General features: G+C 59.4%; 55 protein-coding genes and 2 pseudogenes (1 of these 57 running past the window's edge). 23 read left to right on the plus strand and 34 right to left on the minus strand.

The features are described from left to right. From AC13C0_RS19955 to AC13C0_RS19965, 3 genes and pseudogenes are all read right to left on the minus strand, one after another. Positions 1-186 (minus strand): annotated as a pseudogene (locus AC13C0_RS19955) (sodium:solute symporter); the annotation flags it as partial. Between the two features lie 150 nt (positions 187-336). Then, entirely contained in the window at positions 337-1,308 is a 972-nt protein-coding gene (locus tag AC13C0_RS19960) for a radical SAM protein (RefSeq protein WP_341580866.1), read from the minus strand. Next, entirely contained in the window at positions 1,295-3,484 is a 2,190-nt protein-coding gene (locus tag AC13C0_RS19965) for an FAD-dependent oxidoreductase (protein WP_117618800.1), read from the minus strand. Before AC13C0_RS19965 ends, AC13C0_RS19960 begins: the two co-directional genes overlap by 14 nt. Before the next feature lie 269 nt (positions 3,485-3,753). Here AC13C0_RS19965 and AC13C0_RS19970 point away from each other — a divergent pair, with 269 nt between their 5' ends. After that, complete coding sequence (locus AC13C0_RS19970) at positions 3,754-4,371, plus strand: RNA polymerase sigma factor (protein ID WP_117618801.1); 618 nt, start codon at positions 3,754-3,756, stop codon at positions 4,369-4,371. Next, positions 4,365-4,622, plus strand: coding sequence for a zf-HC2 domain-containing protein (locus AC13C0_RS19975; RefSeq protein ID WP_117618802.1), 258 nt, complete (start codon positions 4,365-4,367; stop codon positions 4,620-4,622). Before AC13C0_RS19970 ends, AC13C0_RS19975 begins: the two co-directional genes overlap by 7 nt. A 35-nt stretch (positions 4,623-4,657) precedes the next feature. On the opposite strand, the gene AC13C0_RS19980 is transcribed toward AC13C0_RS19975, so the two are convergent. The 3 genes from AC13C0_RS19980 to AC13C0_RS19990 form a co-directional block, all read right to left on the minus strand. Beyond that, on the minus strand, positions 4,658-5,404 hold the full coding sequence (locus AC13C0_RS19980; RefSeq protein WP_205422185.1) for a DUF6969 family protein: 747 nt from the start codon (positions 5,402-5,404) through the stop codon (positions 4,658-4,660). Between the two features lie 73 nt (positions 5,405-5,477). Continuing rightward, positions 5,478-5,927 carry a cytochrome c peroxidase gene (locus tag AC13C0_RS19985; protein ID WP_341580867.1) on the minus strand — a complete coding sequence of 150 codons (450 nt, stop codon included), beginning with the start codon at positions 5,925-5,927 and terminating at the stop codon, positions 5,478-5,480. A gap of 544 nt (positions 5,928-6,471) precedes the next feature. Continuing rightward, a complete protein-coding gene (locus tag AC13C0_RS19990; RefSeq protein WP_341582801.1) occupies positions 6,472-7,407 on the minus strand; it encodes a DUF3179 domain-containing protein in 936 nt (311 codons plus the stop codon). 234 nt (positions 7,408-7,641) lie between these two features. Between AC13C0_RS19990 and AC13C0_RS19995 the strand changes: the two genes are divergently transcribed. After that, a complete protein-coding gene (locus AC13C0_RS19995; protein WP_341580868.1) occupies positions 7,642-8,397 on the plus strand; it encodes a YiiX/YebB-like N1pC/P60 family cysteine hydrolase in 756 nt (251 codons plus the stop codon). Here the strand turns inward: AC13C0_RS19995 and AC13C0_RS20000 are convergent. Both AC13C0_RS20000 and AC13C0_RS20005 read right to left on the minus strand, forming a co-directional pair. Then, positions 8,367-10,514, minus strand: coding sequence for a putative bifunctional diguanylate cyclase/phosphodiesterase (locus AC13C0_RS20000; protein WP_341580869.1), 2,148 nt, complete (start codon positions 10,512-10,514; stop codon positions 8,367-8,369). The genes AC13C0_RS19995 and AC13C0_RS20000 overlap by 31 nt on opposite strands. Positions 10,515-10,694: 180 nt before the next feature. Then, a complete protein-coding gene (locus AC13C0_RS20005; protein ID WP_117618807.1) occupies positions 10,695-11,582 on the minus strand; it encodes a YeeE/YedE thiosulfate transporter family protein in 888 nt (295 codons plus the stop codon). Positions 11,583-11,960: 378 nt separating this feature from the next. Between AC13C0_RS20005 and AC13C0_RS20010 the strand changes: the two genes are divergently transcribed. Genes AC13C0_RS20010 through AC13C0_RS20030 form a run of 5 tightly spaced genes read left to right on the plus strand, consistent with a single transcriptional unit; the run spans position 11,961 to position 17,888 of the window. Continuing rightward, positions 11,961-14,069: a TonB-dependent receptor family protein gene (locus AC13C0_RS20010; RefSeq protein WP_117618808.1), complete on the plus strand. Its 2,109-nt coding sequence runs from the start codon at positions 11,961-11,963 to the stop codon at positions 14,067-14,069. Continuing rightward, on the plus strand, positions 14,069-15,007 hold the full coding sequence (locus AC13C0_RS20015) for an ABC transporter substrate-binding protein (protein ID WP_341580870.1): 939 nt from the start codon (positions 14,069-14,071) through the stop codon (positions 15,005-15,007). The genes AC13C0_RS20010 and AC13C0_RS20015 overlap by 1 nt, the downstream gene beginning before the upstream one ends. Continuing rightward, positions 14,997-16,001 carry a FecCD family ABC transporter permease gene (locus AC13C0_RS20020; RefSeq protein WP_117618809.1) on the plus strand — a complete coding sequence of 335 codons (1,005 nt, stop codon included), beginning with the start codon at positions 14,997-14,999 and terminating at the stop codon, positions 15,999-16,001. The genes AC13C0_RS20015 and AC13C0_RS20020 overlap by 11 nt, the downstream gene beginning before the upstream one ends. Positions 16,002-16,047: 46 nt before the next feature. After that, the gene (locus AC13C0_RS20025; protein WP_227539278.1) at positions 16,048-17,079 is read left to right on the plus strand and encodes a FecCD family ABC transporter permease; all 1,032 of its coding nucleotides are present in this window, start codon (positions 16,048-16,050) and stop codon (positions 17,077-17,079) included. A 14-nt stretch (positions 17,080-17,093) separates the two neighbouring features. After that, a complete protein-coding gene (locus AC13C0_RS20030) occupies positions 17,094-17,888 on the plus strand; it encodes an ABC transporter ATP-binding protein (RefSeq protein WP_117618811.1) in 795 nt (264 codons plus the stop codon). A gap of 59 nt (positions 17,889-17,947) precedes the next feature. Here AC13C0_RS20030 and AC13C0_RS20035 read toward each other — a convergent pair whose 3' ends face one another. From AC13C0_RS20035 to AC13C0_RS20070, 8 genes are all read right to left on the minus strand, one after another. Then, a complete protein-coding gene (locus tag AC13C0_RS20035; protein WP_117618812.1) occupies positions 17,948-18,379 on the minus strand; it encodes an SRPBCC family protein in 432 nt (143 codons plus the stop codon). A 63-nt stretch (positions 18,380-18,442) separates the two neighbouring features. Beyond that, positions 18,443-19,417 (minus strand): NHL repeat-containing protein, encoded by a 975-nt coding sequence (locus AC13C0_RS20040; protein ID WP_117618813.1) that lies wholly within the window; start codon positions 19,415-19,417, stop codon positions 18,443-18,445. Between the two features lie 14 nt (positions 19,418-19,431). Next, on the minus strand, positions 19,432-20,349 hold the full coding sequence (locus AC13C0_RS20045; protein WP_341580871.1) for a transporter: 918 nt from the start codon (positions 20,347-20,349) through the stop codon (positions 19,432-19,434). Continuing rightward, complete coding sequence (locus tag AC13C0_RS20050) at positions 20,339-20,656, minus strand: heavy-metal-associated domain-containing protein (protein ID WP_341580872.1); 318 nt, start codon at positions 20,654-20,656, stop codon at positions 20,339-20,341. Before AC13C0_RS20050 ends, AC13C0_RS20045 begins: the two co-directional genes overlap by 11 nt. Before the next feature lie 82 nt (positions 20,657-20,738). Then, entirely contained in the window at positions 20,739-21,104 is a 366-nt protein-coding gene (locus AC13C0_RS20055; RefSeq protein ID WP_341580873.1) for a hypothetical protein, read from the minus strand. A gap of 108 nt (positions 21,105-21,212) precedes the next feature. Next, positions 21,213-23,639, minus strand: coding sequence for a heavy metal translocating P-type ATPase (locus AC13C0_RS20060; RefSeq protein WP_341580874.1), 2,427 nt, complete (start codon positions 23,637-23,639; stop codon positions 21,213-21,215). Between the two features lie 138 nt (positions 23,640-23,777). After that, positions 23,778-24,428, minus strand: a complete 651-nt coding sequence (locus tag AC13C0_RS20065) for a cytochrome c biogenesis CcdA family protein (RefSeq protein WP_341580875.1) — start codon at positions 24,426-24,428, stop codon at positions 23,778-23,780. A 5-nt stretch (positions 24,429-24,433) separates the two neighbouring features. After that, positions 24,434-25,105 (minus strand): MerR family DNA-binding protein, encoded by a 672-nt coding sequence (locus AC13C0_RS20070; protein WP_341580876.1) that lies wholly within the window; start codon positions 25,103-25,105, stop codon positions 24,434-24,436. A gap of 474 nt (positions 25,106-25,579) precedes the next feature. Here AC13C0_RS20070 and AC13C0_RS20075 point away from each other — a divergent pair, with 474 nt between their 5' ends. Continuing rightward, positions 25,580-26,557: a cysteine synthase A gene (locus AC13C0_RS20075; RefSeq protein ID WP_341580877.1), complete on the plus strand. Its 978-nt coding sequence runs from the start codon at positions 25,580-25,582 to the stop codon at positions 26,555-26,557. Between the two features lie 86 nt (positions 26,558-26,643). On the opposite strand, the gene AC13C0_RS20080 is transcribed toward AC13C0_RS20075, so the two are convergent. The 4 genes from AC13C0_RS20080 to merR (AC13C0_RS20095) form a co-directional block, all read right to left on the minus strand. Beyond that, positions 26,644-27,318 carry an FAD-binding oxidoreductase gene (locus AC13C0_RS20080; RefSeq protein ID WP_341580878.1) on the minus strand — a complete coding sequence of 225 codons (675 nt, stop codon included), beginning with the start codon at positions 27,316-27,318 and terminating at the stop codon, positions 26,644-26,646. Positions 27,319-27,357: 39 nt separating this feature from the next. Further along, positions 27,358-27,798, minus strand: coding sequence for a COG4315 family predicted lipoprotein (locus AC13C0_RS20085; RefSeq protein ID WP_341580879.1), 441 nt, complete (start codon positions 27,796-27,798; stop codon positions 27,358-27,360). Between the two features lie 91 nt (positions 27,799-27,889). Continuing rightward, the gene (locus tag AC13C0_RS20090) at positions 27,890-28,000 is read right to left on the minus strand and encodes an acyloxyacyl hydrolase (protein WP_482954931.1); all 111 of its coding nucleotides are present in this window, start codon (positions 27,998-28,000) and stop codon (positions 27,890-27,892) included. A gap of 141 nt (positions 28,001-28,141) precedes the next feature. Further along, on the minus strand, positions 28,142-28,573 hold the full coding sequence (merR, locus tag AC13C0_RS20095) for an Hg(II)-responsive transcriptional regulator (protein WP_341580880.1): 432 nt from the start codon (positions 28,571-28,573) through the stop codon (positions 28,142-28,144). A 73-nt stretch (positions 28,574-28,646) separates the two neighbouring features. Here merR (AC13C0_RS20095) and AC13C0_RS20100 point away from each other — a divergent pair. The 5 genes and pseudogenes from AC13C0_RS20100 to AC13C0_RS20120 form a co-directional block, all read left to right on the plus strand. Beyond that, positions 28,647-28,781 (plus strand): annotated as a pseudogene (locus AC13C0_RS20100) (mercuric transporter MerT family protein); the annotation flags it as partial. 253 nt (positions 28,782-29,034) lie between these two features. Further along, a complete protein-coding gene (locus tag AC13C0_RS20105) occupies positions 29,035-29,466 on the plus strand; it encodes a hypothetical protein (RefSeq protein ID WP_341580881.1) in 432 nt (143 codons plus the stop codon). 85 nt (positions 29,467-29,551) lie between these two features. Beyond that, a complete protein-coding gene (locus AC13C0_RS20110) occupies positions 29,552-30,898 on the plus strand; it encodes a TolC family protein (protein ID WP_341580882.1) in 1,347 nt (448 codons plus the stop codon). A 5-nt stretch (positions 30,899-30,903) separates the two neighbouring features. Further along, entirely contained in the window at positions 30,904-32,421 is a 1,518-nt protein-coding gene (locus AC13C0_RS20115) for an efflux RND transporter periplasmic adaptor subunit (RefSeq protein WP_341580883.1), read from the plus strand. Beyond that, entirely contained in the window at positions 32,415-35,648 is a 3,234-nt protein-coding gene (locus tag AC13C0_RS20120; RefSeq protein ID WP_341580884.1) for an efflux RND transporter permease subunit, read from the plus strand. The genes AC13C0_RS20115 and AC13C0_RS20120 overlap by 7 nt, the downstream gene beginning before the upstream one ends. A gap of 122 nt (positions 35,649-35,770) precedes the next feature. Here the strand turns inward: AC13C0_RS20120 and merR (AC13C0_RS20125) are convergent, their stop codons facing one another. Next, positions 35,771-36,184: an Hg(II)-responsive transcriptional regulator gene (gene merR, locus AC13C0_RS20125; RefSeq protein WP_117618828.1), complete on the minus strand. Its 414-nt coding sequence runs from the start codon at positions 36,182-36,184 to the stop codon at positions 35,771-35,773. A 73-nt stretch (positions 36,185-36,257) separates the two neighbouring features. Here merR (AC13C0_RS20125) and merT point away from each other — a divergent pair, with 73 nt between their 5' ends. Genes merT through merA form a run of 3 tightly spaced genes read left to right on the plus strand, consistent with a single transcriptional unit; the run spans position 36,258 to position 38,326 of the window. Next, the gene (gene merT / locus AC13C0_RS20130) at positions 36,258-36,608 is read left to right on the plus strand and encodes a mercuric ion transporter MerT (protein ID WP_117618829.1); all 351 of its coding nucleotides are present in this window, start codon (positions 36,258-36,260) and stop codon (positions 36,606-36,608) included. A gap of 15 nt (positions 36,609-36,623) precedes the next feature. Beyond that, the gene (gene merP, locus AC13C0_RS20135; protein WP_117618830.1) at positions 36,624-36,929 is read left to right on the plus strand and encodes a mercury resistance system periplasmic binding protein MerP; all 306 of its coding nucleotides are present in this window, start codon (positions 36,624-36,626) and stop codon (positions 36,927-36,929) included. Then, entirely contained in the window at positions 36,926-38,326 is a 1,401-nt protein-coding gene (gene merA, locus AC13C0_RS20140; RefSeq protein ID WP_117618831.1) for a mercury(II) reductase, read from the plus strand. The genes merP and merA overlap by 4 nt, the downstream gene beginning before the upstream one ends. Before the next feature lie 36 nt (positions 38,327-38,362). Here merA and AC13C0_RS20145 read toward each other — a convergent pair whose 3' ends face one another. The 11 genes from AC13C0_RS20145 to AC13C0_RS20195 form a co-directional block, all read right to left on the minus strand. Then, on the minus strand, positions 38,363-38,557 hold the full coding sequence (locus AC13C0_RS20145; protein ID WP_117620383.1) for a hypothetical protein: 195 nt from the start codon (positions 38,555-38,557) through the stop codon (positions 38,363-38,365). Positions 38,558-38,571: 14 nt separating this feature from the next. After that, positions 38,572-39,786: a YeeE/YedE family protein gene (locus AC13C0_RS20150; RefSeq protein WP_117618832.1), complete on the minus strand. Its 1,215-nt coding sequence runs from the start codon at positions 39,784-39,786 to the stop codon at positions 38,572-38,574. A gap of 21 nt (positions 39,787-39,807) precedes the next feature. Next, entirely contained in the window at positions 39,808-40,767 is a 960-nt protein-coding gene (locus tag AC13C0_RS20155) for a sulfurtransferase (protein ID WP_341580885.1), read from the minus strand. A gap of 390 nt (positions 40,768-41,157) precedes the next feature. Next, positions 41,158-42,009 (minus strand): DUF547 domain-containing protein, encoded by an 852-nt coding sequence (locus tag AC13C0_RS20160; RefSeq protein ID WP_341580886.1) that lies wholly within the window; start codon positions 42,007-42,009, stop codon positions 41,158-41,160. Positions 42,010-42,098: 89 nt separating this feature from the next. Continuing rightward, complete coding sequence (locus AC13C0_RS20165) at positions 42,099-42,791, minus strand: TVP38/TMEM64 family protein (RefSeq protein ID WP_117618834.1); 693 nt, start codon at positions 42,789-42,791, stop codon at positions 42,099-42,101. Between the two features lie 84 nt (positions 42,792-42,875). Next, entirely contained in the window at positions 42,876-43,430 is a 555-nt protein-coding gene (locus AC13C0_RS20170; protein ID WP_117618835.1) for a carboxymuconolactone decarboxylase family protein, read from the minus strand. Positions 43,431-43,613: 183 nt separating this feature from the next. Next, the gene (locus AC13C0_RS20175; RefSeq protein WP_117618836.1) at positions 43,614-43,847 is read right to left on the minus strand and encodes a formate dehydrogenase subunit delta; all 234 of its coding nucleotides are present in this window, start codon (positions 43,845-43,847) and stop codon (positions 43,614-43,616) included. 20 nt (positions 43,848-43,867) lie between these two features. Beyond that, positions 43,868-44,728, minus strand: coding sequence for a formate dehydrogenase accessory sulfurtransferase FdhD (gene fdhD / locus AC13C0_RS20180; protein ID WP_117618837.1), 861 nt, complete (start codon positions 44,726-44,728; stop codon positions 43,868-43,870). Next, positions 44,709-47,624, minus strand: a complete 2,916-nt coding sequence (fdhF, locus tag AC13C0_RS20185) for a formate dehydrogenase subunit alpha (RefSeq protein WP_341580887.1) — start codon at positions 47,622-47,624, stop codon at positions 44,709-44,711. Before fdhF ends, fdhD begins: the two co-directional genes overlap by 20 nt. 24 nt (positions 47,625-47,648) lie before the next feature. Beyond that, positions 47,649-49,187 (minus strand): formate dehydrogenase beta subunit, encoded by a 1,539-nt coding sequence (locus AC13C0_RS20190; protein ID WP_117618839.1) that lies wholly within the window; start codon positions 49,185-49,187, stop codon positions 47,649-47,651. Between the two features lie 17 nt (positions 49,188-49,204). Continuing rightward, the gene (locus AC13C0_RS20195; protein ID WP_482954918.1) at positions 49,205-49,735 is read right to left on the minus strand and encodes a formate dehydrogenase subunit gamma; all 531 of its coding nucleotides are present in this window, start codon (positions 49,733-49,735) and stop codon (positions 49,205-49,207) included. Between the two features lie 88 nt (positions 49,736-49,823). Between AC13C0_RS20195 and AC13C0_RS20200 the strand changes: the two genes are divergently transcribed. Then, positions 49,824-50,951, plus strand: a complete 1,128-nt coding sequence (locus AC13C0_RS20200) for a substrate-binding domain-containing protein (protein ID WP_117618840.1) — start codon at positions 49,824-49,826, stop codon at positions 50,949-50,951. Between the two features lie 29 nt (positions 50,952-50,980). Here AC13C0_RS20200 and AC13C0_RS20205 read toward each other — a convergent pair whose 3' ends face one another. Beyond that, positions 50,981-51,604, minus strand: a complete 624-nt coding sequence (locus tag AC13C0_RS20205) for a YbhB/YbcL family Raf kinase inhibitor-like protein (protein WP_117618841.1) — start codon at positions 51,602-51,604, stop codon at positions 50,981-50,983. Positions 51,605-51,718: 114 nt separating this feature from the next. Between AC13C0_RS20205 and AC13C0_RS20210 the strand changes: the two genes are divergently transcribed. From AC13C0_RS20210 to AC13C0_RS20220, 3 genes are all read left to right on the plus strand, one after another. Continuing rightward, on the plus strand, positions 51,719-52,051 hold the full coding sequence (locus tag AC13C0_RS20210) for an ankyrin repeat domain-containing protein (RefSeq protein WP_117618842.1): 333 nt from the start codon (positions 51,719-51,721) through the stop codon (positions 52,049-52,051). Between the two features lie 6 nt (positions 52,052-52,057). Then, positions 52,058-52,801 carry a spermidine synthase gene (locus AC13C0_RS20215; RefSeq protein ID WP_117618843.1) on the plus strand — a complete coding sequence of 248 codons (744 nt, stop codon included), beginning with the start codon at positions 52,058-52,060 and terminating at the stop codon, positions 52,799-52,801. Positions 52,802-52,902: 101 nt separating this feature from the next. After that, positions 52,903-53,079: a hypothetical protein gene (locus AC13C0_RS20220; RefSeq protein WP_162893729.1), complete on the plus strand. Its 177-nt coding sequence runs from the start codon at positions 52,903-52,905 to the stop codon at positions 53,077-53,079. A gap of 6 nt (positions 53,080-53,085) precedes the next feature. On the opposite strand, the gene yghU is transcribed toward AC13C0_RS20220, so the two are convergent. Continuing rightward, entirely contained in the window at positions 53,086-53,958 is an 873-nt protein-coding gene (gene yghU, locus AC13C0_RS20225) for a glutathione-dependent disulfide-bond oxidoreductase (protein ID WP_117618844.1), read from the minus strand. A gap of 109 nt (positions 53,959-54,067) precedes the next feature. Here yghU and AC13C0_RS20230 point away from each other — a divergent pair, with 109 nt between their 5' ends. Both AC13C0_RS20230 and AC13C0_RS20235 read left to right on the plus strand, forming a co-directional pair. Beyond that, on the plus strand, positions 54,068-56,176 hold the full coding sequence (locus tag AC13C0_RS20230; RefSeq protein WP_341580889.1) for a 4Fe-4S binding protein: 2,109 nt from the start codon (positions 54,068-54,070) through the stop codon (positions 56,174-56,176). 70 nt (positions 56,177-56,246) lie between these two features. Beyond that, positions 56,247-56,537, plus strand: partial view of a TetR/AcrR family transcriptional regulator gene (locus tag AC13C0_RS20235; RefSeq protein ID WP_117618846.1) — the beginning only. Its footprint extends 315 nt past the window's final position; only the first 291 of its 606 coding nucleotides appear in the window; its start codon is at positions 56,247-56,249; its stop codon lies beyond the right edge, outside the window.

Below are 56,537 nucleotides of genomic sequence, written 5' to 3' on the forward strand. Positions count from 1 at the left end.
CGACTTGGCGAAGATCCAGCTGATAAAAATACTCGCCGTCAGTGACCACTGCCCCACCGGATTGCCGTTATCGTCCGCGCCCTTGTAAAACGAATTCGCGTTCTTGCTCTTTGGCGACAGCACGTACATCACCACGCCGTACACCAGCAGGAATCCCCAGAACAGGGAGGCTTCGGTAAAATTCATTGTCTTGTTCCTGGTTCGTTATTTCCGGGGCCCTGCCCGGGGTTTCTGATTTGGGTGGTGACGGCGCTGGCCGGGAAGGGGCTCAAAAAAACGCCCGTGAATACGTCCCTGTAGGGCTCGGTCGCGATATCCGCGACCAGTCCTAAAAAACTAACCAGGAGCCGAACAACTGGCCCCAAACCGGTAACAGGAAAAACACCGGTGATGCCGCAGCATAATGCGCTCGTCCATACTCTCGGCCAACGAGCCCCCGAGGTCATACTGCGGATCATCATCCACCAGCGTGCAGGCATACACCCGAACCCGGTCACCCTTCTTCACCAGCATCCGGGTGTAGGTGCACATAAAGTGCGCCCGCGACTCCTTGGTCGGATACTTCTCCATACAGGTCTCGGTAATCTCCGGGCTGCCGTCTTCCGAACCGGGCGTACCAAGGTCCGGAAACGCGGTAAACGCCAGGTTCTCGGGAATATGCCAGTCACGGAAAATCGCCCGGAAAACCGCTTCCACATCCGACGGGATTTCCTCAGGATCGGTCTGGCGGGCAATCGACACCTTGAAACCCTGCTCAATCAGCCAGCGGATACCCTCCAGCGCCAGATCAAAGCTGCCTTCACCGCGGTCCTTGTCGTGCCGGGCGCGGTCCGGGAAATCCAGGCTAACCCGGAAGTGGATCGGGTAGGGATTGTCCAGCAACGGCAACACCTGGTGCCGGCGTTTGCGCAGCGGCTCGGTGGCATTGGTCAGCACGAAGCAGGGCCGGTGCTGGCTGGCGTAATCCAGGATGTTGACAAAGTCCCGGATCACGAAGGGTTCGCCGCCGGTGAAGGAAAACTGCTCCACGCCCATATCGATGGCTTCGTGGATAAAGGGTTTCACATCGCTGAGCTTCATGCCGGGAATGCGGCCGTCACCGGGATGGGAGCCTTCCAGACAGAACGGGCAGGCCAGGTTGCAGGCGGTGCCGGTATGAATCCACAGCTCCTTCAGCCTGTGCGCATCAATGTAGCCCCGGGGGTCACCGTTGCGGGTGTGGGTCCAGCTGTCGAACGCCCGGGGCTCCAGGACCTCCACAGCCGGAATACGCCTTCTGCGGGCCGTGGGGGTTTCAGTCAGGGACATAGAGACTCCTCGGTGCTTTTGTGTCTTTGCCGCGACGCCAGCCGTGCAGCTTTTCCAGCAACTTCAGGATGCCCGCGGGAGCATGGGCGCGCTTCCATTCACCGGCAGCGTATTTGGCGGATTCGTTCCAGGTCGGGTACGGATGGATAGTACCCAGGATCTTGTTCAGGCCAAGGCCATGTTTCATTGCCAGGGTGAATTCCGCGAGAATTTCACCGCCATGAGAACCAACCACAACCGCTCCAAGAATCTTGTCCTTGCCCGGCGGTGTGAGCACCTTGATAAAGCCATGGTCTTCGCTCTCAGCTATAGCGCGATCCAGGTCATCCAGGCCGTAGCGGGTGACCTCGTAGGCAACCCCCTTCTCTTTGGCCTCGGCCTCACTAAGCCCAACCCGCGCCACTTCCGGTGAAGTAAACGTCACCCAGGGCATCACCCGGTAATCCACCCGGAAGCGTTTGAACTGCCCAAAGAGGCCATTCACGGCGGCGTACCAGGCCTGATGGGCGGCAGCGTGGGTAAACTGATACGGGCCAGCCACATCGCCACAGGCAAACACGTTCGGGTAGCGCAGGCTCATGTCCTCTTCCACCGGTACGGTGCCGTTGGGCAAGGTATCGACACCAATCCTGTCCAAATTCAGGCCGGCGGTGTTTGCCGCACGGCCAACGGCCACCAGTACCTGATCGAAGGGAATGCGTACCCGCTCACCTTCATGCTCGCAGTAGACGACCTTCTCGTCTTCTTCTTTACGGAACTCCACCGCAGAATGTTTCAAACGGACATCCACACCATCAGCCTGGAACTGCTTGAGGACCAACTCGGAGACATCGACATCCTCCTTTGCCAGCAGGCGCTCCCCCATCTCAATCTGAGTCACCTTGCTGCCCAGCCGGGCAAACGCATGGGCCAGCTCGGAACCGATCGGACCACCGCCCAGTACCAGCAGGCGCCCCGGCTGCTCCTGCAATTCCCACAGGTTATCGGAGGTCAGCGGCTGCATGTCTTTCAAGCCCGGAATCGGCGGCATGGCTGGCTTCCCACCGGTGGCGACAACAATGCTGCGCGCGGTCAGCCGTTCGGTGCGGCCGTCGTTATGCCTGACTTCCAGCTCCCAGGGCGATACGAAGCTGGCCTCGCCAGAGATGCAGTCCACACCCAGTTTGCGATAACGCTCGGGGGAATCGTGAGGCTCCACCTGGGCGATCACGTCCTGGACGCGGTTCATGATGCTCCTGAACGAGCCGTTCACCGGCACTGACTCCAACCCGTAACGGTTGGCATGGCGCAGGGTATCTGCTGCCTTGGCACTGCGGATCAGCGCCTTGGAGGGCACGCAGCCGGTGTTGAGGCAGTCGCCACCCATTTTGTGCTTTTCGATCAGGGCCACTTTCGCCTTCACCGCCGCTGCGATGTAGGCCGAAACCAGGCCGGCAGAGCCACCGCCAATCACCAGCAGGTTGTAATCGAAGCTTTCGGGCTTCTTCCAGCCGGCATAGACCTTGCGGCGACGAATGAAGCCCACCACAAACTTGGCAATCAGCGGGAAAAGTCCCAGCAGGGCAAAGGCAAGCAGCAGGTCGGCCGAGACAATGTCACCGGTGGACCGGATCTGCCCGAGCTGGGTGCCTGCATTTACGTAGACGAAGGTTCCCGGAAGCATGGCAATCCAGCTCACCAGGGCATAGGTGCGCAACTTCATGGCAGTCAGGCCCATCGCCAGGTTGATCAGGAAGAACGGGAAGACCGGCACCAGACGCAAGGTTGCGAGGTAGAAGGCACCGTCTTTTTCGATGCCACGGTCCATTTTCGCCACGGTCTCGGCATAGCGCTTGCGCAAGGTATCGCGCATCAGGAAGCGGGCCACCAGAAACGCCAGAGAGGCACCGATGGTGGAAGCAATCGACACCGCCGCCAGGCCGTACAGGTTGCCGAAAAAAGCACCGCCCGCCAGGGTCATGATCGTCGCTCCGGGCAGTGACAGCGCGGTGACCACTACATAGATGGCCACAAACCCGAGCACCGCAGTCGTCAGATTCTGCCCAATCCAGCTTTCCAGAAGCTGCTGGTTATCCTTGAGATTCTGCAGCGTCAGCAGTTCATTACCACCGCTGGCGATAAAACCGATGATCACCGCCACGATCAACGCGACCAGAATCCATTTTTTCGATGTCATGTAATAATCCTTGTTACCCTTAATAATGTAGTACCGCAGAGACACGCCAGTTGCGGAAGTGTTACATCCGGCCCTTCTGTTTCGCTTCTTTGCTTCTTTCGCAGGTTTAAAGAAGTTGTACGTCGTTCAGGCCGGCATTGTGTCAACGATTGCTCATGAATATCTAACAATTTGGTCACGGCCCCTTGCATGGTGTACGCAGGGAACTTTTCGACAGCTGTCAGAACTTACTGCTATTCTTGAGCAGTTGTTCACAATAGGAAACAGCGATGTCGGATCCAGACACCCCCAGGGAAGCAACACTGATTCAAAGCCTGAAAGCGGGCGACAATCAGTCCTATCGGGAAGCGGTGCGCGTTTACACACCCGGGATGCTGGCGGTCGCCCGGTTCTATCTGGACCACTCCAGCGCCGAGGAAATTGTCCAGGATTGCTGGGTTACCGTGATCGATGCCATTCAAGAGTTTGAAGGCCGGTCGGGCCTGAAAACCTGGCTGCACCGGATTGTTGCCAACCGCTGTAAAAACAGGCTTCGTTCCAGCAAACGGGAAGTGGCCACCGATTTTTCCGAAAGCCTTGAGCCGGAGCTGGCCAGCCGTTTTAATTCCACTGGCCGCTGGGATCTGCCGCCAAAGCTGCAGTTTCACGAATCCGCGGACACACTGATGGAAAATGGTGCCCTCAGCGATTGCCTGGACAAACACCTTTCCGCGCTACCGGAAACCCAGCGCTCCGCCCTGATGCTTTACGAGGCTCACCAGCACAAATCCGACGATGTCTGTAACATTCTGGATGTCAGTGCCTCTAACCTTCGTGTCCTTTTACACCGTGCAAGGCAAAAAATCTTTCTGATGGTCGAAACCTTCCAGGAGACGGGCGAATGCTGATGTGCAGGGATCTGGCCGTAATTGCCAGTGATTACATTGATGGCGAACTGGCTGGTCGGCAGAGCCTGTCCGTGAAAATGCACCTGATGATGTGCAAGGACTGCCGAACCTTTATCGGCAATCTGCGGGCGAGTACCGAGCTGATGAAGGCTCACTCCTCGGCCCAGCCGGACGAGGAGCTGCTGCGCAGGATCGACGAACGTGTGACCGAGGCACTTAACGCACTGAAATCCCGGGGCAGCGATAGTTAATAACCCGTCAAACCCTGTTTTTTTGATGTCAGTGATTACCTGGTATATTCAGAGCTTCTGTTTTGCTGAATTCGCTTGGCCTGATTACGCTTTATCTGCTCCGCTTTGAGCTTATCCGCCCAACTGTCCACGTCGATCGGAACAGTCCCGGTAATCTCCAGGGAACGATCTTCCAGCACCTGCTCCAGACCCTGCGCCTGCCGCTGATAGATAACCTCGTCCCGGTGATACAGCAACGCCTCGATCTGGGGCCGGAAGCAACGCACTATCGCCGTCAGCCAGCGATTGACCGGCCAGCTGGGGTAGGCGTGATCAATGGCAAACTGATCCAGCACTCGAATGATCGTCTCCGCAGGCAGCCAGCTCTCATCGGTTACCCAGCGGTTTACGGCAAACAGGTCGGTAGGGTAACCCCAGGCGTCCATGGAAACTGCGACCAGGTGCGCCACCCTGTCCTCACCCGTGGGCCCCATCACCGGCTCTATCCCTTCAGGCAATGCCGCATTACGAAGAAACAGGTGGAAATGCCCATGCTCGGCGTGGTCGTCCCGGTGAGCATGGTAGTAATACTGGGACGCGGTTTCCCGGTCATAGACGTCCTCTTTCGGGTAGTGGTCCATCTCGTAAAAAGGGCCCTGGCCTTTGAGCACCTCACCAACCACATTTAACCCGCCTTTCTCCAGCACCCGGTAGCACTCCCGGATATCGTCAATGGCCGCCAGACTGGTCAACACCTGGTTATCCGTGAGACTCGCCAATTTGGGAATACCAAGTTCCGTCATTATCTCTTATCTCCTTACCCGCGCGGCTCCGGGAGTTCCCGGAAGCCGCGCGCGTCCGACTGGTCTATTCACCTCAGGCAGCGGCATCTGCCAATCGTTTCCCGGCATTGGCCGAACAGGGGTTCTTCGCTGCACAGGGATTTTTGGTCGCGCACGGATTTTTCGTGGCGCAGGGGTTTTTGGTGGCGCAAGGGTTACAGGCGCCACATTTGCCACCCTTCAGGGCACAGGGATTAGCTGCAAGCTGCTTCTGAACCTTGCCCATGTACGCCGTGAGCGCCGCCAGCTGTTCACCGCTCCAGTCCAGAGGCTCTGCCGCCATGGGCTGAACCATACAAACCTGGACCATCTCATCCAGATGCACCGAATCCATGCCAAATATGTCCCTGGCCATGGCCACGGAATGCGGATAGGCATTGGCAAAGGTTGCGTTGTAGCCAGCGCCATCGTTGTGGCAGGTCGCGCAGGACAGGCCGTTGCTGCTGAGGGAAGGATCGTTAAACAGCTTCTCCCCCAGAGCCATCAGCTTGCAGGGATTCCCCTCATAAGGTTGATAGTTGGCTGGTCGAGTGACCTTTTTGGCAGCACAGGGGTTGGGTTTGGCGCCACACTTGCCCGTAGCTGCGCAGGGATTACAGCCTTTCACAGCGCAGGGATTACAGCCCTTGGTGGCGCATGGGTTCTTGTTGGCACATGGGTTCTTCACGGCACAGGGATTTTTAGTCGCGCACGGGTTTTTGGCCGCGCACGGATTGCAACCGGCCTTACAACCAGCTTTGCAGTGCTGCCCGGCCTTGCACTTGCTCTTGCAAGGAGAGCACGGATTGCAGGCGGCAACCGCCAGCCCGCCGGTGCCAAGCATGGCAGTCATCAATGCAGCGGACCACCAGGCAGTGCGCTGATGTTCATAGGAAATGCGAATGGCTTTTCTAAGAGGATGTATCGTGGACATGGTCTCTCTCCCTGATCATGGAGTTATGGGTTGGGCCCTCGGAGCCCGTCACCGCACAAGGGGCGGTCATGAAGGAGACACATGAGTTCCGGAACTATTACACCAGTTTTCAAAATTAATCGGCCTCATAAATCCGGGTGTCGGGATGAAAGGTGTACCAGGCGAACCAGAAGGCTCTCGTGGCAGGAAGCAGCTTGCCCGACGCATCCCGCAGCTCCGCCGACGGCACCTCCGGATCGTAGTGGATTCGTACCGCCTTGCCGCCGATCCGGTCTTCTAGAACAGCACCGTGGTCCGCCAGTTCGGGGAATGGCCAGGCTTTGCTCTCGCCATTATGGGTCCAGCCCAGCACCCAGGTTTTCGGGTGATACTTCCGGCTGGTGTGGGTGACGGGAAAGTAAAGCCGCTCAGAATGATCGTAATCCCCGTAAGGCGACATCCGGTAGTTGCGACTGTGGCCGGTGTCTGTTGAGAGCACCTGTCCGTCAGAGCCAACCCGTTCCTGCCACCTTCCCCAGAGTTCATGGCGAATGGCGACAGGCGTCAGCTCAGTCCCGGCCAGCGGGCCTGAAATTGCCCGCCCTTCAATCTGTGACCATAGGGATTCGGTTTGATGGTCATACATCAGCAGATCACTGTTATACAGCAGACCCGACACACCAAAGGTCAGGTGACGACCCTCAACCTCCGGATCGAACGCCATGCCGGTTCCGCACAACGGGCAGAAGGTAATCAGCAGCGGCGTACCGTCAAGGTCATGATTGACGATTTCGTGCCAGTTCAGAATGCCGATGGGGTATGCAAAGCGGGCGTCTCCGTCATCAAAGGTCAGCATCAGGTCATCGGCGCGCCAGGGCAGGCTATCGGCGGGGCGCTCAAATTTTGGATCGTCTATTGAGGGGATGCCATCACGAGGTGGCCCACCACGGAGGATTTCATCAACCGGCACCCGTGCGTTGCTGACATCAAATCCGTTTTTGCTCTCGGCAATGGCCGGCTGTGTTGCCCAGAGCAAGAGAGCAATCAGTACCGAACCAATCATGTTATCCATGCTCACGATTCACCTCCTGATATCCCCAGCTCCATCAGACACTGCTCCAGCCTGATGGCCCGCAAGGTGAGAGACCCCTGAACAACCGAAGTGTTACGACGCGCCTTTCTGAAACTGAATTTTTTGTGCTTCTTCATGCACCCTCTGCTCCGCGGCCTCGGCTGGCCGATGTAACAGAGTTCCCCGATGTTTGTCTATTCTATTGGCATAACTTAAGAAAAACCGGGGTAAAATATGCTGTTGAACTGGCTCTCCAGGCGCCTGGCCGCCTACCTTTCCAAGGAAGTTTCCCGGCACTCCACCCGAACCTCCACCTGGGAAGCCATGGTAAACACGCTTGAGCCCGGAGACGTTCTGCTGGTAGAGGGTAATACGCGAATCAGTGTTGCCATCAAGTATCTGACCCAGTCCACCTGGTCTCACGCGGCACTGTACCTGGGGCCGGATGCCGGTCTCGGAACCTCGGACGATGGTGAAGCCCACGTACTCATAGAGGCAGACCTTGAGGCAGGTATCCGCCCGCTTCCCCTGTCTTTCTACCGAAATACCCATACCCGCATCTGCCGTCCGGTCGGACTTGATGAAGACGACATTCACGCGTTGACGGACTATGCCCTAAGCCGCCTCGGCCACCAGTACGACATGAAAAACGTGTTTGATCTGGCGCGTTACCTGTGGCCGACACCGCCGGTGCCGACGCGTTACCGGCACAGACTGCTGGCGTTCGGAAGCGGCGATCCCACGCGGGCCATCTGTTCCACCTTTATTGCAGAAGGCTTCCAGCAACTGCGCTATCCGATCCTGCCAGTGGTGAAAACATTTCCCGCCAACGATCCGGACTGTGAAGACTGCGAGATCGAGCGCTTCCGGATCCGGCATCCCTCCCTGTTCACACCGAGGGACTTTGATGCCTCACCTTATTTCCGGATTATCAAGCCCACCATTGAGGGCAACTTCGATTACCGGGCAATCGACTGGGAGGACCGGTAACCCTCAGGTGTCGGGCGACCGAGCAGAAAGCCCTGGAGTTCATCACACCCTGAGGTCAGCAGCCAGCTGGCCTGGGCTTCTGTCTCCACGCCTTCGGCAATGACCTCGCAGCCAAGGCTGTGAGCCATGGAGATCATGGTGCGACAAAGCACCTCATCCTGTTCGTTATCCGGCAATCCGATGACAAACGCCCGATCGATCTTGATGCGTTTGACCGGCAGTGCTTTCAGGTAGGCCAGCGACGAGTAACCGGTACCAAAGTCATCGACCGCCAATAATACGCCCAGTGCCCGGAAGCGCTGAAGAATCTTCAGCGCCATGGTGACATCTTCCATCAGCGCGGTTTCGGTGATTTCCAGTTCCAGACAGTCCGGTGCCAGATTGTGGGACTGCAAAATGTTTTCGATGGTTTCAGCCAGAGACGGGTCTGCCAACTGGCGGGCGGATATATTGACGGCCATGCGTCCCTCGAATCCCTGTTCAACCCAACGTTTCATGGTCACAACGGCCTGTTCAACGACCCACAAACCCATAGGGATAATCAACCCGGTCTGCTCCGCAACCGGAACAAAGTCAGCCGGAGACACAAGACCATCAGCGGGATGGCGCCAGCGCAGCAGGGCCTCATACCCTACACAACGACGTAGCCGGTCAAACTGGGGTTGATAGTGGAGCTCGAATTCCCGGTGCTCGATAGCGGTACGCAAATCCCTCACCAACGTCTGATGCCGTTGAATCTGTTCGCCGAAATCCGAAGCAAAGAACTGGACCTTCTGATCCGGCGATTTCTTCGCCCGGTGCATGGCGATCTCGGCGTGGCTCAGCAGGGTCTCGGCGTCACTGCCATCCATCGGAGCAACGGCAACACCAGCGCTGATATGGCATTCATGACTGAATCCCCCAACCTGGACTGGCGCAGTACAGGCACTGATCACATCAGCAATATCCGCTTCCAGATGTACCTCTGGCTTGTCTTCGCGGGCCGTAAACCACAAACCGAAGACATCACCGCCCAGCCGGGATACAAAACCCGGCTCCCGGCTGAAACGGCCAAGCCTCCGCGCCACCTCCTGCAATACCCGATCACCCGCCTGGTGGCCCGCAAGCCCGTTGAGTGCCTGAAACTCATCAAGACCAAACACCACAAGCGCACTGGCTGCCGCATCGTGTTTGCCCGCCTCCGCCAGATACTGCGTAATCCGTTCTTCAAACAGGTTACGATTGGCCAGCCCGGTGAGTTGATCGTAAAGGCTCCGGATCTCCAGTTCCTGCTCGGTGCGCTTCAGTGAACGGGTCCGCTCCATCAGCAACTGATCGAGGCGCTGGTTCAGGGACTGCAGGCGGTTCAGGTAAGACGCATTCTGTTTCAACATGCCGTTAAACGCGCCCTCAACCTCCCCGAACTCATCACACCGTTCCGGCTGCCGGACGTAGCTCAGGGGGTGCTCGGCATCGGTGCCGGCCTGGATAATACGGCTGCGTAGTCTCAGTAAAGGTGACAGCATCATGCGATCGACCACGGCCATGGTGACAATGGTTACGAAAATGGCAATCAGCAACGACAGCCCCGAAATGCGAGCTACGAACGCGGTCAACTCCGCCGAGACACCGGTAACGTCCACCCGCGCCCGCACCGGGTAGTCGCCGAGCCATTGGCCCTCCCGCCAGGCAATCTCCAACCGGATACCTTCGGGCCGCTCAAGATCCCGCAGCCGCCCCAGGGCATCGCCCGGCTCCCTGACCGCCTCACCAGCGCGTAACCACTGGTCACCCACCATCAGCTCGATACCCGTTAACCGTGAGCTTTCGAGCAAATGCTCAAGCGAGTCGGCGGTTACCGAGCCTGACTTTGTAGCCAGATAGGTTTTGATGGCCTGTTCAGCGACGGTGGCATGCTGGCGTAACAGGCTCTCTTCGTAATTTCGATAAGACGGAATCAGAATCACGAACTCGATGACCAGGATCGCCACAAAGGCGGCCACGGTCAGGTTCCGGCACAGCCGACAGGCAACAAGTTGTCTGGCCCAGTTCATCAGCGATTGCCAGTTGGTCCGACCGAAACCAGTGCCTTCCCTCGCACCGTCAAAACCTGCTTCCATCCCAGCCGGCCACCTCATTGCACTGTCTCCCGTTGATTGGCGTACCCGTTGATTCCACGTACTATCGACACAACAGGCTTACGGTTGTTACACCCCCTGTCCCTGCACGTCCACGGCTGTTCAAAGGTGAAGATAGCGTGGTTGAGGTTTTCATCAACCCCGTGATCAGTCGTTTGTGACAAGATCTACCGGCGATTCTTATAGCTCCCGCACCCCCAACCAGATCCCTGCCAGCATACCGGCCAGGGCAGACAGGCTGGCCAGGGACAGGGCGGGCAAGGCCAGTAGCAACTGGAAATCGTTACCCCCCAGCGCCAGAGCTGATCCGGCTCCCATCAACAACCCGCTGCCCAGGTGTTTGCCGGTTTCGCCGGAGGCTGGCACCACCCATCGGAAACGGCGGAAGCGCCAGGCGCCCGCGGTCATGCCCAGCAACATGGAGACCAGTATCAGTGCCCGGGAGAACGACGGCGGTGGCGAGGTGCCTACTATCAGGTTAAGCCCTGCGTCGCGAACAAAATCACTGGGCGACCAGGCCGGCTCATATAGAAAGAGCGCACCCGCAAAAACTCCCACTAGCATGATGCCGCCCCACATGCGCCAGCGGTGGCGAAACTTCCGGTAAACCAGTATCGAGGCCAGCACCAGGCTTGCCACCGCAAACCAGGGCAGCAGCCCTAGTTGGTATGGCGTGCTCCGGAGGTCTGGCTTCAGGTCTGCAATGATCAGCAATACCCATCCGGCCAACCAGCCCAGCATGGTTAACAGCATGCGCAGATCTCCACTGGAAAGGCGTGTAGCCGTGGAGATGGAACAGGCGCCATTGATCGCTGCCCCGACCCCGAACACAAAACCACCCAGGGGGATAGACCAGTGAAAAGGATAGACCGCCAGAAAGGAATGGTCATGATATTCAATCAGGGGCGTGAACAGATAGATCCAGAATCCAGCCATGAGGATAGCTGTCAGGCGCAAACGTCGGCCCCTGATCCAGTCGTTGACACCACGGACCATACAGAGGCCAGTTACCTGGGCGGTGTAACCAATCACCGCGGCAATGGTCAGTGCGATTGCGACTGAAAACATGAAAACCCTGCTCCCTATCCTGAAGTTCAGGACACGCGAACAGGGTAAATGTTACCGGAGGGCAGGTTGCCATTTCCCGACCCGGTTATCGGCAAAGTTCACGCTCCAGAAGCCTGTCGGACTTAAGTGATCGTCACGAGCAAGGTGGGAAAGCGGCACAGTAGATCAGCCTTAAGTCCGACAGGCCGCCAGTGCCCCGTCTGGCTAATTCGCTAATCTACTGAGCCACTGAGGGCCTTGAGAGCAAGGCGCGGTGGTGAAGGTTTGGTGGTTCCAAATCGAGCACGCGGCTTCCCTCCTTACCCATAAATTAATTGTAATGCGAATCATTATCAGTAAAATGCGCACTAAAATATGGAACTAGTGCTGGAGAATCCAATGCCAAAATCCGAATATTCAAAGCCGCTTAAGCGCCACCCACTGTCTGTGGCAATAGCCCTGCTCCCGGTCTCGCTTCTGGCTATTGGTACTGCACCTGCCCTGGCACAGAAGCAGGCTGATGCGCCCGCCCTGCTACCCGGCCTGAACGTTACCGCCGACTGGCTGGGGCCGCCGACCGAAGACTCCGAGAAAACCTACACCGGCGCCCGCACGGTGGTGGAGGAAGAAGAACTCCAGGATACCGGGGCGCTGAATCTGGAGGATGCCCTGCGCCCGGTACCCGGCGTCACGGTGCTTGATGAGACAGGTACGGGCATTCTTCCCAACATCGGGGTGCGCGGTCTGAACCCGCTGCGCAGTGAACGGCTTCAGATTCTGGTGGATGGCTACCCGATTGCCATTGGACCTTACAGTAACGTTGGCGTCTCGCTTTTCCCGGTCACGCTTCCGAGCCTGGAAGCCGTGGATATTGTCCGTGGCGGTGCCTCCGTTCATTACGGCCCTAACAACGTGGGCGGCGTGGTTAATTTCGTGACCAGGCCGATTCCGGCGAAAACCTCCCAGACCCTTCGCGAGCGGGTCACCATCGCCGAAGAGACCGGCAACGTCTTCACCGATACCTATTACCGTGTCGGCGGACGCGCCACCGACAAACTCGACTTGCAGCTCCAGGCCAACGTCCAGCGCGGTGACGGCTTTCGCGATCACTCCGATACCGAAGTGGATAACCTGATCCTGGACGCCCGCTACTACCTGAACGACCGGCACGAACTGGCCTCGCAGTTGCAATACTACCGTGTGGATGCCGAACTTCCCGGTGCCCTGACACCGGAAGCCTATGAGCAGGACCGTACCCAGAGTCAGCGCCCGTATGATGGATACGAAGCGGATATGAGTCGCGCCACCTTCACCTGGACGTACACGCCGGCCAACAACATGGAATTTCAATGGCGCAATTTCGTGCAAGATGCCGACCGTACCTTCTTTTTTGGTCAGAACCTCAGCGGTAGCGGCCACTGGGCGGATCCCGGGCTGGATTCTACCCACGTCGCTGATTCACCGAGACTGTTCACCGTTTACGGCACTGAGCCACGAATCGCCATCAACTATGGCCGTCACGACATTACGCTGGGTGCCCGATTTGTCAGTGAGGATGTGGAGTTCGACGTCAATCGCCTGGAATTTTCCTCCGGTACCCGTTCCGTGGCGCGCGACTGGCACCTGGACACCCGGGCCATGGCTTTTTACGCCAGTGATACCCTGTCGTTCCTGGATGACCGCCTGACCGTAACTCCGGGTCTGCGCTACGAAGACGTGGATATGGATTTCCGTGACAACCTCAGCAGCACCACCGAGGGAAACCGCGCCGAGGAGTTATTGCCGGGCCTGACTGTCGGTTATCAGGCTTCCAATGATCTGTTTGTCTTTGCCAACAGCCAGCGCTCTCTTGTGCCGGTCCAGATTGCCCAGACCACGCGTGAGGGCGCGGTCGCCAATGAAACTGCCTGGAATAACGAGTTTGGCGCACGATTGCAGGTAACCCCCAGTCTGAGCTCATCTGCAACACTGTTTCGAATTGACTATGAAGACCAGATTCAGTTCAATCGCACTACCAGTCGTTTCGAGAACCTTGGAGAGACCCGCCACCAGGGTGTCGAGCTGACGAACCAATGGAGTGTCAACAACCACTGGGAACTCGGCTTTGGTTACACCTTCCTGGACACGGAGCAACTGACGGGTGAAAACGAGGGCAACGAACTGCCCAACGCGCCGACCCATAAAGTCAGCGCCGATGCGGTGTACAGTTACCAGGCCTGGGATGCCAGCCTGAACTGGGTGTACGTCAGTTCCAGCTACAGTGATGCGGACAACACAGAAGAAGAAACCAGTAATGGCAGCGCCGGTGAGTTGCCGGACTACCATCTGGTCACTGCCAGAGTCGGTCGCGATATCCCTGTTGGCGGTGATCGCGTCCTTAACCTGGGCCTGGCTGTCAACAATCTGCTGGATGAGGATTATTACTTCCGGGGCGTGGACGTCAGTCCGGTCGGCCGTGTGCCCCAGCCCGGCCGAAGCTTTATCCTTGAGGCGCAGCTCGACATCTGATGGCCTGTTTACGGAACCGGATCGCGAAGATCCTGATCATTGTCCTGCTGTCGCCTGCTTCAGGATTGGCTGACGACAGCGGCATCCGGCTGACGGATGACCGCGGGAAGACCCTGCGGTTATCCGAACCCGCGACCCGACCCGCTGCGATTTCGACCTTTGGCGCCGATGTCGCACTGGCGTTGAGCACCCCACCGGTTGCGGTCACCGACTACGGTATCCAGGGGATCCCGGACTACCTGGCGTCGGAACTAACCGGTGTTCATGGCCTCGGCCCGCGACATCAGCCAAACCTGGAAGTGCTGTCATCGGTCCGGCCGGATCTGGTCATCGCCATTGGCCGTTATACCGAGAAAGACGGTGATCAGATTGAAGCCATCGCCCCGCTGCTCGCCTTGGACCTGATCACGGTTCAGGACAGCCTGCGGGCCGTGGAATTAGCGGGACAAGCGCTGGGGGCACCAGCAAAAGCCACGGAACTCAACGCTCGCTTTCTGGACCGCCTTCAGGCCCTCGCCAAGGGTAATAAAGGAAAGGGGACCGAAACGGTGGCGCTCCTGACCAGCGGCAGTGAAACACCCTTTGTCTATTACGACCACTTTCTGCCGACAGCGCTGCTGGAGCGCCTGGGCTTCGACAATGTCGGGGGAAAGCCGCCTAATCCCGACAGCGGTATCCCGCTGGGTTACAGAATCAGTCTTGAAGCACTGTTGGAGCTTAACCCGGATACCATTCTCCTGTTGCCCACCCGTCGTCAGCGAGCATTCACAATGAATCCGATCTGGCCTTACCTGAAGGCAGTGCGCAACAACGGCGTCTACGAAGTTCCGCAATACTGGAAAGAAGGGGCCGGCCCCATCGCCAGGGAACGGATCCTTGACGACATTCAGCGCCTGTTGCTGACGTCAGCGCCGACAGAACCGACAAATGATGAGTGACGATTCAACCACCCGCCCCATCAGCATTTACGGAGCAACTGTGTTGCTCCTGATGCTGCTGTTCTTCGTGGGCCTGATGGCGGGCTCCCGCTGGGTGTCGCCGACCCTGTTGCTGACAGCCATGGACGGCAGCAGTGACCTGCTGACACGCATCACCGTGCTGGAGCTGAGGCTGCCGCGCAACTTGCTCGGCATTCTCGGCGGCGCAGCCCTCGGGGTTGCCGGTGCCGTCATGCAGGGCGTCACCCGAAACCCCCTGGCCTCGCCTGGCCTGACCGGCGTGATCGCATCGGCCGCCCTGGCAGTGGTTTCGCTTCATACCCTGAGTACGCCCGGCGCCCTGTGGCTACCGCTGATGGCCCTTGCCGGAGGCCTGTTGGGTGGTGCACTGACGTTTGCCATCGCCGGTCGGCGACAACTTCAGCCAGAGCGCGTGGTGCTCGCCGGAATAGCGGTAACATCGCTGGCCACCGCACTGACCACGGGCCTTCTGCTGGTGTCAGGGGCGGAGGCGGCAGAGCTCTACTATTGGCTGGCCGGCAGTCTGATGGGGCGGGGATGGCTTCAGCTCCAGATGGTGCTGCCCTGGCTGCTGCTTCCACTCGGCACCTTGTTCGTCATGCAGCGGCCATTCCGCTTGCTGCAACTCGATGATGATCTGGCGCTTGCCATGGGGCTGGCCGTCGGGCGCTGGCGACTGATTTTTCTGTTGCTGGCTTTACTGCTGGCTGCAGCACTGGTCGCTTTCACCGGTCCGATCGTGTTTATTGGCCTGGTGGCGCCGCACATTGCCAGGCGGATGATTGGCAACCAGATCCAGCATTGGCTGCCCCTGAGCGCCCTGTTTGGAGGGCTGTTGTTACTGGCAGCCGATATCCTGGCACGACAGCTGGCTTTTCCCCAGGAGTTACCCGTCGGTATGCTGACGGCCCTTATCGGGGCGCCCTGGCTGGTTTATCTGCTCAATTCGCGAACCTCACCCCGGAGCGCATAAGGTGACAAATCCGGCAACGACACCTCCTCGGGCAGGCCGCCGTGGCATGCAGATTCCAGGCGCCGGCCCTGTCGCCAGACTGCTACTGGCGGGCGGGCTCAGTCTGGTTGTTGTCATCGTCGCGGGCGTCCAGTTGGGGGCGGTAGACCTGACATGGTCCCAGGTATGGGCCGGACTGACCGGCAACAGCTCGCAACACGTGCAACGAGTGGTCTTCGAATTAAGGCTGCCCCGCACCCTGGCCGGCGCCCTGATTGGCATTCACTTTGCCCTGTCAGGATGGCTGTTACAGTTGCTGAGCCGCAACCCGTTGGCCGAGGCCGGCATTCTTGGTATCTCCGCGGGCGCCAGTCTGGTGGCCGTCGCCGCCTTTATTATCGGAGACTGGATAGTGTCCAGCGCGAATCCCTACAACAATGCGTCGTTCGCGCTTCAGTATTTACCCCTGTTTGCCATGGCGGGCGGGCTTGTGACGGCCCTTTCGGTGTACTTCCTTGGCATGCGACATGGCCACCTGTCGCCGGTCAAGATGACCCTGACCGGCGCGGTAATTGCCGGCATGTTACACGCACTGACCACGGGCGCCCTGGCGTTCTGGGGCCACGCCCATACCGAGTTGGTTGCCCAATGGCTGGCCGGCTCATTGTACGGCGCAGAATGGCAACATCTCCGAGCGCTGTTGCCATGGACACTCATCGGGCTGGCCGGTGTCGGGCTGCTCGTGCGCCCACTGGAGGTCATGCAGCTTGACGATCAACACGCACGCACCCTGGGTCTGGGCCTGAATCGCTGGCGTGCCTTTGCCCTGCTGATTGCCACCCTGCTGGCCGCCAGTGCCGTTGGAGTGGTGGGGCCGGTTGGCTTCATTGGCTTACTGATTCCCCACATCAGCCGCCGGCTGGCCGGTGCCAATCTTCCGGCCCAGTTGGTGTTATGTGTACTATTGGGAGCGGTACTGGCGGTGCTGGCGGATTTACTCGGCCGGACACTGTTCACACCCTATGAAGTGCCCGTGGGTGTGGTTTCCGCCGTCCTCGGCGTACCGTTTTTTCTTTACCTGTTATCGCGTCAACCCTGAGGCCGGGATCCGCCATGTTACGAACCGAGCATCTCTCACTTGCCTACGGTGACAAGCCAGTTGTGGACAACGTCTCGCTGGCCATTCCAGAAGGTGGGATCACCTGTCTTCTGGGCCCCAACGGTTCCGGTAAAAGTACACTCCTGAAAAGCTTCGCGGGCCTGCTACCGGCCCGGTCAGGACAGGTTTACCTGGACGACAGGCCGGTTGAGCAATGGGACCGGCGCCGGCTGGCTCTCAGGCTCGCCATGCTGCCCCAGAAACCGATTGTACCCGATGGCATCAGGGTTCGGGATCTGGTGGCGCTGGGTCGTTTCCCACACCGGAAATGGTGGCAAAGGAACCTCACCACCGACGACAGCGCGACCCTCAATGCAATGGCAATGACGGGGGTTTCGGACCTGGCGGAGCGACCGGTGGAAGCGCTCTCCGGAGGGCAGCAGCAGCGGGTATGGATCGCCATGGCGCTGGCCCAGGAAACCGACATTCTTCTGCTGGATGAACCGACCACGTTTCTGGACTGGGGCTACCAGCTGGAAGTGCTGGAACTGTTATCCACGCTAAATCGCCAGCACGGATTGACCGTTGTGATGTCACTCCACGACCTCAACCAGGCCGCGCAATTTGCTGACCGGATCGCCGTCCTGGCCGGTGGCCAGCTCGAAAGCATCGGCAACCCCGGGGAAGTGATTACCGAGCCCCTGATCAACCAGGTATTTCGGGTTCATACCAGTATCATTACGGGGCCGGATGGTCGTCCATTTTGCTCCGGGTTTGCCGAATCCTTTAAATACGCATCACCCTTTTGAGGGCGCTAAACGCCTAGGATATGCGCAAAAGCAGGGAACGCCCAACCTGCGTCAAAGAATTACTGGTCCAACGCTTTTTTCAGTTGACCCAGGAGAGCCGTGTATATCCCCTGGCAGAATTCCTGCGCTGCCTCATCGTTACCGGTCCAACTGGAGTACCACTCCACAAAGGTGCCGCCATCACCTTCCGTTACCGGACGAACCCGGACATGCCCCTCGTAGCTACTGACTTCATTTGAAGAAACCGGAGAAGGTCCTTCGTCGATGCTGTAGGTGAGCTCTCGGTTATCGTCGTCGAGAGCATGCAGGGTCTCGTGAAATGCCCCGTTCAGCACCCGTTTGGCGCCCGGCTGGTCGCCTTTCTTGTCCCCGACAATATCAACATTGGTTACTACATCCGGCGCCCAGCTCATGTCGTGAAAGTCGCGAAGCTTTGCCCAGACCGTCTCAGCCGGTGCATTGACCACAACTGATTGATAGGTTTTACCCATGGTGAATCTCCTCGATCTTCTACGTAAGTGAAGCGTCTGTCTTCTGATCCCCTCTTTGCCAGCTTACTTCACGGGTTCCCACTTCTCGACCCGATTATCGGCAAAGTTCACGCTCCAAACGGTTCCGTCACTCTCGATGGCGACGGCCATTGCCGTGTGGCCGGGGTTTTCCGGCTCGCTGCCGAATGCGGTGAGGTAGTCCCCATCCGCCGCGAACTTCTGTATACGATCGTTATAAAAATCGGCCACAAAGATGTTGCCTTCAGGGCCGACCGCAATTGACGTCGCGGTGGTGAGCCAGCCCTTGAGCGGCCCGTAGATGCCCAGGGCAAACGGCCCACCCCACTTGTGCAGAAAATCACCTCCGGTATCGAAACTCTGGACACGATTTCCGTAGCCATCTGCCACATAGAGAGTTCTGTCATCAGCAAATGTTACATCAGTAGGATAAGTAAATTGCCCTGCACTCTTTCCCGTCTCCCCGGTGGTTCCCCACTGTTTGACGAAGGAACCATCCGCCCGTAAGTGCTGAACACGGTGGTTGTAAAAGTCAGCCACGAACAGGTCGCCATTACCGGCGACGGCAACACCGCCCGGTGCATTGAACTGCCCCGGCTCCTCACCGGGGCCGCCGATTACCGCAAGAGGCTCGCCAGCGAGGCTGAATACCTGAATCCGGTCGTTCATGTACTCGGGAACGTAAAGTTTTTCGTCGTGGATCGTCAGGTTCATCGGCCGTCCGAGCTCGCCGATGCCATCGCCGGTGGTGCCGAATGCCCGTTTGAGTTGCCCTTCGTGGTCAAAGACCTGGATACGTCCGTTGCGTGCATCGGATACGAAGACTTCGGTATCCGTGACGGCAATACCGGTAGGGTCATTCAGTTGCCCCGGGCCGCTGCCTTTTTCACCCCAGCTATGAACGAGAGCGTACGGCGGCTCCTGGTTCCAGTTGATCGCCCCGCCCGCGCAGCCGAGTATGGTGAGCACTACCACGAGACCGAGAATACTGTAGCCTGACCATTTAGCGATTTTTTTCATGCCGCACCCGAAACCTAGAAATTGCGGCGAAAGCCGACGCGCACAATATAATCGTCCTCGATGGCGTCACCGTTGGAGTCTTCGGCCACAGGCAGTTGTACCGTGCCTTCGACGATCCAGCTTCTGCTAACGTATTGCAGCCCGGGTGCCAGCAGCCACTGGGTACCCCCGGAATCGGCATCGGTGCCACTCCCCAGGTCGTCGCGTTCCCGATGGATTACATTGGACTCCAGCAGGGCATAGACGAAGCTCGGCGTGCCAGGCACACCCTTCATGCTTCGCGGCCAGATCCGGTATTGCAGCGAAGCGTCGAAGCGCGTCTCATCCCCTCGTGCGAAACCATCGTGGCGCCCGTTTTCGCGGTAGAGTAACTGCCCATCCACCTGGTACTGCAGCGTCTGGTAGGTAGTTACCACAGCACCGAAGACATCCCATGCGCCATCGCCGGCCTGTAGCGGGCGTGGCAGTTCGCCGAAACGATCACTGTCGTTATCGTCGCCGGTTGGGGCGGTGAGGCCGACAACCGGTGCCACGCGAAAGGTGCTGCCCGTATAATCCTTCTTGTAGAGCGTGTAGCGGCCAAACAGCGAAATATCGCCAAAACCGCTGGTGTCACGCTCCACCCGGCCCATGGGTGTGGTAACGTCCAGCTCTTTATTGAAAAAGTAGGGGACCATGCCAAACACGGCGAACTTCGAAGTGACGCCATAACCCAGCACACTGCCCAGGGCCTGTACCGAGACTTGGCGGTCCATAGGCCCATTGTCCGAGCGCTCCCGCAACACAAACTGCTCACGCCAGATAGTCTGGCCCTGGGCCACGGGCAGGGCGGTGTTGAAAGTATTGGGGGCGGCTTGTACTGCAGACACACCGGCCATTAACAAAGCGCCGACCAGCACTGGTACGCTAAGTAAATGGTTGTTATTTCGCATCGCCACCTCCTGTCTCGCCTCCGGCCTCTGAGTAGGATCGCAGCGTGAAGCCAGCCTCATCGACTGCCTGACGGGCCCGCTCCTCAGTGAGTGTCTTGCCCTCTTGCAGGGTTACGCGTACCAGGCTTTCACCAACGTCGACCTGCACATCAGTGACACCGTCGACCTTGTTCAGACGTTTTTCGATGCCGTAGGCACAGAAGGGGCAGGCCAGGCCGTCCACACCCAGCACGTATTGATTATCGGCGGCCAGCACGGCAATGCTGAATATCAGAGCCGATAGCAGCACGTACAGTTTTGTTAACATGACGAATCCTCTCTCCATGGATGTACAATCACAGCTTTTCACCTTGATTTGACTCCACCTCAGAGCCGGGCGAGGTAATGTTTTACGACCGGCTTGCATAGACAATCCGCGCAAGGATCACCAGAGTCGCCAATTGCAGTGCCGATTTGACCCAAAAGCCGATGATCATCCCCTCGACCATGTGAAAAAGGGCGAACAAGGAAAGTAACGGCACGACATAACGATTCTTGCGCACGATGCCCCAGATAAAATAGATGACCAGGCCAAGTGAGATATAGATATTGAATGCCCGATACGACAGCAAGCCAAAGTTGATGGTCTCGGGCGCCCAGCCCTGGGCGCGGTAGACCAAAACGCTTGTCGCGCACGCGGCAAACAGAAGCTGCAATGCGATCAGTGCAATGCCCTGCCATCGCGTGAGTGATAAGGGTTGCCGATTGTCTTTCATCAACAGAATCCTTCTTGACATTGGGCGTATGGCGGTCAGCGTCAGCCCCACTGTGTTTGTTGCCACGTCCAAGGCAACATCATTGCCTGCCAGACCGGGCCGGCCTGTTCAATCACCCACGCTCGCCAACGTATCGAAAAACAGCGCCGGGCGTTGCCACAGCGAATTGACAAAAATGGCGGTGACGCTGGCCGCCATGGCCACCATCGCCCAGACCGGATATATCAGACCAGTGCTGGCCAGCGGAATACCGATGCCGTTGAACAGAAATGCCAGGCTGACGTTCTGGAGCATTTTGCGATAGCCCCAACGGCTGATGTCCATTGCCGTCACCACGGCGCCCACCCGGCTGTTGAGGATGATGATATCGGCGGCATCAATGGCAATGTCGGTGCCGCCGCCCATGGCGATACCGACGTCCGCCTGCATCAGGGCAGGGGCGTCGTTGATGCCGTCGCCGACCATGGCGACCCGCTGGTCTCGCTGCATTGTGCGCAGTCGATCTGCCTTCTGTTCAGGCAGGACACCGGCGTGTACTTCGTCGATACCGGCCTGTAGCGCGATATGATGGGCAGTGCGTTCATTGTCGCCGGTCAATAGGGCGGTGCGGATGCCCATCGCCTTCAACCTGGCTACGGTGTCGACGGCGTCGGGGCGCAGAGCGTCGCCGAGTGCGATGGTGCCCAACAAATATCCGTCGCGGGCCACCACGATCACCGTATGGCCCTGAGCCTCGTCCGTTTCCACGGTATCGGCAACGGACGCCATTTTCACGCCGGCCGCTTCGGCGAAGCGCGGGCTGCCTACCAGTACCTGTTTGCCGTCCACGTGCGCGGTGACACCACGGCCGGATTCGGCCTGAAAGTCGGCAACCTCGGGAAAGTCCACATTCCTCTCAAGTGCGGCTTCAACCACAGCCCGCCCCAGTGGGTGCTCGGAGGCCACTTCGACGGCCGCAGCCAGCGCCAGCAGCGCATCGTCGTCGCCATCCACGCTGTATACGGCACGCACCGCGGGGCGCCCCTCCGTGAGGGTGCCGGTTTTGTCAAACACCACCTTGTTCACCCTGCGCAGAGCCTGGAAGGCTTCACCGGTGCGCATCAGCACGCCCCGGTCTGCGGCTTCTCCGGCGCCGCGCACGATGGACAGGGGCGCGGAGATACCCACCGCGCAGGGGTAACCCATCACCAGCACGGTCAAGGCGGCGAACACGGCCCGCTCCAGGGCCGGCTCGCCGCCAATCAGGACGGGGCCAACCGACCAGAACCCAAAGGCGAGCGCGGATATGATCAATACGACCGGCGTATAAATCCTCAGCACGCGATCTACCAGATGCAGCAATCCTGGCTTGAGTGCACGCGCATCTTCAATGCTGCTGACCACTTGCTGGAGGAAGCTTTCGCTGCCGATAGCCGCTACCTGCAGAAGAAGCGTGCCGGAGCCATTGATCGCGCCGCCCACGACGGTATCCCCGGTCATTTTCTCCACCGGTAGCGGCTCGCCCGTGATCAGGGACTCGTCCACGGCCGAGCCGCCTTCAACCACCTCTCCGTCTAAGGGAATTCGTTCTCCGGGCCGAATCCGTACCCGCATACCAACCTCAACCTGGTCTGCGAGCATGTCACGCTCACCGTCTTCGGTAACGACACACGCGGTTTCCGGCTGCAGGTCCAACAACCGCTTGACCGACTGCGAACTGCGGGTCTTGACGATCAGCGACAGCCATTCGGAGAATAGATGATAGGTCAGTACCATGACGGAGACGGCGAAAAACGCTGCAGTGGGGTAGCTTCCGGGCGATGCGATCAGGCCGATGGCGCCCCCGGTCAGCCCGGCGAAGGCGCCGATTTCCACCAGTACGTGCTGGTTGAGGATGCCACGGCGCAACGCCTGAAAGGCCATGTTCAGCATTTGCCGCGCCACGCCAAACACCATACCCAGTGCCAGCGCGCCGACGGCCAACGGCTCATAGCCGCCCAAAACGCCGGCGGTGCGTAGCGCAAGAAACGCCAATCCGCCTGCCGCCAACAAGGCCGTGCCCGTGAGTGCGGCTGACATGCCCTCGCCGCGTAACACCGCGAAGCCGAACAGAACCAAGCTGACGTAAACCAGCGCGGAAAGCCCGAAGGTCCAGGCCGAGGCAAAATCAACGATCAATCCGACCGCTGCAAGGCTCATGGCCAGGGCGACGACAAACCGATTGCGCTCAATCGCCAACGCCCGCTCCTGGCGTTCGAACGGTTCCACCTTGCGCGGGTCGCTCAGGGTGTAGCCGATCTGCTGCAAGGTACCCATCAAGGCCTCGGCGCTGTTCTCCCGGGCGTCGAACTCCACCAGCGCCTGCTCGTGAGTCAGGCTCACCGCAACCCGGCGCACGCCAGACTTTTTGCCCAGCGCGCTTTCAATCGTGCCGGTGCACAGCGAGCAGTGCAGTCCACCGATATGAGCCTTGACCCGTTGAATGTCGGGGTCCGCCGTGGGTTCCAGACTCCAGGGCCTGGTATCGTCGTCAGCGGTTGTCACTGCCGTGTCCATGATGCATCCCCTTGATGAAATGAAATCACATTTCAAGGGTAGGCCCCGTACCAAGATACGGAGTCAAGGGATCGAGGAACATGAAACCCATCAGAACAAGAGGGATGTCAGAACAGGAAGAATGCTTGGTATCAGAAGCTAAGCCAGCGCCAGCCAAAAGGTCCAGATGCCGAGCACAACCATTATGGCGCCGGTCCAGCGGGGCATGCGCCCCGCAAGGCGCGTAAGGTGTTCCAGCCAGCGACGGCCGCGAACGGTAAACACAATGAACAGCAGGGGTGCGGAAAACGCCAGCCCAAAAACCATCAAGGTCGAGGCTCCGAAGATGACAGCGCCGTCCGTTGCTCCCCGCGCAGCGGCGTCGCCGAGCAGCACCGCAAGCAGCGGGGCGGCACAGGCCGGCACATTCAAACCAAACACCACGCCCAATCCGGGACCGCCGGGGATACGGGTTATGCGTGGCAGAAAGCGGTTCACGAGCGCAAGAAACCAGGACGTACCACCACCCAGGTACAGCAGCCCGACCACCACATAAACACTCCCAAGCAGAGCCCAGAGGCTTTGCTGCAGTCCGGTGAAGGCGGTGCCAACGAATACGGCAACCACGCCGAGCACTGCCATCAACAAGGCTCGCGTCAGGGCAAAAAGCAGCGTGTGGGCAACCTTCATCCGCTGTGAAAACCCCTTGAGGTAGCGGATGAACAGTAAGTGACTGCCCACAGAACAGGGCTCAACGAAGGCCAGCAACCCAAGGCCGACGGCCAGTGGCAAGGCAACTGAAAACTCCAAGGGGTTTACTTCGTCTCCATGACGCTTGCCGAATAGCCCGCACCGCGCACAGCCTCTGCAAGCTGTTCGTCCGAAATTCGTGATTCGTCAACCGCCACCCGGGCCTCACCGCGTTCATGGGAGACAGAACACCCCTTGACACCTGTCTGCTGTTCGAGCACATGGCGGACAATTTCCTCGCACCCGTTGCAGTGCATGCCGCCGATTGAAAGCCTGATTGTCTGCATGTCTATCTCCTCACTCATTGTTGGCCCGCTGGCAGACCCCGCATTGTGTTCCAGCGCCTCAAAGATGGAACAGCATTGCAACGGCCCCTGCCCCGGACAACGGTCCACAAGTGCCGCAAGGCCTTGGCGGATTTGCCGCAACTGGTCAATTTTCTGGTCTACATCGTGGAGTTTTGTCATCGCCCGTCGCCGCACATCACTTGCGTCGGCATGGTCACTGTCGGCATCACGCAGCGCAAGCAGCTCGGCGATCTCACGCAGGGAGAAACCAAGCTCTTGCGCACGGCGAATAAAATGCAGTCGGCGCACCGTGGCGTCCGAATAAACCCGATAGCCACTTTCCCTGGGACGTGGCGGCTGTTCAATGAGCTTGCGCCGTTCGTAAAAACGAATTGTCTCGACCCCGACACCCACCACATCAGCCACTTTGCCAATGGTCATTTCAGTCATGGCCGCACCTTCGCGATTCCTGAGTTCAGATTAACGTCCGTACTGTGGTACGGGGTCAAGGTTCTTAAGGCGAGGGCCAGACAGACCCGCGATCACTACTCAAAAAAAGCCAGCGTGCGCACTTCTATACTTTCCCGTGGCGGCATCCAGCACCGCCAGCGAACAGGTTTATGGCCACTTCCCCTACGGATTTCAAAATTCGCCGTGGGTGGGGTCGTCAGTTATAGTTGCCCTTTACTTCCCTTTACGCCGCCCAACACGATAGCTGCTTCACATCCTTGGTGAAGGTCTGGGCACAGAGCTTCAAGCCTTCCACCATAGTGAGACAGGGAAACAGCCCGTCGCCAATTTTCTGCACTGTCGGGCACTCGCATCGTGTATGGCCGGGAGGCGTTAGGCAACGCTCGCAATATAGCTCCGTCGCTGATCCGTGTGTTAGTGTCAGGAGAGGTGTTGTGTCGAAGGAGGCTCTCCATGGATATTGTTGACGGCTTCGCCGGCGCGGTGGGTAATACGCCGCTCATCCGGTTGCGCGGATTTTCCGAAGAGACCGGCTGTGAGATCCTCGGCAAGGCGGAGTTCATGAACCCGGGTGGTTCAGTAAAGGACCGCGCCGCCCTCTCCATCCTGCGCGTCGCCGAGGAGCGTGGTGAGCTTCGCCCGGGCGGCACGGTGGTCGAAGGCACCGCCGGCAACACCGGCATAGGCCTGGCCCACTTGTGCAACGCCCGTGGCTACCGCTGTGTTATCGTCATCCCCGAGACCCAGTCGCGGGAAAAAATTGACCTGTTGCGTACTCTCGGCGCCGAGGTGCATACCGTCCCGGCGAGACCTTACAAGGATCCCGACAACTACCAGAAGGTGGCCCGGCGCATGGCCGGGGAAATGGACAACGCCATCTGGGCCAACCAATTCGACAACACCGCCAATCGCGACGCTCACTACGCCACTACCGGCCCCGAGGTGTGGACCCAGACCAATGGCAGCGTGGACACCTTCGTCGCCGCCACTGGCACCGGCGGTACCCTCGCCGGTGTGGCCCGCTATCTCAAGGAGCGCTCCGGGCGGGTGCGCATTGTGCTCGCCGACCCGAGCGGCAGCGCCCTCTACCATTACGTCCGTACCGGTACCCTGGAGGTCATGGGCGATGGCTCTATCACCGAGGGCATCGGCACCAGCCGCGTCACTGCCAATCTTGAGGGCACACCCATCGACGATGCCTGTCTCATTGAGGACCAGGAAGCGGTGACTTGTGTCTATCGGCTGCTGCGCGAGGAGGGCTTGTTCCTCGGCAGCTCGTCGGGTATCAACGTGGCTGCGGCCGTCCGTGTCGCCCGCGAGCTCGGGCCCGGGCATACCATCGTTACCGTCCTCTGCGACGGCGGCGGACGCTACTACTCGCGGCTGTTCAACCCGCAGTGGCTGCAACAGAAGGGGTTGCAGCCTGGCTGAATGCTACGCGGCAGGCCCTGCCCCGGCCGGCGCTGTCGGTGACGCAACCTCTGTTACTCTGAAATCCGGGCATTTTGCGAGGCAATCTATTTTTCGAAGATCAGCGCGTCCGGGCTGGCTCCCAGTTCCTCAAGCGCAGCCATAATGCCCTTGTTGAACGGACTTGGTCCGCACACGTAGAAAGCCTGGCCGAAATCCTCGATGTGTGATTTCAAAAAAGTCTTGTCGATAACGCCATTCAGAAAAATATGATCACCGGTCGGTTTCTCCTGGGTGATAACGTTCATGAAACGGTCACCCAGAATCGTCTCGAACTCCACTTTCAGGATAATGTCCCGCTCGGTCTTGTTGGAGAAAATCAGCCGGTTGTTTCCGGTCTCGCCCCTGCGATGCAGGTCGCGAAGAATGGCAATAAATGGCGTCACGCCCGCACCGCCGGCCAGGAACACGCCCTCGCCCTTGTATTCGATGGTGCCCCACGGGTCGCCGATGATCAGCCTATCGCCCACGCCAAGCTGTCCAATCTGATCGGTCACGCCCTCGTGGTCCGGGTAGGTTTTGATGACGAACTCCAGCCAGGGATCCGTGCTGAGCGAGGTGAAGGTGAACGGTCGTTTCTCATCCGTCCAGCCCTCACGATCAACGGCCACCTCTGTGGCCTGCCCGGGCGTAAAGGTGTACCCCTCGGGCTTTTCAAGCCGAATCTGCCTGACGTCGTGAGTAACCTCTCGAATATCCTGAATTTCCAGTGTATGACTCATAGCTCCCCTTATACTTTCGGTTTGGGCCGAATTACGCCGTCACTCGGCGTGAACCTTTTGGCCGCCTGGCGTGACCAGGTACCATTCCGCCCCAAAGCCGTTGATATCCTGGCCCCTGGTATCGCCGGGTGCCTTGTCCTTGATGAAGTAGTAAAGCGGCCATCCATCGTAGGTCACCTGCATCGTACCGTCCCGGCGCTCGAGGGTGCCGAGAGCATCGGCGTCAACACCTTTACCCGCCCAGGGTTCGCCACTCGTAGTATAAGGCGGCCATGCATTAGCGCAGGCATCGTAACAAGTGCTTTTGCCGGCTTCGTCGGCCTCAAAGAGGTAGAGGCTTCTGCCTTCACTATCAGTCAGGTAGGCGCCGAAAGGCGATTTTTCGGCCACGGTGGCCCTGGCAGGCTCTGCAGCATTGGCTGCGGGAAGTCCGGCTACCAGAGCCGTCAGGAAGAGCAGAGCGTTCATCGGCATGTTCATGGGATGTCTCCTATGAGTCCGTGATATTCGTGAGTGTCAGCGATTACTACGGAATCTCACCCTTTAAAGATAGAACCCGTCCGCAGGCCGGTCAACGCGTTGCCACCCTCTCTGTCCCGGGGTTACGATCTGCAATGCCACCGTTCGAAAGATGAAACAGCTCAACCCCTAAACGCATTTTATTGTGAAACCGATAAACGATTTAAGCCCCGAGCGAAATCCCAGTTTACTTCCAAGCTTTACATCCAGACCATTGTCAAAAGAACCAAGACCGAAGCTCGGTGTGATTAACCAGTGTTCGGTCCAGCGCGTACTGAAGCGGTACTCCAGTTTGAGGCTGGTGCTACCTCTCAGAATCTTGTTCTCTGATCCCCTCATGCAATGACTCAATGAGCGGACAGTTGATATTGCCTTGTTGAGCGTGGCATCGGTCGACCATTTCCCCAAGCACTCTCTCAATTTTTTCCAGTCTGCCGATCTTCTCTCGCACGTCTCTCAGCTTATGCTCGGCCAGGGCACTGGCCTCCTGGCAGTGGGTGCCGTCTTCAAGCCGGAGCAGGTCGCTTATCTCGTCGAGACTGAAGCCCAACTGCTGCGCCGATTTCACGAACGTCAATCGGTCTATATCAGCATCACCATAGCGCCGAATACCTCCCGGAGGACGTTCGGGTTCCGGTAATAACCCTCGCCGCTGGTAATAACGGATCGTCTCAATATGAACGCTTGCTGCCCTGGCGAGGCCACCGATGGTTATTGAACCTGTTTTATCCGACATGCGCGCTGACTCCGTAGCTGACTACGGATGTAACCTTATCCCAGCGAATAAAATCATGAAAGGTGCAGGCGTTATGTCGGATGCGAAATCGGGGCTTGGTCCACTGGTTGCCGCTTTGCTCGCGTCGGCCTGCTGTCTTGGATCTCCTGTATTGATCACTCTGGGCGTTTCCGGCGCCTGGATCGGTAGCCTGACCGCCCTGGAGCCCTCGAAAATGGGCGAGGTGCGCTTTGAGCGTGAGGTGAATACCTGTTTTAACCCTGGCGGAGGAGAAGCCATACCCTTGCGCACTGCCGCTTATATCCAGGGTGCCCAGAAGTATTAGACCACTTCACCCCGACTCTTACCTGTGATAGAAAGGCAAGCAACTTTGAGCGAGAAAAGTGGGGAAAAGTATTTCAGGGATCGGTAGCCCTGCTAAAATTAAACTCTGTACTCTAAGTAGATTGCACCCAGGACAGATGATTAAACGTAATCGTTGGCTTTTAGTGGTTCCGCTGTTCCTCATGCTTTGGGGGCAGTTTACCTATGCCTGCGAGACCATGGAAATGCCGCCCCAGCCGGTTTGCTGTTGTGAAGACGGCATGGCGGGCTGCGACAAGGAAGCGCCTTCCCCCTCGGAGGATGGTTGCGAACATGTTGGCTCGACCACGTCGTCAGCGTCCTGCTGTGAAGTCGAGCACCAGTCCGCATTCGAAGACGCTGCTCCTGCCTCGTCAAGCGCCGATCAGGTATTAACGTGGGTGGGTATGGTCGCCTTGCTGTACTGGCCCCACCTGGATTCGCTGTTTACCCTGTCTCCAGCGACCTCTCCCCCTGCCCCGGGCTGGCTCCTTGCCCAGGCCGAAAGTGGTCGTACCGTCTATTTCTCTACCCTTCGTCTGCGTATCTGATTAATCCGCCCGAGTTGTCATGAACTCTGGCTTTCCCTGTTGGGAAGCCGAGGATTTTTCGTTATGCCGATTGAGGGTATTTCCCATGCGCAACCGAATTGGTGGCCTGATGGCCATGGTGGTGCTTATCGTACCGCTGAAGGGCATCGCTGCGCCGTCGTTACAACAAAACAATCAATCCTTGCAGGATGTGAAGGCGCTGACCGCCGAACAACTAGTGGTCGCAGTACTGACCCGGAACCCGGGCCTTCAAGGACTGACAGCCGCTGCCAAGGCGGCGAACTACCGTATTGAGCCCGCCGGCGCTCTGGACGACCCCATGCTGACCTATGCCGGGGCTCCGAAAACTGTCGGCGGACCCCGTGGCTTCCAAGAACGAGTGGAGTTGAGTCAGAGTCTCCCCTGGCCGGGCAAACTCGGGCTTCGGGAAGACGCGGCTCGCGCCCGGGCCGAGGGTGCCAAACAATCTCTGGCGGACGGCCGGCTGGCCCTGATGGCGGCCGCCAAGAGCCTGTTCGCCGAGTGGGCATATATTCATCGTACCCTGCAAATCAAACACGCCCACAGGGATCTGCTCGCCGAGTTGCGCCGCGTCGCCGAAACCCGGTACGCGGCGGGGCGAGCCCGCCAGCAGGATGTGCTGCAGGCGGATGTGGAAGCGGCCCTTATCGACACCGGCATCGTCACTCATCAGCGGCGCCAGCGGGAAGTCCAGGCGATGATCAACGGCTTGCTGAACCGTCCTCCCCAAAGCCGGCTGCCGCCGCCAGCGCCACTGCCCACACCGGCCGAACCACCGTCGTTGCTGGCGTTGCAAAAGGCGGCCCTGGAGGAGCACCCGGAACTGCGCCGGATCCAGGCGCGTATTGACGAGGCAAGGGCCCGGCACGGCTTAGCGGAGAAGGACTATTTCCCCGATTTCAAGTTGTCCGCCGGTTACAACAGCCTGTGGGATGACGCCGACAAACGCTGGACGGTGGGCCTTAGTATCAACCTGCCCTTCGATCTATCCGGCAAGCGCAGTGCCACTCGGAATGCGACCTTGACCGATGTCATGCGCTACCGGTGGCAATTGACGGATCGCGAGGCGCAACTGCTGGCGCAACTGGAACAGGGGCGGGCGCAGGTACAGGAGACCCGGGACATCATGGCCATCAACCGGCAGCGGCTGCTGCCCCTCGCCGAGGAGAGCCTCAATGCCGCCGTGGCCGATTACCGAGCGGGGCAGGGCAGTTTCCTCGCGGTCATCGATGCCGAGCGGCAACAACTGCGTACTGAGGACAACTTGGCCCGCACCCATGCCGATTATCTTCGAGCTCTGGCGACCTTGGAGCAGACGGCTGGCCGGCTCCTGGCCAATGACAGTTCGCACTCAACCCAGATTAATCAGGCACCGACGGATACCGTCGGTCAGCGCCTCGAGCAAGAGTAACTGGCATGACTCAACGCACCACATTTATTTCGCTGTTTGTTATCGGGTTGCTGGTAGGTATCGCTGGCATATTGGGCCTTCAGTGGCTCTCCGGTGAGGATGCCACCACTGCCGCTCCCGCTGAGGGGCCGCCCCTCAGCGCCTCCTACCGAAGCGGTCCCTTTCAATTGGGTATCGATATTGAGCCGGACACACCCCGGGTAGGTATAAACGACCTGACCCTGGCATTGCTGGATGGCTCAGGTGAGCGGGTCAGTGGCGCTGCCATCAAGGCCGTGGCGGAAATGCCCGCCATGGGCACCATGCCCGCCATGCAGGCCCCGGCCGATATGCAGGAAATCGAACCCGGTCTCTATCGGGGGACTTTCGAGCCATTAATGGAAGGCAGTTGGCCACTCACGTTGCAGATCAGCAAGGAGGGTGTTGGCTCCGCACGTGCCAACTTCGATCTGGCCACGGGCCGAAAGGGGCTGCAGCCGGCCAGTGGCGTGACTGCCCTGACACAAGGGGCAGGCGGCGCCCGAACCGACGGTGGCGACATGGCCGAAGAGGCACCGCCGGGTATGGTGACCCTTGACAATCGCCGCCGCCAGTTGATCGGTGTCAAGACCGCCGAGGCGCAAGCCATGACCATGACGCGGACCATCCGCGCGGAAGGGCGGATCGCCTACGACGAGACCCGCCTGGCAGACGTCAGCCTCAAGTTCGATGCCTGGATTGGCGAGCTCTATGCCGATTATGTGGGGGTTCACGTCGCCAAGGGCGAACCGCTATTCACGGTGTACGGCCCCGAACTGCTGGCCACCCAGCAGGAATACCTGGAGCTGAAGCGCCGTGGCAGTGCCTCTAGAACCCTGGTGGCTGCCGCTCGCAAGCGGCTCGAGCTCTGGGACATGACCGCCGGGGAAATCGCTAACCTGGAGAAACGGGGCGAGCCCTTCGACTATGTCGCCATGCACGCGCCGATCAGCGGCACCGTGGTGGCCAAGAACGTGGTGGAAGGTACCGCCCACAAGGCAGGCATGACATTGCTGCGCATCGCCGACCTGTCACAGGTCTGGGTGGAAGCCGATATCTACGAGGGCGAACTGCCGCTGCTAACGGAGGGAATGCCGGTGACGGTGACCCTGCCTTACCTGCCCGGGGAAGCGTTCGAGGGCCGGGTCGACTACGTCTATCCCTATCTGGACGGTGCCAGCCGCACCGGGCGGGTGCGTCTTACCGTCGCCAATCCCGAAGGCCGTCTCAAGCCCGACATGTACGCCGAAGTGAAGCTCAAGGCCGACCTAGGTCGACGCGTGGCGGTGCCGGAAGCAGCCGTCATTATCGCTGGTGAATTGCGGGTGGTATTCGAGGATCTGGGCGAAGGCCGGCTCGCGCCGCGCAAGGTGCAAACCGGGCAGCGGGCCGGCGGTTTTATCGAAATCATCGAGGGTATCGAGGCCGGCGACCGGGTGGTCACCTCCGGTAACTTCCTCATTGCCTCGGAAAGCCGACTCAAAGCGGGGATGGAACAATGGTAGATAACGATCAAAGGCACCCCCCAGCTCACCCCCCAGCCGAAGGGCAGGCCATCGGCTGGCTGCAGCGAACTATTGGCTATTGCGCCCGCAACCCCCTGATTACCCTGGTGGCGGTGCTCGCTCTGACCTTCGGCGGCTGGCAGGCGCTGATGCGTGCCCCCCTGGATGCCATACCCGACCTGTCCGATGTGCAGGTGATCGTCTTCACCGACTGGCCCGGGCGCAGTCCGGATCTGGTGGAGGATCAAATCACCTATCCATTGACCACCACACTGTTGGCGGCACCGGGAGTCAACTACGTACGCGGTCAGAGCTTTTTCGGCTTGTCTTTCGTTTACGTCATCTTCGACGACGGGGTGGACATGTACTGGGCCCGTTCCCGGGTGCTGGAGTACCTGAACAGTGCTGTCGCCGACTTGCCGGATGGGGTCAATCCTACCCTGGGTCCGGACGCCACCGGCGTCGGTTGGGTTTACCAGTATGCCCTGCGGGACACTTCCGGCAAGAACAGCTTGGCCGATCTGCGCTCGCTGCAGGATTTCAATCTGCGCTATGCCCTGGAGGCGGTGGAAGGCGTGGCCGAGGTGGCCTCCATTGGCGGCTTCCAGCGGGAATACCAGATCAGTCTCGACCCGAACAAACTCGCCTCTTACAACATCCCTCTCAAACGGGTAGCCGAGGCGGTGGGCGACTCCAACCAGGATGTAGGCGGACGCATCCTGGAGGTGGCGGGTCACGAGCAGTTTATCCGCGGCCGGGGCTATGTGAAGTCTGTGGCGGACCTGGAGAAGGTGGTGCTGAAAACCACCTCGGCCGGCGTCCCGGTTACCGTGAAAAATGTCGGCCATGTGGCCCTGGGGCCCGCCATGCAGCGGGGCCAGGCGGAACTGGACGGCGAGGGCGTGGCCGTGGGTGGTATCGTGGTGATGCGCTACGGTGAAAACGCCCTGGATGTGATCAACAAGGTCAAGCAACGGCTGGCGGATATCAAACCGGGGTTGCCCGAGGGGGTGGAGATCGTACCGGTCTACGACCGCTCGACCCTGATCAAGGACGCCATCGACACCCTGGCTAAAACCCTGATCGAAGAGATGCTCATCGTCTCCCTGATTATCGGCATCTTCCTGTTGCACGTGCGCTCTACCCTAGTGGCGGTGATCACCCTGCCCGTGGCGGTGCTGATGGCATTTATCCCGATGTATTTTCAGGGGTTGACGGCAAATATCATGTCCCTGGGCGGGATCGCCGTGGCCATCGGCGCCATGGTGGATGCCGCCATCGTCATCATCGACAACATCCACAAACGGCTGCATCGCTGGCAGAGTCCCGACGCCGATCAGGAGGAACAGGCCAAGTCCCGGCGGGACGTGATTATCGAGGCCATGCAGCAGGTGGGGCCCAGCATCTTTTTCTCGCTGGCGATCATCACCATTTCCTTTATGCCGGTATTCGTCCTGGAGGGCACGGAAGGGCGGCTGTTCAAACCGCTGGCGTTCACCAAGACCTACTCCATGGCTTTTGCGGCGCTGTTGTCCATCACCCTGGTGCCGGCCCTGGCGGTATGGCTGATCCGCGGCAAAATCCGCGCCGATCACAGCAAGTTGAACCAGTGGCTGGTGGCCGCCTACCGGCCGGTGGTCGCCTTTGCGGTGCGTTTTCGTTGGGCGGTGGCCGGAGCAGCCGTGCTGGTATTGCTGTTAACCGTCATACCCTTCCGGCAATTGGGCAACGAGTTTATGCCGCCCCTCAACGAGGGTTCGATTCTGTTTATGCCCACGGCCCTGCCGGGCATGTCCATTACCGAGGCGACCCAGACCATGCAGACCATGGACCGGATCATTGCCGATATCCCCGAAGTGGAGCATGTCTTCGGTAAGGTGGGCCGCTCCACCAGCGCCACAGATCCCGCACCCCTGTCCATGGTGGAAACGGTGATCACCCTGAAACCTAAAAACCAGTGGCGCGAGGGGATGACCTGGGACGGGCTGATTCAGGAGATGGACGGGAAACTGAAGTTTCCGGGTATGCCCAATATCTTCTGGATGCCGATCCAGACCCGCACCGAGATGCTTGCCACCGGTATTCGCTCGGCCCTGGGCATCAAGGTCTTTGGTGCCGACCTTGCCACCATCGAGGAAACCGGCATTGCCATCGAGAATGCGCTACAGCAGGATGAGCGCACGGCTCCCTTTACCCGCAGTGCCTTCGCCGAGCGCAGCACCGGTGGCTATTTTCTGGACTTTACCGTTGATCGAGCGGCGGCCGCACGCTTCGGGCTGAACGTTGGCGACGTGGAGCGGGTGATTATGGCGGCCATGGGCGGTACCGTCGTATCACAAACTGTGGAAGGTCGGGAACGCTACAACATTCTGGTGCGCTACGCCCGGGATTACCGCGATAATGTCGAGGCATTGGAGCGGGTGTTGGTGCCCACTCCCACCGGTGCGCAAATTCCCATCACTCAAGTGGCAGATATCGAGTTCCGCACCGGTCCGCCGGCGATACGCAGCGAGGATGGCCTGCTCGTGGGCTTTGTCTTTGTCGACGTCACAAGCGATATCGGCATTGCCGATTATGTCGAACGGGCGAAGCAGGTCGTCGCCGACGAGGTCACGGTGCCGGACGGCTACCGACTGGCCTGGGCCGGACAGTTCCAGTATTTCGAGCGGGCCAAAGCCAAGCTGCAGTTACTGGTGCCAGCCACGCTGTTTTTGATCTTCTTCATGCTGTTCATGCACCGGGGCTCCCTCACCGAGACCCTGGTGGTGATGCTGAGCGTGCCTTTCTCGTTGAGCGGCGCTGTCTGGCTATTGTGGTGGCTGGGTTTCAAGCTCAGCGTCGCCGTCTGGGTGGGTATGATCGCCGTGGCGGGCCTCGCCGTGGAGCTGGGTCTGCTGATGATGGTGTACCTGGATATCGCCTGGCGTGATCGCGAAGTGGAGCGCCGACTCAATACCGGCGGGGACATGGCGGAAGTGATTCAGAGCGGTGCAGGCCAGCGCATCCGTCCAATGCTGATGACTGGGGTGGCCCTGTTTATGGGGCTGATACCGATTTTGCTGTCAAGCGGCACAGGCGCGGATGTGATGCAGCGCATCGCCGCGCCGATGGTCGGCGGCGTGATTTCTGCCCTCCTGATAGTGCTGGTGGTGTACCCGGCAATCTTCATGCTATGGCGGGGGCGCGGCCTGCCCAAGGGAGCACCGACACCACCACCGGAAACTTAAATGCGTAATCGCCGCGCCGGTACCGATCCGTACTTTCGGCACCGGGCGGCGGTACTTCCGGGTCTCATACCCGCTTTACTTGGAGATTAGATCCCGTTCTGGAAAGGCTATGTGCTAGCTTTTTACCCAACCCCTCCATGCAATGCCGCAATGAGCGGGCAGGTAATATTGCCTTTTTGGGCGTGGCATCGGTCAACCATTTCGCCCAGCACCTCTTCAATTTTCTCCAGCCTGTCGATCTTCGCTCGCACGTCCCGCAACTTGTTTTCGGCGAGCGCACTGGCTTCCTGGCAGTGGGCGCCATCTTCAAGCCGAAGCAGATCGCTGATCTGGTCCAGACTGAAGCCCAACTGCTGCGCCGTTTTCACGAACGTCAACCTGTCGATGTCGGCGGGACCATAACGCCGAATCCCGCCGGGAGGGCGTTGGGGCTCCGGTAACAGGCCGCGCCGCTGATAATAGCGAATGGTCTCGACGTGCACGCCCGCCGCCCTGGCCAGGCCACCGATGGTTATTGAACCCGTTTTATCAAACATGCGTGTTGACTCCGTAGCTGACTACGGATGTAACCTTATCCCAGCGAATAAAGTCATGAAAGGTGCAAGCGTTATGTCGGATGCGAAATCGGGGCGTGGCCCACTGATTGCCGGAGGCGTTGCCGCTTTGCTCGCGTCGGCCTGCTGCCTTGGGCCTCTTGTATTGATCACTCTGGGCGTTTCCGGCGCCTGGATCGGTAACCTGACCGCCCTGGAGCCCTACCGCCCGCTTTTCATTGGCGCGGCACTGGTAGCCATGTTCTTTGCCTGGCGCCGAATCTATCGGCCAGCGGAACAGTGCCAGCCGGGAGACATCTGCGCCGTACCCCGGGTGCGAACCGCCTATAAGGTGATCTTCTGGGGGGTGGCGGCACTGGTACTGGTTGCTCTGGTGTTCCCTTATGTCCTGCCTCTGTTCTACTGAAAAGGAGATTGTCCCATGAGAATGCGCCTTGTTCTGACGTTGCTCATCGCCGTGCTCAGCATGCCTGCTTCAGCCGCCATGCAGACTGTCACGCTCTCGGTATCTGGTATGACCTGTTCCGCGTGTCCGATCACTGTCAAGCTAGCATTGAATAAGGTGGACGGTGTTTCGCAAGTTGACGTGCGCTACCCGGATCGTACGGCCGTGGTTACCTTCGACGACACGCTAACGTCCGTGGACGCGTTGACCGAAGCCACGGCCAACGCCGGGTACCCCTCCACCCTGAAGCCCTCGAAAATGGATAAGGAATTCCCCGAATGAGTAACGACCTGCCTATTGCCGTGATCGGCAGCGGCGGGGCGGCCATGGCGGCCGCTCTGAAAGCGGCCGAGCGCGGTGCCCGCATCACCCTGATCGAGCGCGGCACCATCGGTGGCACCTGCGTCAATATCGGCTGTGTGCCCTCGAAGATCATGATTCGCGCCGCGCACATCGCGCAGCTGCGCAGGGAGAGTCCCTTTGATCTGGGGGTGAGTGCCCAGCCACCGGTGGTGGACCGGGCGAAACTGCTCCGGCAACAGCAGGCACGTGTCGAGGAACTGCGTGACACCAAGTACGCAAGCATACTGCGCGACCACCCGGCCATCACGGTCCTGCGCGGTGAGGCCCGGTTTGTCGATGCCAGTAACCTGGTGGTTAAGCTGAACGAGGGCGGGGAGCAGACTGTCCCTTTTGATCGCGCCTTTATCGGCACGGGCGCCCGGCCGGCGGAACCGCCGCTGCCGGGGCTGGCCGATACGCCTTACCTGACTTCCACCAGTGCGCTGGCACTGGACAGCGTCCCCGAACGGCTGATCGTGATCGGTGCCGGGTTTGTCGCCCTGGAACTGGCCCAGGCGTTCTCGAGATTGGGCAGCAGAGTCACGGTACTGGCCCGTAGTCATTTGGTCTCCAGCGAAGACCCGGCAATAGGTAAAGCCATTGAAGCGGCGTTTCAACGAGAAGGTATTGACGTGCTCAATCAGAGCCAGGCCAGCCATGTGGACTACACTGACAACGAGTTCGTGCTAAACACCGAAGCCGGGACATTGCGGGCCGATCAACTGCTGGTGGCCACCGGACGAACACCCAACACCGAGGCTCTTGGTCTCGACGGCATCGGCGTTGAAACCGCGAGGGGTGGGATTCTGGTGGATGAGCACCTGCAAACCACGTTACCGGGCATTTATGCCGCCGGTGACTGCACCGATCAGCCAGAGTTTGTCTATGTCGCCGCCGCCGGGGGCACCCGCGCCGCCATCAACATGACGGGAGGCGAGGCAACCCTGGACCTCAGCGCCATGCCGGGAGTGATGTTCACCGACCCTCAGGTCGCCACCGTTGGCCTGACGGAAGCCGAGGCACTCCAACACGGCTTCAACGTGGACACCCGCGTGCTCGATCTGGAGAACGTGCCGCGTGCGTTGGTGAATTTCGACACTCATGGCTTTATCAAGATGGTCGCCGACCGCGATTCAGGGCGCTTGCTGGGTGTACAGGCGGTAGCCGGGGAGGCCAGTGAACTGATTCAGACGGCAGTGATGGCGCTACGGTCACGCCTGACCGTGCAGGAAATCGGCGATGAGCTGTTTCCCTACCTGACCATGGTGGAAGGCCTGAAGCTCTGTGCCCAGACTTTCACCAAAGATGTGAGCCAACTGTCGTGTTGCGCAGGATAAGTACTGGCGACCATCAGCCAGCGTGTCAGAACCTCATCAGTCTCGTGTTGACGGGCACGGCGCCCCACAGGGCGCACAAGCCGTTTGATCCCGCTGCATCAGGGCCGTTTCCACGTTGCCCCGACCGGAATTGAATGCAAACGTCGGGCTGTTCAGGTGATCGGCCATAATCAGTACCAGAATGATCCCGAGCATACCCAGAATGCGGGTACGGCTATACGGTCTTTCCATTACGCCCTCCCGCATCAGTTAGGCAGCCGGAACCAGGGCCGCAGGCGAATGCCGATCAGCGAACCGGCGAAGGCGCAGGCAAACCAGATCCAGGCGTGCAGGCTGGCCGAGGCAATGCCGGAAAACAGCGCCCCGATGTTGCAGCCAAAACCCAGCCGGGCGCCATAACCCAGCAGCAAACCACCGACTACGGCGGCCAGGAACTGACGACTTTCCGGCCGGTTGCGACTGGCTTCATTAAAGCGATTGGCCAGGCCCGCCGCCAGCATGGCGCCGAGCAGCAACCCGAAGTTCATGACCGAGGGAATGTTGGTCAGCACCGAATCCTTCAGGGCCATGGCGGGGTAATCCCAGGTCCAGAACTCGAACTGGGACATGTTCACGCCCACCACCTCCAGGGCTTTGGCACCCCAGACATTGAACGCGAAGGTAATGCTCCAGGGGGCGCCACCGATGGCCAGGGTCAGTGCGTTACCGGCCGCCAGGATCAGGATCGCCCAGGTAAACGGCCAGCGACCGCTGAGCAGGGTTCGGAACACCCCGTGACCCTGGCTTTTCCAGAGCAGTTCGTCCCGTTCGATGGCGCCGTGGGCCTTGCGTTCAATGCGGTTGACCCACCAGGCAATCAGCCCCAGCCCGACAAACTGCACCAGGATAGCACCGACGACACCGAAGCTGCCGACCAGCGGCACCGGATCGAAACCCGGCCGGTCCAGCCACCAGGGCAGATGAATGGAGCCCAACACGGTACCGGCAATAAAGAACACCAGCGTGACTACCATACGAATATTGCCGGCGCCGACGTTGAACAGGGTGCCGGAGCCGCATCCACCACCCAGCTGCATGCCCATCCCGAACAGGAAAGAGCCCACCACCAGGGAAGTACCCACCGGTGCGATTGCCCCCACCAGACCGGCCTGCCCGCTGTGGAGCATGGGCACCATGATCAGAGAAGTCACTCCGAACAGCAGTAACTGTGCGCGCATGCCGGCGCCGCGCTTCTTAACCACCAGATTGCGCCAACCGGCGGTAAAACCGAAGGCACCGTGGTACAGGGCCATACCCAGCACGGTGCCCACCACGAACAGCGCCACCATGAACGGAGCGATTTCCAGCCAGATCAGCCCGCCCAGCAGGGCAAAGCCAGCCAGCGCTGTGGATACGATAAAACGGTCCACCTGCCACCCGGGCTGCTGAAGCCCGGACTGGAGAACTGCAGAATCTGCCATTTGATCACTCAACTAAACGGCTCAGTTAAACAGGTCCAGGAGTTTACCAAGTCCCTTCCTGGCTACCTGCATCGGGCGACTGCTGTCCTGGGACCACTCCGCCATGGAACCATCATAAAGCGCAACCTCCTGGAAACCCGCCAGTTCGCTCAACACGAACCAGTCCGTGGCTGCCCAGTGGCCGGTGTTGCAAAAGGCGATTGTCCGGGCCTGAGGATCCAGCTCAGCGCTGTTAACCTTCTCGGTGATGACGTCCCGATTCAGATAGAACACCTGGTTTTCCTGGTTGATAAAAGAGTGGTGGGGCAGGCTCTTTGATCCGGGAATCGTGCCGGCTACCTTGGCGGCCGGGGACTTGGTTTCGCCCCGAAAATAGTCCACAGGGCGGGCATCCACCAGCTGAGCCTGGGTCTCCCGGGCGGCCTGGACCTCGTCCAGACTGGCGATCAGGTGATCCTGAAGCTCAGCGTCGAATTGCGTCACCGGCAGGCGCGCACCGTCACCCTCGGTAACCTGGTATCCTGCGGCTTTCCAGCCGGCAAAGCCGCCATTAAGGATGGTCACGGCCTCGTGCCCCAGCACCTTGAAGGTCCAGTATACCCGGGCGGCACTGCCGAAGTCGGTCGAGCCGGTGCCGGCCGGAACCAGGACCACCGTATTACCGTTGGCAATCCCCAGGCTACCAATCAGACGCTCCAGAGAGCGGACCGGGGGCATCAAACCGGCCACACCGTCCCGGGTTTCCCGCCAGCCATCGTTGGTGTAACTGCTGTAAACAGAGCCGGCAATATGACTTTCCTGGAAGCTGCTCCGATCACCGCCGTTATCAATGCCAGAGCGGACATCCAGCACCACCAGCTGTTTCTGGTCCAGGTGCTCATTCAGCCATTGGGCATCGACCAGGGCAGGCAATCCTGGTTCTGCACCGTAGGACAGCCCGCTAAGCAGCAACAGGACAAGCACTGTCGTTAAACGATTCATCGAACCACCTCCAAGTCGGAGTTCATTTTTGAACGATCATTATGAATCTTTACATCCGTTATGCATAGGCGCCCAAATATTCTTTTTTGGTCTATGAAAATGGAGAATATTTCCATTAATAAAGGCGCCTTCTCTGTAACAGACGACGCGGACAGCAGCCAGTGTCTATGAAGTTACGGCAACAGCGCACCTGGAGTTGCTGCCACCATCGCACTTGCCATGGGCGGTCAGGCAGACCGTATCAATGAAGCCAGGAGCTATCCGACCAAAGCCGTTGACACGGTGGCACATGTAAAGGTCTCGGCACGGTAATCAAACACATCAACCATCAGCGGCGGGGGCCATCCCCGCCGCTTTTTTCCCTGACTACGCCAGCCTCGGCTGTTCACATCATTCGAATCCGGTCAGCCCAACATTAGCGGGCCGATTGAGGGACCAGTCGTAGTCGATGTAATCCAGTTCCGCCGTCCTGGCCACGTGTTCGGCTACCGAGTCGCTGGCCCAGCGACGAATAAAGGCCCGAACCGAGCCCTCCGCCTCGACAAAATCCTCCTTGTACCACTTGAACAGTTCGGTGCCATACAGGGTGTCGCCGGTCACCCGAAGGTGATGTTGGGTATTGAAGGCTCGGCGGGTATTTTCTTCCAGCAGGCCCTCGAGATTGGCAGCGGTATAGATCTGATCCCGCAATGGCGGGCAGCCCACAGAAGCACAGTTCACGGCGAAGTGAATGCGGGAATCCTTCCAACCCCGGGATTGATAGCCTTCACCCAGCAACACGCCTTTTTCGATCTCATTCAGGCTGAAGCGCTCACCACCAATCACAAAGCTCTCCCGTTCAAAGACGCTGTCAACAAACGGGTTCACCCGGCCACCGTAATCCCAGACGGATGAGACGAGATAGCCGTCAGGCCGCTCGGTAAGAATCTGTTCAAGCATGAAAAAATTGTAGGCATTAATCCAAAATGCGACGGACTCTTGCCTAGCCTCAAGGGCTCCGGTGTTGAATTCCGACAAAGCCTTGCGCTGGCGCTCCAGCGTCGACACCAGGTCTGTATCCGCCAATGCGGCCTGGTAATCAAAAGCGGAGACCAGCCCGTCACCGGGCAATGTCCGTTCAATGAGATAGCTGGACAACAGTCGCTGGTATGGCTTGTACAGGCCGGAATTGATATCCGCCCATACCAGTCCGGGCATCAGGACCAGTGCAACAAAACCGGACGCCAATCGATAACCACGCATAATCACTCCCAAGTCAGTCTTCAGTATTACTTCAGAACCGTAGTTACAGACCAAGACAGTCGCGTTCTGTTACAACGGTAAGCCTGACTTCAGACCTCAGTATCCAGGTGCAGGAAACGGGACAGCCGGGAGTGGGGGCGTCGTCTGAGGTACAGCGGCAGGGTACTCATGACCACCAGGATAGTGGCTGCGGCTATCACCGTAAGTATTGGATTGAGCTCAAAGCTGTGGCCCAGCCCGGCAAACACGAAGGTCATGGGCAGCATGCCCACGGCGGTCGCCAGCGCATAGCGCCATAGGTGGATGGAGGTAACCCCGGCGGCATAGCTGATGAGGGCAAAGGAAAACAATGGGATAAGCCGCGTCAGAAATACCGCAATGAAGAGAAAGCGCTGGGACCCGCGGGCCGAAAATACCGGGTTGTGATCCAGCTTGCGCTGGATGGCTTCCCGCCCGAGTACCCGCGCCAGATAAAACGCGATGATCGAGCCAGCCAGGGCTCCCGTAACGGCAATGGCGGTGCCGGTAAACATGCCATAAACCAGTCCGGCGGCGGCACTGATTGGCAATGTGGGAATCGGCCCGACAACCACCGCAAGTATCATCATCAGCATCAGGAGCACAGGGCCAAGGAGCCCCTGCTGGGCCAGCCAGTCGGAGAGTGCCGAGGGAGCAAGGCTGGCGGGCATGCTCAGTTGTTGGAGCAACAGCCAGATGGCGGCCATCAGCAAGACCACGATCGCCAGAAACGAGAGACGGAAAAGCCACGGTGAATGGTTCATCGGGCTATTCTAGCCGGCTTGAGGGATCGGGGGAGGGAAAAATGGCTTGGCCGTGCGGATTAGTCTGCACGGCCTGACGAACGTTTACTGGTCCTTGCTCCATGCAAATTTCTTGAACGGCTCATCCACCGGCGTCTCAGCAATGTGGTTGATATAGTTACTCATAACCTTCTGGGACAAGGTCATAATCACTTCCAGTACCTGGCGGTTGCCATAGCCTGCTTCAAAGAAAGCAGCCAGATCTTCCTCGCTGACGTTGCCCTGCTTGCGCATGACCGCGAGGGTAAAGTTGCGCAGTGCTTCGAGCTTGTCACTGGGAAGCGGAGTCTCGTCACGCAGCGCGTTAACAATGTCATCTGAGACTTTCATCATCTTTGCGATACCCGTGTGCGCCGGCACGCAATAGTGGCAGGCATTTTCGACGTTGATGGTCTGCCAGACCACAGTTGTCTCGTCGTTGTTGAAGCTGTTGTCCAGAACCAGCTGGTGCAGCTTCTGGTAGGCCTCCAGTACCTGTGGCGATTCCGCCATCACTGCATGCAGTCCGGGGATCATGCCGGAATTCTTCCGGGAATTTTCCAGGAAGGGCTTGGCGCCTTCCGGAGCGGATTCGATATCGTGCAATTTGAAATCAGCCATACTCAATCTCCTTTTTTGAACGAATGCTCAACAACCACGATGTTAGTAGTTGTTGATAGAACATTCAAGAAAAGAAACAGAACCACCCAGGGGCAGGGATTCCCAAACATATCCGGACGATGCCACCCTCGCAAAGGGCGGTGACGGGGAGGTGACAGACAAGCGACAGTTAAGTGACCGGGATCAGGCTTCCTGGGGCTCCGCCAGTCGTTTAACCGCCAGCCGGGACACCGGGGACAGCTCGAGCCCGTCAGATTCCGCGTAGGCGATGATCTGCTGCTTCATGCTTCGGGCCCAGAATTTCTTGATGTGGGTTGCCACCACCTCGGCGGCCTGATCTTCATCGCCGTGGTGAAGGTTGTTGATACTGATCTGGTTGATCATTTTGATCAGGTTCTGGAGCTGTTGGTCGCTCATTCTCGCATCTCCTCAGAGGGTTACTCGTCACCACGGACGTAAATAACGTGCCGGCCCGGGCGGGCAAAGCCTATCAGGGTCATGCCGGCCTTGCGGGCCTCCCGGATGGCCAGTGCGGTGGCCGCCGAAACGGCAATCAGGCTGCTGACGCCGACGGTGGCGCTTTTCTGCACCATCTCGTAACTGGCCCGGCTGGAAATCAGTACAAAACCGTCGTCAAAGGCCCTGGCACCATGGTCGCGAATGCGCGCTCCAATCAGCTTGTCCAGGGCATTGTGCCGGCCGACATCTTCCCGGGCCTGCTGTATCCGGCCCTGGTTATCACACCAGGCAGCACCGTGCGTGGCTCCGGTCTTTTCCTGCAAGGGCTGGTAAGTCGGGAGATTACGCAGGGCTCGTTGCACCGCTTTGTCAACCGGTGCCGGGCGCGCCGGTACCCTGGGGATGGCCCGGATGGCATGGGCCAGGGATTCGGTGCCGCACAGCCCGCAGCCAGTTCGTCCGGCCATGTTCCGGCGCTGTTCACGCAACCGGGCGAAGCAGTCGCCGGCAATGTGCATCTCCAGGGAAATACCCTGTTCACTGACCACAGCATACAGATGGAACAGCTGCTCCGGGCGGTCCAGAATGCCCTCGGTCAGACTGAAGCCAAAGGCAAAGTCCTCCAAATCGCAGGGTGAGGCCATCATCACGGCGTGAGAAACGCCATTGTACACCATCGCCACGGGCACCTCTTCAGCGACCAGATCCCGGCAAGGCGCACCTTCAATACCGCCGCGCACCTCCACCGGGGTCTCACAGGCCACCAAAACATCCTTGGGAGCATCGAGGCCTGTGACTGCCATGGCAGCGGCGCCCGGATTACTTGAGGGCCGAAGCATCGGATGGCTCCGTCTGGCTGGCCGAGGGCGCCAGCAACTGGTGCTGGCGCTGGTCAAACTGCTCAAAGTGGCGCTGCCAGGCCGACGGCTGGCTGACTTTCTCCACCTGCACCGCGGTGACCTTGTATTCCGGACAGTTGGTGGCCCAGTCCGAGCTGTCGGTGGTGATCACGTTGGCGCCACTGCCGGGATGGTGGAAGGTGGTCCAGACCACGCCCGGCAACATGCGGTCGCTGATCCGCGCCCGCAGAACCGTCTGGCCCACACGGCTGGAAATACCCAGCCAGTCGCCTTCCCGGATACCGCGCAGTTCGGCGTCGCTGGGATGGATTTCCAGCACATCCTCGTCGTGCCACTGGCTGTTCGCGGTGCGGCGGGTCTGGGCGCCGACGTTGTACTGGCTCAGGATGCGGCCGGTGGTCAGCAGCAGCGGGAACTTGCGATTGGATTTCTCCTCGCTGGCGACATACTCGGTAACCGCAAACCTGCCCTTGCCGATCGGGAAATCCAGGGTGTGCATGGTCGGGGTGCCTTCCGGATGCTCCTCGTCGCACGGCCACTGGATGCTGCCCAGTTTCTCCAGTTTGTCGTAACTGACGCCGGCAAAGGTGGGCGTCAGCCGGGCGATCTCATCCATGATCTCGGACGGATGCTTGTAGTCCATGGGGTAACCGAGTGCATTGGACAAAGCCATGGTCACTTCCCAGTCTTCCATGCCTGCCACCGGTGCCATTACCTTGCGCACCCGGTTGATGCGGCGCTCGGCGTTGGTGAAGGTGCCGTTTTTCTCCAGAAAAGTGGCGCCTGGCAACAGCACGTGCGCGTGCTTGGCGGTTTCATTCAGGAAGATGTCCTGCACGATCAGGCAATCCAGGGCGCTGAGTGCCGCTTCCACATGCTGGGTGTTGGGATCGGACTGGGCAATGTCCTCGCCCTGAACGTACAAGGCCTTGAAGCTGCCGGCGATGGCCGCATCGAACATGTTGGGAATCCGCAGGCCGGGTTCGTCGTCAATCGCCACGCCCCAGACCTCCTGGAACCGGGCCCGCACCGCCGGGTCGCCCACATGCTGGTAGCCGGGCAATTCGTGGGGGAAGGAGCCCATATCGCAGGAACCCTGAACGTTGTTCTGGCCCCGCAGCGGGTTCACGCCAACACCTTCACGGCCAATGTTGCCGGTGGCCATGGCCAGGTTGGCAATGCCCATCACCATGGTCGAGCCCTGGCTGTGCTCGGTGACGCCCAACCCGTAATAGATGGCACTGTTTCCGGCCTCGCCATAGGCACGGGCGGCCTGGCGTACCCGCTCGGCCGGTACGCCGGTGACCGCCTCCACGGCTTCCGGCGAATGGCGTTCCTCCGCTATGAATTCCCGCCAGTCGTGGTACTGCTTCGGCTCACAACGGCTCTCGATAAACGCCGTGTTTTCCAGGCCCTCGGTGACAATCACATGGGCCAGGGCATTGACCATGGCCACGTTAGTACCCGGGCGCAGGGGCAGGTGAATGCCTGTACTGCCGTGGGGCGTTTTCAGCAGGTCGATGCGGCGCGGATCAATGACGATCAGCTTGGCGCCCTGGCGCAAACGCCGGCGCATCTGGGAGGCGAACACCGGGTGGGCGTCGGTGGGGTTGGCTCCGATCACCACGATGGTGTCGGCTTTCATGACCGAATCAAACGTCTGGGTGCCGGCGGATTCACCCATAGTGGTTTTCAGGCCAAACCCGGTCGGTGAGTGACAGACCCGGGCACAGGTGTCGGTGTTGTTGTTGCCGAAGGCAGCCCGGACCAGCTTCTGCACCAGGTAGGTTTCCTCGTTGGTGCAGCGGGAGGAGGTGATGCCACCGATACTTTCCCGGCCGTATCTGGCCTGGGTGGCCTTGAGTTTTTTCGCCGCAAACCCGATGGCGTCGCCCCAGGACACCACTTGCCAGGGATCGTTGATGGAGTCCCGGATCATCGGCTCCCTGATACGGTCCTTGTGGGTGGCGTAGCCAAAGGCAAAGCGCCCTTTCACGCAGGAATGGCCATGGTTAGCCTCGCCGCCCTTGTAGGGAACCATGCGCACCAGCTGGCCGCCTTTCATTTCGGCCTTGAACGAACAACCGACACCGCAATAGGCACAGGTGGTGACCACGCTGTGCCCGGGCTGGCCGGCGTCGATCACGCTCTTTTCCATCAGCGTAGCGGTGGGGCAGGCCTGGACGCAGGCGCCGCAGGATACGCATTCGGAATCCATGAACGGGTCATTCTGGCCGGCGGACACCCTGGAGTCGAAGCCACGGCCGTCGATGGTCAGGGCAAAGGTGCCCTGCACTTCCTCGCAGGCGCGTACGCAACGGGAGCAGACGATGCACTTGCCGGGGTCGAAGCTGAAGTAGGGGTTGGAGTCGTCCACTTCCGCATCCAGATGGTTTTCACCCTCGAAACCATAGCGCACTTCCCGCAGGCCCACGGCACCGGCGACATCCTGAAGTTCGCAGTTGCCATTGGCCGGGCAGGTAAGGCAGTCCAGTGGGTGATCGGAGATATACAGCTCCATGACGTTGCGGCGAAGCTTCGCCAGTTTGCCGTTCTGGGTAGTGACCGCCATGCCTTCGGTAACCGGCGTGGTGCAGGACGCCGGATAGCCGCGACGACCCTCGATTGCCACCGCGCACAGGCGACAGGAGCCGAAGGCTTCCAGGTTGTCGGAGGCACACAGCTTTGGAATGTTAATCCCGGCCAGGGCGGCGGCCCGCAATACGGACGTGCCTTCCGGTACGCTGATGTCGGTGCCATCAATGGACAGGCTGACCAGGGTTGCGGAGGTGCTCGGCGGCGTGCCGTAATCCATGTCCGGATTCAGGCCGCGGGTACCGGGGTCGCTCTTGTTCGGGTCGTAATAGTGCAACATTGTTATTGCCTCCACTCGCGTCGGTCAGGCCGTCAGGTCGTCCGGGAAATGTTTCATCACACTCTGCACCGGGAAGGGTGTCATACCGCCCATGGCGCAGAGGGAACCATCAACCATGGTCTCGCACAGATCTTCCAGCAGCGCCAGGTTAGCCTCCCGGTTCTCGCCGGCGCGGATGCGATCGATCACTTCCACTCCCCGTACCGAACCGATCCGGCAGGGCGTGCATTTGCCGCAGGACTCCACGGTGCAAAACTCCATGGCAAAACGGGCCTGCGCCCCCATATCCACGGTGTCGTCAAACACCACCACACCACCGTGGCCAATACCCGCACCGAGCTTGGCGAAGGCTTCGTAATCCATCGGTGTGTCCCACTGGCTCTCGGGCATATACGCCATCAGGGGTCCGCCCACCTGGACGGCTTTCATGGGCCGACCGGTGAAGGTGCCACCGCCAAAGTCTTCCAGGATTTGCTTCAGGCTGACGCCGAAGGCCAGTTCGATCAGGCCGCCCTGGCGGATATTGCCCGCCAGCTGGATCGGCAGCGTGCCCCGGGATTTGCCCATGCCGTAGTCGGCGTAGGCCTGGCCGCCCTGATCGAGAATGAACGGCACCGCCGCGAACGACAGCACGTTGTTCACCACCGTGGGCTGGCCAAACAGCCCCTTGATGGCGGGCAGGGGCGGCTTGGCGCGCACCAGTCCCCGCTTGCCTTCCAGGCTTTCCAGCAGCGACGTCTCCTCCCCACAAATGTAGGCGCCCGCCGCCAGTCGCACTTCCAGGTGGAAAGTACGACCACTGCCCCGGACATCCTCGCCCAGATAGCCGGCCGCCTCGGCGCGGCGGATAGCTTCGTCCAGCATGCGATGCGCCACCGGGTATTCCGAGCGCAGGTAGATATAGCCCCGGGTCGCACCGACGGCCAGCCCGGCAATGGTCATGCCTTCGATCAGCATGAACGGGTCGCACTCCATCACCAGCCGGTCGGCGAAGGTTCCGGAATCGCCCTCATCGGCATTGCAGACGATGTATTTTTGCTGCTGCCAGGGCTCATCATGAACTGTCTGCCACTTGATGCCGGTGGGGAACGCCGCACCACCCCGGCCACGCAGGCCCGAAGTTTTTACTTCATCCACAATCGCCTGGGGCGTCATGGCCACGGCCCTGCCCAGCCCCCCAAAACCACCATGGGCCCGATAATCATCAATAGACAGTGGATCGGTAATACCAATCCGTGAAAAGGTCAGGCGCTGCTGGCGTTTGAGGTAGGGCATATCCGCCACCGGGCCGAGAAACAGCGGGTGATCGGATTTGCCATCGAACAGGCCGGCATCCACCAGAGCCTGAACGTCGTCCGGTTCAATAGGGCCGTAACCGATCCTGCCCGTGGCGGTCCCGATTTCCACCAGCGGCTCGAGCCAGCACAATCCGCGGGAACCGTTTCGCACCAGTTCAATGTCCACGCCCCGGGCGCCGGCGTGATACTCGATCAGTCTTGCCACCTCGTCCGCGCCCATGGACAGGGCGGTGGTATCGCAGGGCACGAAGATTTTTGTCGCCATGATCAAGGCTCCTGTGATTACCGGATGTCCAGCGCGGAGGTGGTGAGCTTGTCCGCCAGGCGGTCAAACTTCTGCGGGGTAATCCGGCCATGGATATCGTCGTTCACGCGAATGGACGGTGCACAGGCGCAGTTGCCCAGGCAATACACCGGCTCCAGGGTAAATTCGTTATCGGCGGTGGTGCCGTGGTAATCCACACCCAGCCGCGACTTGATATGGTCTTCCAGAGCGCGGCCACCCATGGCCTGGCAGGCTTCTGCCCGGCAAACATGGATGACCTTGCTGCCCACCGGGTGAGTGCGGAAATGATGGTAGAAGCTGATTACCCCGTGCACTTCGGCCCGGGTCTGTTGCAGCATCCCGGCAATGATGGCTACCGCGCCTTCGGGAATGTAGCCGATCCGGTTCTGGACAGCGTGAAGAATGGGAAGCAGGGCGCCGGGTTTGTGCTTCAGTGCGTCCACTTCGTCCCGGATCATGTCAGGTGTCCAGTCGCCGGCGCTGGGCCTGGTGGAGCCACCCGGTTGTTGATTTATCTGCTCTGACATATGCATGACTGTTCCTGTCTGTTTTTGTTCTGGTACAGTTCTAGCACTACGCTAGCACCCAATTCGTGACCACGGAATATGAACTGAAATGCATACCAAGAAGCTCAACATATCTCCCGCCTGGGTCTTCCGGACCGAGGACGGTGAACTGTTCGAGCCGGTTCTGTTCCGCCTGCTCGAAAGTATCCGCGACACCGGCAAACTCACCGTCGCCGCCGAGGCGGCCGGCATCTCCTATCGGCACGCCTGGAACCTGCTTAACCGTGCCACCCATGTCTTCGGCCTGCCCCTGGTCATCATGCGCAAGGGCCAGGGCACCAGCCTGTCGGACCTCGGCGAAAAGCTGCTCTGGGCCGATCACCGGGTCAAGGCCCGGTTGGGGCCTCAGATCGACAGCATGGCCTCGGAACTCAATGACCAGGTCCAGCAGCTTCTGGCCGGCAGCCACCCGGTCCTGCGCCTGCATGCCAGCCACGGATACGCCGTGGCCCTGTTACCGGAGTTCCCGGACCAGCTGGAGATCAACCTCCAGTACCGCAATCCGGAAGAGGCCCTGTCGGCACTCAACAACGGTGAATGCGACCTGGCCAGTTTCCATTTCCCCACTTGCCCGGAACGGGCCCGGGAAATTCTCGCCCACTATCGCCATCATTTATCCGGCAACAACCTGAAGCTGATCCGCTTCGTCACCCGCCGGGAGGGGCTGATGTTCCGGAAGAACCAACAAAACCGGATCCAAAGCCTGCACGATCTTGCCGATTCTCAGTTGCGCTTCATCGGCCGGGACCGCCATTCCGGCACCCGAATTCTGTTTAACCTGCTGCTCAAGCAGCAGGGCCTGGCCGAAGACGCCATTAACCGGTCACCCCAGCAGGAATTCACCCACACCGCCGTTGCCGCCTTTGTGGCCGCCGGCATGGCGGACGTCGGTTTTGGCGTTGAAGCCGCCGCCCGGCAATTCGGCCTGACCTTTGTCGAGCTGGCCCGGGAACACTACCTCCTGCTGTGCCGGGAGGACCGGCTGAATCAGACAAACCTCTCTCGCCTTATTGGCCTGATGCGGTCCGAACCGTTCATTGGGCGTCTGCAGGAGCTGCCCGGTTACGCTCCGGACAACCCCGGCGAAATTACCACCTTCGAGGCGCTGATCGCCGGGGATTCAGATAATCAGGAATCGGAGGGTGCCGGAACCAAAGCAGAAGGGTTCCGGCAATAACCTTGACAGGGAACAGCTAAATCGGGGAGTTAACGGAGGTCGGGATTCAATGTGTAGGTACCGGTTACCCGGGTACTGGCCAGTACGTGGCCGGCCATCGCCTCGCGCACGTCGTTACCATCAAACTCGCCCTCAAGGCCCAGACTGTCCACATCCAGTGCGTGCACTTCAAAATGGTAGTGGTGAATGATTTCATCGTTCCACGGCGGACAGGGACCGTCATAACCGGCATAGGTGCCTGCCATGTCCGGGTTGCCGGCCAGGAACTGGGTGTAAGTGTTGACACCACGGACACCGATGGGCCCCGGACCGGGATCCTTGCCCTTGGGGATCACGCCATCACTGTCCTCGCCCTCCGGAATCCGGGTAATACTGGCCGGGATATCCACCAGCAGCCAGTGGAAAAAGTCGACCCGCGGAATGTCTTTGGAGACGGTTTTACCTTCCTGGTTAACATCATCCGCCACGCTGGGCACATCCGGATCAAACACCATTACCACAAAGCTTTTTGCGCCTTCCGGCGTATCTTCCCAGACCATCTCGGGGTTCCGATTGGGCCCGAAGCTCATGTGATCCTCTTCGCTGTAGACCCCGAACGCGAATTTCTCCGGAATCGGCTGGCCTTCTTCAATGCCTTGAACCTTCAGTTTCACGGCTTTGCCTCCTGTTAATCGTTGGCCTTTGGCTCTCTGACGGTGTCTGGAATGAGCCCGTTCTGTGATAATAGGTTGTAACACAAAATCAACTGACCTGACCATGGAGCCCTGATGAGCCACCAGAAACCCGGCCAGCCGCAAAAGCCCGCCAACCAGAAGGATGAGGACGCCGTTGCCTTTGCCCAGGGTATTTTCGATCTCGCGCGCAATGGCGGTGCCGGCCCGCTCAGCGTGATGCTGGATGCCGGCGTACCGGTTAACATGCGCACCAGCGAGGGCGAAAGCCTGCTGATGCTCGCCAGCCGGAACGGTCATTCCGAGACGGTCCGCCTGCTACTGGAGAAAGGGGCTGATCCCGGGGCCCGGAATAACGAGGGTGAGACCGCGCTCACACTGGCGAAAACGGACAGCGTCCGGAGCCTGATCAGCGACTCGAACCAGTAACCCGCAATGTTCAACAAGGGCGAGATTATTCATCACACCCGGGATGCCCTTGGAAGTATTCTGGTGATCGACTACCGCAAGCACCGGGTACTCACCTTCAATTCGGTGTTCGAGCAGAGCAAGATCGACCGGCGCTATCCGCATCTCCCGGTGCACGAATACAATCGGGCCATGCTGTTACCAGCGGCTTTTGCCCCTCCCAGCCATGTCACCATCCTCGGCCTCGGCGGGGGCGTTATGGCCAGCGCTTTCCATCATCTTTACCCGGAATGCCGGATTCACGCCGTGGAACTCCGGCAGGCGGTTCTCGATACCGCCCGGGAATTCTTTGACCTGCCCGTCAGCAATCGCCTTGAAGTCACCATCGCCGATGCCCGCAATGCGCTGGAAAAACTGCCAGACGCCAGCACCGGCATGATCCTGGCTGATCTTTATAACGCCGACCGTATGAGCCCCGCCCAGGCCCAGAGACACTTCGTGGATGACTGCGCCAGGGTGCTAGGCAGCAATGGCTGGCTGGTGCTGAATTACCATCGCACGCCGGATGTCGAGGGGCTGTATTTCAGGCAACTGAAGAAACACTTCACCGTGTTGCTGATGTTCAAAAGCAAGAGCAACAACACAGTCATTTACGCCAGTAAACAGCATTTCCAGTCAGTCCACTCAAAAGACCCGATTCTGGCGGAGCTGGAAACCCGGCTACCGATCGACTGGCGCCGCCTTATGGCCAAGGTCAGTCGCCTCGAGTGAGCAGGAAACTACCCGGGATTTGATCTCAATCCTTGAGGATTGGTGAGGATGCACCATAGTTTGTTGTAAGGAACTCACAGAAACCTGTAGGGAGTGCTGCCATGAGCGAGGAAGACTACAAGAAGCTCCACCCGGTGCTGAGCGAGGTCACCAAAACCTACGTTGACCTGTACACCAACCGGCCAAATGAAAAGAACCGGGCGCAGCTGATCAAGCTGGAAGCCCTGTTGCACGAGAAACTGGAAGCCATTCAGAAGGCAAAGGAAAGCAAGGGATAGCAATCTTCATTCGCCATCCCCGATTTTGTCCTGGGTCCGGGTCTCGAAATCACTGGCATCGTGCCGTTCGTGCAGCTGTGTATTCGGCTCGCCCCAGGTGCGGTTCACTATGCGCCCGCGCTTGACCGCCGGCCGCTGGGCGATCTCGTCCGTCCACCGGAGAACATGGGCATAGGTGTGAGCTTCCAGGAACTCGGCAGCCTCATAAACCTTGTTCTTCACCAGGGCGCCGTACCAGGGCCAGATCGCCATATCGGCAATGGTGTACTCATCACCGGCGATATAGCGGCTATTTGCCAGCTGACGGTCCAGGACATCCAGCTGGCGCTTGACCTCCATGGCGTAACGGTTGATCGGGTATTCGTACTTCTCCGGCGCGTAGGCATAGAAGTGACCGAAGCCGCCACCGAGCATGGGGGCGCTGCCCATCTGCCAGAACAGCCAGTTCAGGGTTTCTGTGCGCCGGACAATGTCCCTGGGCAGGAAGGCGTCGAATTTTTCCGCCAGGTACAGCAGGATCGAGCCGGATTCGAACACCCGGATCGCAGGATCGGAGCTGTGGTCCATGAGTGCCGGAATCTTGGAGTTGGGATTCACCTCAACAAAGCCGCTGCCAAACTGCTCACCTTCGGTAATCCGGATCGGCCAGGCGTCATAGTCCGCCCCTTCAAACCCCTGCGCCAGAAGCTCCTCCAGCATCACGGTGACCTTCACGCCGTTGGGTGTCGCCAGCGAATAGAGCTGCAACGGGTGTTTGCCAACCGGCAGTTCCTTGTCATGGGTGGGCCCGGCGATGGGGCGATTGATGTTGGCAAATCTACCCCCGCTCTCGGAGTCCCATTTCCAGACTTTCGGTGGTGCGTAGGTAGCGTCGGTCATGGCATTTCTCCTCACAAAGTAGCAGTCAGCTGGTTCCGAGGTCGCATTGAGCCCGGGGCCGAAAACTCTAGCATGGAAGATCAGACAAAAAGAACCACAGGAGTACTCCATGGCGGGGCGCATTGTGCTCCTTTTCACCTGTCTGTTTATCTTGCCCGCAGCCGACGCGGAATTGTCGGACAGCAAGCGGGCAATGATCCGGGAGCTGTTCCCCTCGGCAACCGTGATTCAAGACAAGTTGCCGGACTTTCCCGTGTACCCGGTGTATCAACTCCAGGAGCTGCTGGGTTATGCCTACGAGTCCGTGGACCACAGCCGTCTCCAGGGCTTCGCCGGCAAACCCATCAGTCTGCTGATTGGCCTGGACACCAAGGGTCGGTTTACCGGCGTAAAGGTGCTGAACCACCACGAGCCGGTCTTCCTGCACGGGCTGGGTGAAGAACCCCTGTTCGCCTTTGTAGACCAGTACGAAGGCCGTTCACTTCGGGAACAGATTATTGTCAGCACCTCAAATTCCAGCCGGTCCGGGCGTACCAGCGACGGCAGTGTGGTGCACTTTGACGGCGTCAGCAAGGCCACCGTGTCGGTACTGATCATCAACGACACCGTGCTTTCCTCGGCGCTGAAAGTCGCCCGCACCAAACTCGAAGGTTTTGCCCAGAGCGCCCCGACGCGGGCGAAACCGGAGTTCTTCGAGCCCCTGTCCTGGCAGCAGCTGGTGGACCGTGGCTTTATCGGCCACTGGCAGGCCTCAGGAGAGGCCATTGAAGCGGCGCTCGGGCGGCCGCTCAGCGACTATCCGGTGGATATCGAGCCCGCCGGGGGTGAGCCCTTCAGCGAGCTGTTCTTCGGTTATATCAACTCGCCCATGGTCGGGCGTAACCTGTTGGGTAACGAAGGCTACCAGCGACTAATGCAAAGGCTCGATGACAACGCCCAGGTGCTCGCTGTTATGTCCCGTGGTGTGTTTCCCCATGTGTCCGAAGAGTTTGTCCCAGGCAGCTCACCGGACCGGATCGGCCTTATCCAGAACAACCTGGCCGTTGAAATGCGGGATCTGAACCTGCTTGATCAGGATCTGGACTTCCATGCTGCCGGCATCCCCTCGTTTGAGGCCCGCCACCTGTTCCGCGTCGGCGGTAACGCCGGCTTCAACCCCGGCGCCCAGGCCAGCCTCAAACTCAACGTGGCGCTGGCCCGAAACCATCTGATGGTAGATAGCACCTCACTGACAATACCTGTCAAATTCAATGATTCGCTGTTTGAAACCGTTGAGGTTGCCCCCAACCCCCGGGATATGCGGGAACCGGTGTGGGTCGGCCTCTGGAAAGAACGCTGGTGGCAGATCTCGCTGCTGGTTCTGAGCCTGGCATTACTGACAATGTTCTTCGCCAAACAGAGAACACTGAGCCGGCACCCGAGACTGGTGCACCGTTTCCGTTGGGGATTCCTGTTTTTTACTCTGTTCTTTATCGGCTTTTATGCACAGGGCCAGCTTTCGGTCGTCAACGTCTATACCCTGTTCCTGGCCATCTGGGACGGTTTTTCCCTGAATGTTTTCCTGCTCGACCCGGTGATTTTCATTCTCTGGGTCTATACCTTTATCACCCTGTTTATCTGGGGCCGGGGCCTGTTCTGCGGCTGGCTGTGCCCGTTCGGGGCCCTTCAGGAAATGGCCGCCTGGCTCGGGGAAAAACTGAAATTCCGTCAGGCCAGAATACCCGAGCACTGGCACAGGCGCCTGATCCTGATCAAATACCCGATTCTGCTGGGACTGGTAGGTACTGCGTTCTATTCTCTCACCCTGGCCGGGCAACTGGCGGAAGTGGAGCCCTTCAAAACCAGCATTACGCTGCTCTTCGTTCGCTATTGGCCATTCGTGGTTTACGCCGTTGGCCTGCTGGTGACCGGCATGTTCATTCACAAGTTCTACTGCCGCTACCTGTGCCCGCTCGGGGCAGGCCTTGCGGTGCTGGGCCGTCTCCGGCTGTTCAGCTGGCTGGACCGGGTCGAGCTCTGCGGCAATCCCTGTCAGCACTGCAAAAACGCCTGCGGCATCAACGCCATCCGCAAGGACGGCCGGGTAGACTACGATGAGTGCATTCAGTGCCTGGAGTGCGTCGTTATCCTGCGGGATGAGGAAGCCTGCGTCGACAAGCGGCTCGAAAACAGGAAACGGGCAAGGCAGGAAAACATTCTGGCAACCGACGCCAGCTGACTGTTATTGATTGATTACTCAAGCTATAATTGAGCAGTCATTCAAAACACGGTATTGGTGATTCGTTGTTATGGCCAGACATGCACGCTACGACAGAAAAATCGCTCTGGAAAAAGCGGTGGGACTGTTCTGGGAGAAAGGCTACCACGGCAGCTCCATGAAACAGATTGAGCAGGCCCTTGATATGCGCCCGGGCAGTATTTACGCTACGTTCGGCAGTAAGGATGGCCTGTTTTCAGAAGCCCTGGCGGCCTACGCCGAACAGGGGGGGCTTGAACTGGCGGCCCACCTTAAAGGGTACGAGTCCATCGTTGACGGGCTACAGGACTACCTGCGCGGCATCGCCTGCAGTTGTGGCGGT

This window comes from Marinobacter sp. B-21 (assembly GCF_056857895.1).

Coding starts and splice junctions, on each gene's coding strand:
- AC13C0_RS20055 (WP_341580873.1), bottom strand. CDS start 21,104: ATGAAAGACAATCGGCAACCCTTATCACTCACGCGATGGCAGGGCATT.
- merR (WP_341580880.1), bottom strand. CDS start 28,573: ATGTCGGATAAAACAGGTTCAATAACCATCGGTGGCCTCGCCAGGGCA.
- AC13C0_RS19975 (WP_117618802.1), top strand. CDS start 4,365: ATGCTGATGTGCAGGGATCTGGCCGTAATTGCCAGTGATTACATTGAT.
- AC13C0_RS19985 (WP_341580867.1), bottom strand. CDS start 5,927: ATGGCTCTGGGGGAGAAGCTGTTTAACGATCCTTCCCTCAGCAGCAAC.
- AC13C0_RS20000 (WP_341580869.1), bottom strand. CDS start 10,514: ATGAGGTGGCCGGCTGGGATGGAAGCAGGTTTTGACGGTGCGAGGGAA.
- yghU (WP_117618844.1), bottom strand. CDS start 53,958: ATGACCGACGCTACCTACGCACCACCGAAAGTCTGGAAATGGGACTCC.
- merT (WP_117618829.1), top strand. CDS start 36,258: ATGTCGGATGCGAAATCGGGGCGTGGCCCACTGATTGCCGGAGGCGTT.
- AC13C0_RS20025 (WP_227539278.1), top strand. CDS start 16,048: ATGCAGATTCCAGGCGCCGGCCCTGTCGCCAGACTGCTACTGGCGGGC.
- AC13C0_RS20120 (WP_341580884.1), top strand. CDS start 32,415: ATGGTAGATAACGATCAAAGGCACCCCCCAGCTCACCCCCCAGCCGAA.
- AC13C0_RS20020 (WP_117618809.1), top strand. CDS start 14,997: ATGATGAGTGACGATTCAACCACCCGCCCCATCAGCATTTACGGAGCA.
- fdhF (WP_341580887.1), bottom strand. CDS start 47,624: ATGTTGCACTATTACGACCCGAACAAGAGCGACCCCGGTACCCGCGGC.
- AC13C0_RS20210 (WP_117618842.1), top strand. CDS start 51,719: ATGAGCCACCAGAAACCCGGCCAGCCGCAAAAGCCCGCCAACCAGAAG.
- merR (WP_117618828.1), bottom strand. CDS start 36,184: ATGTTTGATAAAACGGGTTCAATAACCATCGGTGGCCTGGCCAGGGCG.
- AC13C0_RS19965 (WP_117618800.1), bottom strand. CDS start 3,484: ATGACATCGAAAAAATGGATTCTGGTCGCGTTGATCGTGGCGGTGATC.
- AC13C0_RS19970 (WP_117618801.1), top strand. CDS start 3,754: ATGTCGGATCCAGACACCCCCAGGGAAGCAACACTGATTCAAAGCCTG.
- AC13C0_RS20160 (WP_341580886.1), bottom strand. CDS start 42,009: ATGCGTGGTTATCGATTGGCGTCCGGTTTTGTTGCACTGGTCCTGATG.
- AC13C0_RS20010 (WP_117618808.1), top strand. CDS start 11,961: ATGCCAAAATCCGAATATTCAAAGCCGCTTAAGCGCCACCCACTGTCT.
- AC13C0_RS20220 (WP_162893729.1), top strand. CDS start 52,903: ATGAGCGAGGAAGACTACAAGAAGCTCCACCCGGTGCTGAGCGAGGTC.
- AC13C0_RS20195 (WP_482954918.1), bottom strand. CDS start 49,735: ATGTCAGAGCAGATAAATCAACAACCGGGTGGCTCCACCAGGCCCAGC.
- AC13C0_RS20150 (WP_117618832.1), bottom strand. CDS start 39,786: ATGGCAGATTCTGCAGTTCTCCAGTCCGGGCTTCAGCAGCCCGGGTGG.
- AC13C0_RS20105 (WP_341580881.1), top strand. CDS start 29,035: ATGATTAAACGTAATCGTTGGCTTTTAGTGGTTCCGCTGTTCCTCATG.
- AC13C0_RS20145 (WP_117620383.1), bottom strand. CDS start 38,557: ATGGAAAGACCGTATAGCCGTACCCGCATTCTGGGTATGCTCGGGATC.
- AC13C0_RS20190 (WP_117618839.1), bottom strand. CDS start 49,187: ATGGCGACAAAAATCTTCGTGCCCTGCGATACCACCGCCCTGTCCATG.
- AC13C0_RS20030 (WP_117618811.1), top strand. CDS start 17,094: ATGTTACGAACCGAGCATCTCTCACTTGCCTACGGTGACAAGCCAGTT.
- AC13C0_RS20045 (WP_341580871.1), bottom strand. CDS start 20,349: ATGCGAAATAACAACCATTTACTTAGCGTACCAGTGCTGGTCGGCGCT.
- AC13C0_RS20080 (WP_341580878.1), bottom strand. CDS start 27,318: ATGAGTCATACACTGGAAATTCAGGATATTCGAGAGGTTACTCACGAC.
- AC13C0_RS20085 (WP_341580879.1), bottom strand. CDS start 27,798: ATGAACATGCCGATGAACGCTCTGCTCTTCCTGACGGCTCTGGTAGCC.
- AC13C0_RS20165 (WP_117618834.1), bottom strand. CDS start 42,791: ATGAACCATTCACCGTGGCTTTTCCGTCTCTCGTTTCTGGCGATCGTG.
- AC13C0_RS19980 (WP_205422185.1), bottom strand. CDS start 5,404: ATGACGGAACTTGGTATTCCCAAATTGGCGAGTCTCACGGATAACCAG.
- AC13C0_RS19995 (WP_341580868.1), top strand. CDS start 7,642: ATGCTGTTGAACTGGCTCTCCAGGCGCCTGGCCGCCTACCTTTCCAAG.
- AC13C0_RS20170 (WP_117618835.1), bottom strand. CDS start 43,430: ATGGCTGATTTCAAATTGCACGATATCGAATCCGCTCCGGAAGGCGCC.
- AC13C0_RS20110 (WP_341580882.1), top strand. CDS start 29,552: ATGCGCAACCGAATTGGTGGCCTGATGGCCATGGTGGTGCTTATCGTA.
- AC13C0_RS20015 (WP_341580870.1), top strand. CDS start 14,069: ATGGCCTGTTTACGGAACCGGATCGCGAAGATCCTGATCATTGTCCTG.
- AC13C0_RS20070 (WP_341580876.1), bottom strand. CDS start 25,105: ATGACTGAAATGACCATTGGCAAAGTGGCTGATGTGGTGGGTGTCGGG.
- AC13C0_RS20035 (WP_117618812.1), bottom strand. CDS start 18,379: ATGGGTAAAACCTATCAATCAGTTGTGGTCAATGCACCGGCTGAGACG.
- AC13C0_RS20005 (WP_117618807.1), bottom strand. CDS start 11,582: ATGTTTTCAGTCGCAATCGCACTGACCATTGCCGCGGTGATTGGTTAC.
- AC13C0_RS19960 (WP_341580866.1), bottom strand. CDS start 1,308: ATGTCCCTGACTGAAACCCCCACGGCCCGCAGAAGGCGTATTCCGGCT.
- AC13C0_RS19990 (WP_341582801.1), bottom strand. CDS start 7,407: ATGGATAACATGATTGGTTCGGTACTGATTGCTCTCTTGCTCTGGGCA.
- merP (WP_117618830.1), top strand. CDS start 36,624: ATGAGAATGCGCCTTGTTCTGACGTTGCTCATCGCCGTGCTCAGCATG.
- AC13C0_RS20060 (WP_341580874.1), bottom strand. CDS start 23,639: ATGGACACGGCAGTGACAACCGCTGACGACGATACCAGGCCCTGGAGT.
- AC13C0_RS20175 (WP_117618836.1), bottom strand. CDS start 43,847: ATGAGCGACCAACAGCTCCAGAACCTGATCAAAATGATCAACCAGATC.
- fdhD (WP_117618837.1), bottom strand. CDS start 44,728: ATGCTTCGGCCCTCAAGTAATCCGGGCGCCGCTGCCATGGCAGTCACA.
- AC13C0_RS20115 (WP_341580883.1), top strand. CDS start 30,904: ATGACTCAACGCACCACATTTATTTCGCTGTTTGTTATCGGGTTGCTG.
- AC13C0_RS20215 (WP_117618843.1), top strand. CDS start 52,058: ATGTTCAACAAGGGCGAGATTATTCATCACACCCGGGATGCCCTTGGA.
- AC13C0_RS20040 (WP_117618813.1), bottom strand. CDS start 19,417: ATGAAAAAAATCGCTAAATGGTCAGGCTACAGTATTCTCGGTCTCGTG.
- AC13C0_RS20155 (WP_341580885.1), bottom strand. CDS start 40,767: ATGAATCGTTTAACGACAGTGCTTGTCCTGTTGCTGCTTAGCGGGCTG.
- AC13C0_RS20200 (WP_117618840.1), top strand. CDS start 49,824: ATGCATACCAAGAAGCTCAACATATCTCCCGCCTGGGTCTTCCGGACC.
- AC13C0_RS20050 (WP_341580872.1), bottom strand. CDS start 20,656: ATGTTAACAAAACTGTACGTGCTGCTATCGGCTCTGATATTCAGCATT.
- merA (WP_117618831.1), top strand. CDS start 36,926: ATGAGTAACGACCTGCCTATTGCCGTGATCGGCAGCGGCGGGGCGGCC.
- AC13C0_RS20230 (WP_341580889.1), top strand. CDS start 54,068: ATGGCGGGGCGCATTGTGCTCCTTTTCACCTGTCTGTTTATCTTGCCC.
- AC13C0_RS20075 (WP_341580877.1), top strand. CDS start 25,580: ATGGATATTGTTGACGGCTTCGCCGGCGCGGTGGGTAATACGCCGCTC.